This window comes from Desulfovibrio sp. MES5, from assembly GCF_002237645.1.
GTDB lineage: Bacteria > Desulfobacterota > Desulfovibrionia > Desulfovibrionales > Desulfovibrionaceae > Desulfovibrio.
Genome location: NZ_MJUZ01000008.1, coordinates 1 through 57,671, shown reverse-complemented (window position 1 = coordinate 57,671; position 57,671 = coordinate 1). Strand labels below are relative to the sequence as shown.

General features: G+C 57.8%; 48 protein-coding genes and 2 tRNA genes (1 of these 50 running past the window's edge). 27 read left to right on the top strand and 23 right to left on the bottom strand.

Going from position 1 to position 57,671, the window contains the following annotated elements; all coding sequences use genetic code 11:
- Positions 1-586 carry the 5' end (the start) of a DNA polymerase I gene (locus BCS36_RS02770; protein WP_291301414.1) on the bottom strand. Its footprint begins 2,210 nt before the window's first position, so the window shows 586 of its 2,796 coding nt (coding positions 1-586); the start codon lies at positions 584-586; the stop codon falls past the left edge of the window.
- 108 nt (positions 587-694) lie between these two features.
- On the opposite strand from BCS36_RS02770, the gene BCS36_RS02765 reads away from it, so the two are divergent.
- The 5 genes from BCS36_RS02765 (at position 695) to BCS36_RS02745 (ending at position 5,366) form a co-directional block, all read left to right on the top strand.
- Positions 695-1,804 (top strand): MlaE family ABC transporter permease, encoded by a 1,110-nt coding sequence (locus BCS36_RS02765; RefSeq protein ID WP_367209122.1) that lies wholly within the window; start codon positions 695-697, stop codon positions 1,802-1,804.
- Positions 1,805-1,976: 172 nt separating this feature from the next.
- A complete protein-coding gene (locus BCS36_RS02760; RefSeq protein WP_291301413.1) occupies positions 1,977-2,735 on the top strand; it encodes an ABC transporter ATP-binding protein in 759 nt (252 codons plus the stop codon).
- Positions 2,732-3,700 carry an MlaD family protein gene (locus BCS36_RS02755; protein WP_291301397.1) on the top strand — a complete coding sequence of 323 codons (969 nt, stop codon included), beginning with the start codon at positions 2,732-2,734 and terminating at the stop codon, positions 3,698-3,700. Before BCS36_RS02760 ends, BCS36_RS02755 begins: the two co-directional genes overlap by 4 nt.
- Positions 3,700-4,296: a membrane integrity-associated transporter subunit PqiC gene (locus BCS36_RS02750; RefSeq protein ID WP_291301396.1), complete on the top strand. Its 597-nt coding sequence runs from the start codon at positions 3,700-3,702 to the stop codon at positions 4,294-4,296. The genes BCS36_RS02755 and BCS36_RS02750 overlap by 1 nt, the downstream gene beginning before the upstream one ends.
- Positions 4,293-5,366 carry an HD domain-containing phosphohydrolase gene (locus BCS36_RS02745; protein WP_291301395.1) on the top strand — a complete coding sequence of 358 codons (1,074 nt, stop codon included), beginning with the start codon at positions 4,293-4,295 and terminating at the stop codon, positions 5,364-5,366. The genes BCS36_RS02750 and BCS36_RS02745 overlap by 4 nt, the downstream gene beginning before the upstream one ends.
- Positions 5,367-5,997: 631 nt before the next feature.
- On the opposite strand, the gene grpE is transcribed toward BCS36_RS02745, so the two are convergent.
- Positions 5,998-6,621 carry a nucleotide exchange factor GrpE gene (gene grpE, locus BCS36_RS02740; RefSeq protein WP_291301394.1) on the bottom strand — a complete coding sequence of 208 codons (624 nt, stop codon included), beginning with the start codon at positions 6,619-6,621 and terminating at the stop codon, positions 5,998-6,000.
- 485 nt (positions 6,622-7,106) lie between these two features.
- Here grpE and BCS36_RS02735 point away from each other — a divergent pair, with 485 nt between their 5' ends.
- From BCS36_RS02735 to BCS36_RS02710, 6 genes are all read left to right on the top strand, one after another.
- Positions 7,107-8,240, top strand: a complete 1,134-nt coding sequence (locus BCS36_RS02735) for a hypothetical protein (RefSeq protein WP_291301393.1) — start codon at positions 7,107-7,109, stop codon at positions 8,238-8,240.
- Between the two features lie 147 nt (positions 8,241-8,387).
- Entirely contained in the window at positions 8,388-9,692 is a 1,305-nt protein-coding gene (hisD, locus tag BCS36_RS02730; protein WP_291301392.1) for a histidinol dehydrogenase, read from the top strand.
- A gap of 27 nt (positions 9,693-9,719) precedes the next feature.
- Positions 9,720-10,601, top strand: a complete 882-nt coding sequence (locus tag BCS36_RS02725; protein ID WP_291301391.1) for a phosphoribosylaminoimidazolesuccinocarboxamide synthase — start codon at positions 9,720-9,722, stop codon at positions 10,599-10,601.
- Between the two features lie 360 nt (positions 10,602-10,961).
- Positions 10,962-11,732, top strand: coding sequence for an enoyl-ACP reductase (locus BCS36_RS02720; protein WP_291301390.1), 771 nt, complete (start codon positions 10,962-10,964; stop codon positions 11,730-11,732).
- A gap of 12 nt (positions 11,733-11,744) precedes the next feature.
- Positions 11,745-11,885: a hypothetical protein gene (locus BCS36_RS02715; RefSeq protein ID WP_291301389.1), complete on the top strand. Its 141-nt coding sequence runs from the start codon at positions 11,745-11,747 to the stop codon at positions 11,883-11,885.
- Between the two features lie 281 nt (positions 11,886-12,166).
- A tRNA-Ser gene (locus tag BCS36_RS02710) sits at positions 12,167-12,258 on the top strand.
- A 363-nt stretch (positions 12,259-12,621) separates the two neighbouring features.
- Here the strand turns inward: BCS36_RS02710 and pdxA are convergent.
- The 3 genes from pdxA to BCS36_RS02695 form a co-directional block, all read right to left on the bottom strand.
- Positions 12,622-13,611 carry a 4-hydroxythreonine-4-phosphate dehydrogenase PdxA gene (gene pdxA / locus BCS36_RS02705; protein ID WP_291301388.1) on the bottom strand — a complete coding sequence of 330 codons (990 nt, stop codon included), beginning with the start codon at positions 13,609-13,611 and terminating at the stop codon, positions 12,622-12,624.
- A complete protein-coding gene (locus BCS36_RS02700; RefSeq protein WP_291301387.1) occupies positions 13,608-14,867 on the bottom strand; it encodes a four-carbon acid sugar kinase family protein in 1,260 nt (419 codons plus the stop codon). The genes pdxA and BCS36_RS02700 overlap by 4 nt, the downstream gene beginning before the upstream one ends.
- Before the next feature lie 63 nt (positions 14,868-14,930).
- Positions 14,931-15,905, bottom strand: a complete 975-nt coding sequence (locus BCS36_RS02695) for a 2-keto-3-deoxygluconate permease (RefSeq protein WP_291301386.1) — start codon at positions 15,903-15,905, stop codon at positions 14,931-14,933.
- A gap of 310 nt (positions 15,906-16,215) precedes the next feature.
- Between BCS36_RS02695 and BCS36_RS02690 the strand changes: the two genes are divergently transcribed.
- Positions 16,216-17,001 (top strand): DeoR/GlpR family DNA-binding transcription regulator, encoded by a 786-nt coding sequence (locus BCS36_RS02690; RefSeq protein WP_291301385.1) that lies wholly within the window; start codon positions 16,216-16,218, stop codon positions 16,999-17,001.
- A gap of 199 nt (positions 17,002-17,200) precedes the next feature.
- Here the strand turns inward: BCS36_RS02690 and BCS36_RS02685 are convergent, their stop codons facing one another.
- Entirely contained in the window at positions 17,201-18,754 is a 1,554-nt protein-coding gene (locus BCS36_RS02685; RefSeq protein WP_291301384.1) for a lysylphosphatidylglycerol synthetase family protein, read from the bottom strand.
- Between the two features lie 458 nt (positions 18,755-19,212).
- Here BCS36_RS02685 and greA point away from each other — a divergent pair, with 458 nt between their 5' ends.
- Positions 19,213-19,701 (top strand): transcription elongation factor GreA, encoded by a 489-nt coding sequence (greA, locus tag BCS36_RS02680; RefSeq protein ID WP_291301383.1) that lies wholly within the window; start codon positions 19,213-19,215, stop codon positions 19,699-19,701.
- 306 nt (positions 19,702-20,007) lie between these two features.
- On the opposite strand, the gene BCS36_RS02675 is transcribed toward greA, so the two are convergent.
- Positions 20,008-23,085 carry a glycosyltransferase gene (locus tag BCS36_RS02675; protein ID WP_291301382.1) on the bottom strand — a complete coding sequence of 1,026 codons (3,078 nt, stop codon included), beginning with the start codon at positions 23,083-23,085 and terminating at the stop codon, positions 20,008-20,010.
- Positions 23,086-23,250: 165 nt separating this feature from the next.
- On the opposite strand from BCS36_RS02675, the gene BCS36_RS02670 reads away from it, so the two are divergent.
- Together BCS36_RS02670 and BCS36_RS02665 are read left to right on the top strand one after the other, a co-directional pair.
- A complete protein-coding gene (locus BCS36_RS02670) occupies positions 23,251-24,357 on the top strand; it encodes an AI-2E family transporter (protein ID WP_291301381.1) in 1,107 nt (368 codons plus the stop codon).
- The gene (locus BCS36_RS02665) at positions 24,350-25,312 is read left to right on the top strand and encodes a D-alanyl-D-alanine carboxypeptidase family protein (RefSeq protein ID WP_291301380.1); all 963 of its coding nucleotides are present in this window, start codon (positions 24,350-24,352) and stop codon (positions 25,310-25,312) included. Before BCS36_RS02670 ends, BCS36_RS02665 begins: the two co-directional genes overlap by 8 nt.
- A gap of 228 nt (positions 25,313-25,540) precedes the next feature.
- On the opposite strand, the gene BCS36_RS02660 is transcribed toward BCS36_RS02665, so the two are convergent.
- Positions 25,541-26,806, bottom strand: coding sequence for an O-acetylhomoserine aminocarboxypropyltransferase/cysteine synthase family protein (locus tag BCS36_RS02660; protein ID WP_291301379.1), 1,266 nt, complete (start codon positions 26,804-26,806; stop codon positions 25,541-25,543).
- 615 nt (positions 26,807-27,421) lie between these two features.
- On the opposite strand from BCS36_RS02660, the gene BCS36_RS02655 reads away from it, so the two are divergent.
- From BCS36_RS02655 to BCS36_RS02645, 3 genes are all read left to right on the top strand, one after another.
- A complete protein-coding gene (locus BCS36_RS02655; protein WP_291301378.1) occupies positions 27,422-28,378 on the top strand; it encodes a hydrogenase small subunit in 957 nt (318 codons plus the stop codon).
- Positions 28,379-28,389: 11 nt separating this feature from the next.
- Positions 28,390-30,066, top strand: a complete 1,677-nt coding sequence (locus BCS36_RS02650; protein WP_291301377.1) for a nickel-dependent hydrogenase large subunit — start codon at positions 28,390-28,392, stop codon at positions 30,064-30,066.
- Between the two features lie 76 nt (positions 30,067-30,142).
- Complete coding sequence (locus tag BCS36_RS02645) at positions 30,143-30,628, top strand: HyaD/HybD family hydrogenase maturation endopeptidase (protein WP_291301376.1); 486 nt, start codon at positions 30,143-30,145, stop codon at positions 30,626-30,628.
- Between the two features lie 136 nt (positions 30,629-30,764).
- Here BCS36_RS02645 and BCS36_RS02640 read toward each other — a convergent pair whose 3' ends face one another.
- From BCS36_RS02640 to BCS36_RS02625, 4 genes are all read right to left on the bottom strand, one after another.
- Positions 30,765-31,208: a DUF523 domain-containing protein gene (locus BCS36_RS02640; RefSeq protein WP_291301375.1), complete on the bottom strand. Its 444-nt coding sequence runs from the start codon at positions 31,206-31,208 to the stop codon at positions 30,765-30,767.
- Positions 31,205-31,435: a hypothetical protein gene (locus BCS36_RS02635; protein WP_291301374.1), complete on the bottom strand. Its 231-nt coding sequence runs from the start codon at positions 31,433-31,435 to the stop codon at positions 31,205-31,207. The genes BCS36_RS02640 and BCS36_RS02635 overlap by 4 nt, the downstream gene beginning before the upstream one ends.
- Positions 31,436-31,511: 76 nt before the next feature.
- Complete coding sequence (locus tag BCS36_RS02630) at positions 31,512-31,676, bottom strand: bacteriocin-type signal sequence (RefSeq protein WP_291301373.1); 165 nt, start codon at positions 31,674-31,676, stop codon at positions 31,512-31,514.
- Between the two features lie 17 nt (positions 31,677-31,693).
- Entirely contained in the window at positions 31,694-33,136 is a 1,443-nt protein-coding gene (locus BCS36_RS02625; protein ID WP_291301372.1) for a putative sulfate exporter family transporter, read from the bottom strand.
- Positions 33,137-35,018: 1,882 nt separating this feature from the next.
- Between BCS36_RS02625 and BCS36_RS02620 the strand changes: the two genes are divergently transcribed.
- Positions 35,019-35,924: a flagellin gene (locus BCS36_RS02620; protein WP_291301371.1), complete on the top strand. Its 906-nt coding sequence runs from the start codon at positions 35,019-35,021 to the stop codon at positions 35,922-35,924.
- A 126-nt stretch (positions 35,925-36,050) separates the two neighbouring features.
- Here BCS36_RS02620 and rnc read toward each other — a convergent pair whose 3' ends face one another.
- Positions 36,051-36,782, bottom strand: coding sequence for a ribonuclease III (rnc, locus tag BCS36_RS02615; RefSeq protein ID WP_291301370.1), 732 nt, complete (start codon positions 36,780-36,782; stop codon positions 36,051-36,053).
- A 100-nt stretch (positions 36,783-36,882) separates the two neighbouring features.
- On the opposite strand from rnc, the gene BCS36_RS02610 reads away from it, so the two are divergent.
- The 3 genes from BCS36_RS02610 (at position 36,883) to BCS36_RS02600 (ending at position 40,483) form a co-directional block, all read left to right on the top strand.
- Positions 36,883-37,224 carry a hypothetical protein gene (locus BCS36_RS02610; RefSeq protein WP_291301369.1) on the top strand — a complete coding sequence of 114 codons (342 nt, stop codon included), beginning with the start codon at positions 36,883-36,885 and terminating at the stop codon, positions 37,222-37,224.
- Between the two features lie 87 nt (positions 37,225-37,311).
- Entirely contained in the window at positions 37,312-40,170 is a 2,859-nt protein-coding gene (locus tag BCS36_RS02605; RefSeq protein ID WP_291301368.1) for a TIGR03960 family B12-binding radical SAM protein, read from the top strand.
- Positions 40,171-40,252: 82 nt separating this feature from the next.
- Positions 40,253-40,483, top strand: a complete 231-nt coding sequence (locus BCS36_RS02600; protein ID WP_291301367.1) for a hypothetical protein — start codon at positions 40,253-40,255, stop codon at positions 40,481-40,483.
- Between the two features lie 48 nt (positions 40,484-40,531).
- On the opposite strand, the gene BCS36_RS02595 is transcribed toward BCS36_RS02600, so the two are convergent.
- From BCS36_RS02595 to BCS36_RS02585, 3 genes are all read right to left on the bottom strand, one after another.
- Complete coding sequence (locus BCS36_RS02595; protein WP_291301366.1) at positions 40,532-40,981, bottom strand: GNAT family N-acetyltransferase; 450 nt, start codon at positions 40,979-40,981, stop codon at positions 40,532-40,534.
- 666 nt (positions 40,982-41,647) lie between these two features.
- The gene (locus tag BCS36_RS02590; protein ID WP_291301365.1) at positions 41,648-42,124 is read right to left on the bottom strand and encodes a chemotaxis protein CheW; all 477 of its coding nucleotides are present in this window, start codon (positions 42,122-42,124) and stop codon (positions 41,648-41,650) included.
- 131 nt (positions 42,125-42,255) lie between these two features.
- On the bottom strand, positions 42,256-44,178 hold the full coding sequence (locus BCS36_RS02585) for a protein-disulfide reductase DsbD (protein ID WP_291301364.1): 1,923 nt from the start codon (positions 44,176-44,178) through the stop codon (positions 42,256-42,258).
- Between the two features lie 166 nt (positions 44,179-44,344).
- Here BCS36_RS02585 and BCS36_RS02580 point away from each other — a divergent pair.
- Positions 44,345-44,420: transfer RNA gene (locus BCS36_RS02580), tRNA-Lys, on the top strand.
- Between the two features lie 1,215 nt (positions 44,421-45,635).
- Here the strand turns inward: BCS36_RS02580 and hslU are convergent.
- Positions 45,636-46,946 carry an ATP-dependent protease ATPase subunit HslU gene (gene hslU / locus BCS36_RS02575; protein WP_291301363.1) on the bottom strand — a complete coding sequence of 437 codons (1,311 nt, stop codon included), beginning with the start codon at positions 46,944-46,946 and terminating at the stop codon, positions 45,636-45,638.
- Positions 46,947-47,230: 284 nt separating this feature from the next.
- Here hslU and tpx point away from each other — a divergent pair, with 284 nt between their 5' ends.
- The gene (gene tpx / locus BCS36_RS02570; protein ID WP_291301362.1) at positions 47,231-47,734 is read left to right on the top strand and encodes a thiol peroxidase; all 504 of its coding nucleotides are present in this window, start codon (positions 47,231-47,233) and stop codon (positions 47,732-47,734) included.
- Between the two features lie 249 nt (positions 47,735-47,983).
- On the opposite strand, the gene BCS36_RS02565 is transcribed toward tpx, so the two are convergent.
- The 4 genes from BCS36_RS02565 to BCS36_RS02550 form a co-directional block, all read right to left on the bottom strand.
- Positions 47,984-48,850 carry a metal ABC transporter permease gene (locus BCS36_RS02565; protein ID WP_291301361.1) on the bottom strand — a complete coding sequence of 289 codons (867 nt, stop codon included), beginning with the start codon at positions 48,848-48,850 and terminating at the stop codon, positions 47,984-47,986.
- Positions 48,843-49,805, bottom strand: a complete 963-nt coding sequence (locus BCS36_RS02560; RefSeq protein WP_291301360.1) for a metal ABC transporter ATP-binding protein — start codon at positions 49,803-49,805, stop codon at positions 48,843-48,845. The genes BCS36_RS02565 and BCS36_RS02560 overlap by 8 nt, the downstream gene beginning before the upstream one ends.
- Positions 49,780-50,826, bottom strand: coding sequence for a metal ABC transporter substrate-binding protein (locus BCS36_RS02555; RefSeq protein ID WP_291301359.1), 1,047 nt, complete (start codon positions 50,824-50,826; stop codon positions 49,780-49,782). The genes BCS36_RS02560 and BCS36_RS02555 overlap by 26 nt, the downstream gene beginning before the upstream one ends.
- A 207-nt stretch (positions 50,827-51,033) precedes the next feature.
- Positions 51,034-51,894: a pirin family protein gene (locus BCS36_RS02550; protein ID WP_291301358.1), complete on the bottom strand. Its 861-nt coding sequence runs from the start codon at positions 51,892-51,894 to the stop codon at positions 51,034-51,036.
- A gap of 533 nt (positions 51,895-52,427) precedes the next feature.
- Here BCS36_RS02550 and BCS36_RS02545 point away from each other — a divergent pair.
- Complete coding sequence (locus BCS36_RS02545) at positions 52,428-53,321, top strand: M23 family metallopeptidase (protein WP_291301357.1); 894 nt, start codon at positions 52,428-52,430, stop codon at positions 53,319-53,321.
- 94 nt (positions 53,322-53,415) lie between these two features.
- On the opposite strand, the gene BCS36_RS02540 is transcribed toward BCS36_RS02545, so the two are convergent.
- Complete coding sequence (locus BCS36_RS02540) at positions 53,416-53,799, bottom strand: hypothetical protein (protein ID WP_291301356.1); 384 nt, start codon at positions 53,797-53,799, stop codon at positions 53,416-53,418.
- Between the two features lie 3 nt (positions 53,800-53,802).
- Positions 53,803-54,651: a 50S ribosomal protein L11 methyltransferase gene (locus tag BCS36_RS02535; RefSeq protein ID WP_291301412.1), complete on the bottom strand. Its 849-nt coding sequence runs from the start codon at positions 54,649-54,651 to the stop codon at positions 53,803-53,805.
- Between the two features lie 472 nt (positions 54,652-55,123).
- Between BCS36_RS02535 and BCS36_RS02530 the strand changes: the two genes are divergently transcribed.
- Both BCS36_RS02530 and BCS36_RS02525 read left to right on the top strand, forming a co-directional pair.
- Positions 55,124-55,846: a methyltransferase gene (locus BCS36_RS02530; RefSeq protein ID WP_291301355.1), complete on the top strand. Its 723-nt coding sequence runs from the start codon at positions 55,124-55,126 to the stop codon at positions 55,844-55,846.
- Positions 55,843-57,579, top strand: coding sequence for a YcaO-like family protein (locus BCS36_RS02525; protein WP_291301354.1), 1,737 nt, complete (start codon positions 55,843-55,845; stop codon positions 57,577-57,579). Before BCS36_RS02530 ends, BCS36_RS02525 begins: the two co-directional genes overlap by 4 nt.
- Positions 57,580-57,671: the final 92 nt, after the last annotated feature.

Sequence of the window (57,671 nt, the reverse complement as noted above, 5' to 3'; positions counted from 1 at the left end):
TATTGTCGCTGGTGTCGCCCACAAGAGCCTGCACATCGGGCCATTGGGCCGGGGTCAGGCCGCTTTCTTTCGTAAACTGGTCGGAAGTAAGCAGTTTTTCGTCCTTGAAGGCCGGGTCCCACATAAAAACATTGGGGCCAAGGCATTGCTTGAGGTCCTTGTCGCCGCTGACAATGACCACAGGGCGCTCTTTTGAGAGGCGCGCTGCCAGGGATGCTATGCAGTCGTCGGCCTCGCAGCCGTCGGAAACCTCAAGGCTCATGCCGAGGGCAGTGACCATGCGTTCGATGGGGTCCATCTGCCGGATCAGGTCTTCGGGGGTGGCGTCACGGTTCGCCTTGTACAGGGGGTAGATGTCATGCCTGAAATTCTTGCCCTTGCCATCCTTGACGAACAGAAAATACTGCGGCCTTTCCTCGCGCAGAATGCGCAGAAGCACACGGGTCACCACCACCAGCGCGTTGGTGGGAAAACCGTCGGAACGCTGCATGTTTCTGTTGGCGAAAAATCCCCGATAGATAAAGGCGGAGCCATCCATCAGAAAAACAGGGTCCGTGGCAAGATCAAGGCGGTTTTTTAAAGACATGACGGATCGTGGGTTGAAGGTAAAAAAGCCTCTGCGCTTTTTGCGCATGTGGCTCTTGCGGATAAACCAAGCCATGCGTATACTATATTGATGGAAACAAGTCCGCAAGTGACAGCTTCCATTCAGGGGCCGCTCCTGCGCGTGAGCGTGGGGGGCTGCTGGAATATAGATACGGCCTGGCCCCCTGAAGCCAGAACCGCCCTCGAATCTCTGGCCGATCAGAGTATTCAGGAACTTTGCCTTGAGGCCGACAATCTCGAAACCTGGGACAGCAGCCTGCTGGTCTTTCTTGTGCAGCTGACAAAGACGGCAGAGGATCGCAAGCTGCGCATCCAGAACCATTTGCCTGAAGGTCTCGAGCGTCTCCTCAAACTGGCTTTTGCCGTGCCTGCCAAAGCGGGGTCTGACCGCAAAAAAGAAAGCCTCAATTTTGTGCAGCGTGTGGGTCAGGCCACCCTCGACCTGCCGCCGCGCGTAACAGACTTTGTAAGTTTTGTGGGCGAGGTGACTCTGGCCGTGGGCCGTCTTATCGTTGGCCGTTCGCAAATGCGCCCGCAAGATCTGCTGGCAGCCATGCAGGAATGCGGAGTGCAGGCGCTGCCCATCATTTCCATAACCAGCATGCTTTTTGGCCTTATCCTGGCCTTTGTGGGCGCGGTGCAGCTAACGCAGTTCGGCGCGCAAATATATGTGGCGGGGCTTGTGGGCATAGGCATGCTGCGTGTTATGGGCGCTGTTATGGTTGGCGTGGTCATGGCGGGCAGGGTCGGCGCCGCCTATGCCGCCCTCATCGGCACCATGCAGGTTAATGAAGAGGTGGACGCCCTGGCCACCCTGGGCATTTCTCCCATCGATTTTCTGGTGCTGCCCCGCGTGGTGGCGCTGACGGCCATGATCCCCCTGCTGACTCTGTACGCGGACCTTATGGGCGTTATAGGCGGCTATGTGGTGGCCATCACCATGCTGAAGATCAGCCCTATGGAATACGTCAACGCCACCATGCAGATGGTCCCCTACAAGCACGTCTTCATCGGCCTCACCTATGGCACGGTTTTTGGCGTTATCATTGCCATGACCGGCTGCTTTCAGGGCATGCGCTGCGGGCGCAGCGCCCAGGCCGTGGGGCAGGCCACTACCACTGCCGTGGTGCACGCCATTGTGGGCATTATTGTGTCCACAGCCATAATAACCGTCATCTGCAACGTGATGAACATCTGACATGCCCAGCAGCAATACCATGACACCATCCCCATCCCCCCTGCCCGCCGGAATCGCCGAAAATGCCCGCCCTGCCCCGGATGGGGAACAGGGGCAGCCCGTCCAGCCGGATCAGCAGGAAGTGCGCATCAGCGTAAACCAGTTGCAGGTCGGGTATGGTTCTTACGTTCTCATGCGCGATGTGACATTTGACGTGCGTGCCGGAGACATCTTTTTTATCACCGGCGGCTCGGGATGCGGCAAAAGCACGCTTTTGCGGGTACTCATGGGGCTGAAGCCGCCGCAGTCCGGAAACGTCCTGTATGGCAAAACCGACTTCTGGGGCAGCAACGAAGATGAGCGCCACCAGTTGGTGCGTGAAACAGGCGTGCTTTTTCAAAGCGGCGCGCTGTGGAGTTCAATGACCCTGGCGGAAAACGTGGGCCTGCCCCTGCAGCAGTATACCGACCTCAGCGACGAGGCCATACGCGAACAGGCCAAACTCAAGCTGGCCCTGGCAGGCCTTGCCGGTTTTGAAGACTACTATCCGTCTGAAATCAGCGGCGGCATGTGCAAGCGCGCCGGATTGGCCCGCGCTCTGGCCCTTGACCCCAAAATTCTTTTTCTTGACGAGCCCTCGGCCGGGCTTGACCCCGTCAGTTCCCGTCTTTTGGATGATCTCATCCTTGAGCTGCGCGCAAGCCTCGGCACGACCTTTGTGATTGTTTCACACGAACTGGCCAGCATTTACGCCATTGCCAGCAATCTTATTTTTCTGGATGCCCAGACCCGCCAGGTGGCCGCCTGCGGCAATCCGCACCAGTTGCTGCACGACCCCGGCACAGCGCCCAGCGCCATGCTCTTTCTGACCAGGGGTGAACGCAGTCACGCCGAAACCGATCAGACGGAAACGTCCGGCGACTCCGAGCCGGACAAAGGAACGGCCCAATGAGTTCACAAAAATACAAAACCACGGTCGGCGCCTTTGTGCTGGGGGGGCTGGCCCTTCTGGCACTGGGATTCATCGTGCTGGGCGGGGGCCGTCTGTTCAGCAACGACATGCAGTACGTGCTCTACTTCGACGGCTCTGTCAGCGGCCTTTCCACTGGCGCTCCGGTAGTGTTTCGCGGGGTTCCCATGGGCAGCGTGACGCGCATCAACCTTGTGGCAAACACGCGGGATTCCAACGTCACCATCCCCGTCTACATCCGCATTGACGAACAAAGCTTTGTGCGCGCCAGGGGCTCGGCCCCCATTTCAGAATCCGTGCGTGAAGAAATCGTGCGCCGGATGGTGCAACGCGGCCTGCGCGCCCGCCTGCAGCTGCAAAGTCTTATCACGGGGCAGTACCGCATCGAGTTGGACTTTTTCCCCGGCACTCCGGCTGTCTTCCGCTCCGGCACGCCGGATTCGGAAATCCCCACCATACCCTCCCCCATCGACACCCTGCAAACCACGCTTTCACAGTTGCCGCTGGAGTCCATGGCCAGAGCCCTGGACAAAATACTGCAAAATCTGGCTCAGGGTCTTGCCGACGACAGCCTTGGGCGGGGCCTCAGAGCCTTTACGCAGACGTTTGAAGAACTTGATGGTATTCTCAAGAACAGCACACTGCGCCAAAATGCCGAAACCATCCTGCAAAGTCTCAACAAGACAGTGGCCACTGTGGACAATCAACTGCCCGCTACCCTTGCCACCCTGCGTTCCGCCCTTGAAAGCATGAGCCTTGCGGCGGACCAGTTGCGCGTGGTCACGGCCTCGGCCCAGGGCCTGCTCGGTCGGGATTCCCCCACCGTCAACGACGTTCGCCGGTTGATCAAGGACAGCATAGAAACCTTGCGGGCCATCCGCAATGTCGCGCAAATGCTTGAACGCAACCCTGAAGCCCTGATTATGGGCAGACAAGGAAAACGCTGATGCAACGCCAAGCCCTGTTTATTTTTCTGGCGCTCACGGTTTTGCTGGCCGCCTGCGCGCGCAGCACGCCCACCAACTTTTACCTGCTTGAAAGTCGCCTCACTCCCGTCTCCACAGACAGCCTGCCCGCCAAAAGCCTGCGGGTGGCTCCTGTGAGCGTGCCGGAGTATCTGGATCGCGAGGGCATCGTGAGCCGGGTGGGCGAATCAACACAGCTTATCGTGGCCCAATTTCACAGTTGGGGCGAACCTCTGAGCCACGGCGTGCGCCGCGTTACGCGCGAAGTGCTGACCCGGCCCATGCTGGAAGCCGGGATCAATGTTTTGCCTTCCGGTGACGAATCCACCGCCGACTACGTGCTGTATCTTGATGTGCAGCGCCTTGACGGCAATTTTGATCAAAAAGCCGTGCTGGACGTGCGCTGGACCCTGCGCAACAAATTCAATGACGTGCTGGCGCGCGGCATTTTTGTTGATGAAGAGCCTGTGCCGGGCAAGGGCTATGACGTGCTGACCGCCACAGAGAGCCACCTGGTGCAAAAAATGGCGGAACACCTGTCCCGTCGGCTTCCCGGCATCACGGGAGGCAAACAGTGAGCAGGTATGCGGCAGCGCAACGCAGCCGCATACTGCTGGTTGACGACGCGCCGGAAAATCTGCGTATCCTGAGCGAAAGCCTGCGCGCGGACTACACCATCATGTTTGCCAAAAACGGGCCGGACGCGTTGCGTCTGGCCAATGGCACGCCGCAGCCTGACCTTATCCTGCTGGACGTCATAATGCCCGGTATGGATGGCTATGAAGTATGCCGACGCCTCAAGGAAGAACCGGCCACGCGCGACATTCCCGTCATGTTCATCACAGCGCAGAATGAAGAGACAGACGAGGCAACCGGGCTCTCTCTTGGAGCGCAGGATTATATCGTCAAACCCTTCCGCGTATCCCTGGTTCGCAACCGCGTTGCAAACCAGCTCAAGTACAAGCGCTACCGCGACCACCTCAACGAACTGGTGCACGAGCGCACCCGCCAGCTGGTTCTCACGCAGGAGGCCACCATTCACGCCATGGCCACCCTGGCGGAATGGCGGGACACAGAAACCGGGGCGCACATCAAACGTACGCAAAACTACGTCAAGGCGCTTGCCCTGCGCATGGCCAACCTGCCCAAATACCGCGACACGCTGAATGCCGACGCCATTTCATGGCTGTACCTTTCTGCCCCGCTGCACGACGTGGGCAAGGTCGCCATAGCCGACACAGTACTCCACAAGCCCGGCCCGCTCACCGATGGAGAATATGAGGCAATGAAGGAGCATACCACGTATGGAAGAGCCGTTCTTGCCGCTGCGGACAAATTTTTGGGTGAAGACTCTTTTTTGAAAGTTGCCAGCGACATTGCCTACTGCCACCACGAACGGTGGGACGGGCGCGGCTATCCCCGAGGGCTCGGGGAAGATGAAATCCCATTGTCGGCCCGGCTCATGAGCCTGGCTGACGTATACGACGCCTTGCGCAGCCAGCGGGTATACAAGCCCGCCATGCCGCACGAAACTTCGGCCTATATTATTCTTGACGGCAAGGGCACGCAGTTCGATCCTGAAGTGGTGGAAGCATTTCTGGCAATTCAGGACGAGTTCAAGGCCATTGCCGAACGGTACAGCGATTAGGAAAATGTCGCGTTGAACTGCTCTGTGGGGGAGGGACCCTTTTACAAAAGGGTCCCTCCCCTACGCCCCACCCCCTAAAACTTTTGCTGTGTCGAGAGCATGTTACCATTGAAGTGTGCGGTATTTTCAATAAAGACAGCACCGCTATTTATTTGCGCGGTTACGCGCCGAAGCGGGCGTCTTGGAAGCATTGATTCAGGCGTTGTGACGCAGGCTTAAAGCGTTGTGACGCAGGAAACTACGCTTGAAGACAGCATGCGTAACGACACAGCTTGTTCCATACAATCGCTGTCGCCATCCATAGCGATGCTGTCCTGCCCCGTAAGGCGGTTCTCGCCAACGGTTCAGGCAAGCCCTGCGGGCAACGGCTACCGCGAGAATGGATATTCTCAATGCGAAAAGGGTCTAAGGGTTTTTCCGATCTGGAGCGGGGGATTTAAAGCAGGCAGCGTCTTCCAGGCAGTACAAAGCCCACCGTGTTCGCTTCAGCAGTACAAAAAAATGTGCCCGCCGGTATATCCGTCGGGCACATTTTATGTTTATCCGCATCCGAAAGGGCATCCTGCCCTACGAAAAAATCTGCACAAACCGGGGATTACACCCGAAAAAATCCGTGTGCAGTGCTGTTAGGTCAGGGATTAACCATAACCTTTGCCGGGCGCAACAAACGGTCGCCCAATTTATAACCGCGCTGCAACACGCGTGCGACAGATCCGGGGGCCAGGTCGGGCCGCGCGTCAAATCCCACGGCTTCGTGCAGGGCAGGATTGAATTCCTCCCCTTCTTCACCGATGGGGCACAGCCCGCGCTTGCCTGTCGCTTCAAGCAAGAGTTTGCGCGTCATGGCGATTCCCTGCATCATATCCTTGCACACCTCATTGGTGCTGCCATACTGCAACGCCAGATCAAGGTTATCAAGGCTCGGCAGCAGATCGCTCAAAACGCTTTCAGAGGCGTAGCGTACCTGTTCCTCATGTTCCCGCTTGAGGCGCTTTTGAAAATTGTCCATTTCAGCGGCCATGCGCAGACGCATTTCTTCCTGCTCAGCCTTGCAACGCGCTTCTACTTCAGCAGCGGAGGGTTCAGCTGATTGCCCCCAATGGACTTCAGGCATATCGTCCAGCGAGACAGGATCCACCACGCCATCCAAACCCTGAGGATCTCCGGGATTGTTAAAATTCAGGCCGTCCTCAGAAAACTGATCTTCTGTCGGCGCTGTCTCTCCATAAGTTTTCTGCATTTTGTGACGCTGCATGATTCCTCCCAAAGTCGCCCCGCCAGCAGCGGCGCGTTCATCTGATGTAACTAAGTTCCCCCTCCCTGGCTGTCAAGGCTGTAAAAGCGCTTGACCTTTTTACATTTTAAAATATAAGTTAATAGATAGACATTATGGTATTTAAAAGTTCAATAAATTCATGACCGACCGGCCTTCAAGCCAACCCAATATCATGCCTGCTGATTAATTTTGCCCCTCAATTACGCAATGTCGCTTCATGTCATGCTATTAGTTACTATTGGAAATTCATTGCCGACATGTTCCTGAGTTAGCGTACTCCAAAATCTGTTTTTTCCGCCCTGGAGGCTAATATTATGTCATGGCGCAACGTTTTTGTTTTCTGTTTCTTACTATTCCCTCTACCTGCCCTGGCTGAGGAGCCATCTTTTACACCAAAAATTGGCATCCAGTCCCTGCCAGAACTCGTTTGTACTGACAAGAAGTTCAAATATTGCGGTCAGCGGTTGCCGCATCAGCTTCAGGTTACTGCCCCCGTTATTGAAGACCCGGACTGGTATGTTTCACCGCCAGGCAGCAACAGACCCAAACCCCGCTATGTGGGCTGCTGGGGAGAAACACAGTATCTGTTCGTTCTCAAGGAGGCCCTGCAGGGCAATCCTGTGGCCATGGCCGACCTTATCATACGGGTACAGTGCACTTCATCCTCTCTGCCCCTCGCCTATCCAGACATTCCCGACTTTATGCATTCCACGGCCTTCTGGCTTGACTGGGCTGCCCAGTACACTTCGCCAGGCTGGGTCTACGCACGACTGGCTTTGTATGACGAAGGCATCGGACATACCCGCAGCGCCTTTACCAAAGGAGCCTTTCTTGGCGACCCCAAATCCATGCATGCCTACGCGACCCGCTGGAACACGGGGGCAAACCTGCAGTGGCTGCTTTTGGCGGCCGATGCAGGCTACGCCCCTGCAGCGCATGAGATATCACGCTGGTACCGCTTTGGTGGCGAAAAATGCGGTTATGCCCTGCCCAATTCCCCTGACCAGGCCCTGGCCCACAAATACCTCGTCATTGCCATGAACAAAGGGCATGCCCGTGCCTTTGGCGACGCTGTTTATGAGATACTCACCGGAGAAGATGCCCAGGCCCGCCTGAAAGACGCCTACATGTACACGCAGATAGGCCGTGCTCTTGAAGACTTGGAAGACGGGCTTTTGCTGGTTGGCAGGCCCCTGCCCACAGTCAAGCCTGTAACCTTTGACGATGTGCTTGGGTACGCCAGGTATGTGCTCATGCCCCCACATTCTTCCTTGAGCAATACAGAAAAGCAGTTTAGTCAGGTTACAAAATTTGCCAAAGGATTACGGCAGCTTGATGCTCAAGACCAGGCGGAGGCCACCATCAGCGCCGTAGCCTGGCTGCGGAACTTCCAGGTGCGGCAAGAAGCGGATATGGCCGCTGAGCGCGCCCGCAGGAACGCGCTTACCGCCCGCTTGCGTGAGATATGCCTTCCGGCGCTTGACTACCTTGCCACCCTGCCGGATCCTCCGATCGGGAAAGGCAGCCCTTATGGCGGCCCCATCACCACCACGGGGATGTCCCGATTCGCCACACCAGGTTTTGGCATGGGCAAATAGCCGACAGTCCACGTCAGCGCTCACCCCGCTGCCCCCCGCTTTCGCTCGTCTACTGACCCCATTCTCGCTGCCGCAGCGGATCAGGGGAGCCTCGACATTCCTCCGGCCCTTCTGTATATTCCCCCCAACTGAGGTGAGGAAAATACTATGACATGCCGGACACTGACACTGCATAGCGAGCAGGAATGGCCCAAGCTCGCCCAATGGCTGCAAGGGCGCAACAACCCCGGTGACGGGGTGGAAAGCGCCGTGCGTGATATTATCGCCGCGGTACGCGCAAAAGGCGATGAAGGGCTGGTAGAGTATACCCGCAATTTTGACTGCCCGGACTTTGCGCCGCCGCTTCGCGTGAGCGAACAAGAAATAGCGCGCGCAGCCGCTGCTGTTCCTGCCGAAGACAGGGAAGTCATCAGTCAGGCTGCTATCCACATCCGCGCTTTTCACGAAGCCCAACTGGAAAAATCGTGGTTCACCACACGGCCTGACGGCAGCATTCTTGGGCAGCACGTTCTGCCCATGGACGCAGCAGGGCTTTACGTGCCCGGCGGACAGGGCGGCAATACCCCACTTATCTCCAGCCTGCTTATGTGCGCCATCCCCGCGCAGGTGGCCGGGGTTCCGCGCCTTGCCATCTGCACTCCGCCGCGCAAGGACGGCAGCGTCAACCCGCACATTCTCGCTGCCGCTCATCTGCTGGATATTGAAGAAGTTTACCGCGTGGGCGGGGCGTGGTCCATTGCGGCCCTGGCCTACGGCACGGAAAGCATCGCGCCCGTTGACGTCATTGCCGGGCCGGGCAATATTTTCGTCACGACTGCCAAACGCCTGGTGCAGGGCATGGTCGGCATCGACATGATCGCAGGCCCCAGTGAAGTTCTCATCCTGGCTGATTCCTCTGCCAACCCCACGTGGGTGGCGGCGGACATGCTTTCGCAGGCAGAACACGACACGCTTGCCTCTGCCATCTGCGTCACTGACGACCCGCGTCTGGCCGAAAGCATCCGGCAGGAGCTGGACAAGCAGTGCATGGCCCTGCCCAGAGCCACCACCGCCGCCCGGTCGCTTGAAGAGTGGGGAGCCATCGTGGTTACGCCCAATCTGAGCGTGGCCGTGGCTGTGGCGAATATGGTGGCCCCCGAGCACCTGGAAATCTGCACGCGCGACCCTTGGGGCGTGTTGCCGCATATCCGCCATGCAGGGGCCGTCTTTATGGGGCAGCACAGCCCCGAAGCCGTGGGCGACTACTTTGCAGGGCCCAACCATGTGCTGCCCACTCTGGGCACGGCACGTTTTTCCTCAGCCCTTTCGGTGCAGACATTTTGCAAAAAGACCAGCATCGTGGCCGCGTCATCGACCTTTTTACAGCAAAACATGCAGGCCATAGCCGCTCTCGCCCGTATGGAAGGGCTTGAAGCGCACGCCCGCAGCGTGGAAGCACGCGCAAAAAAATAATCAGGCTGACAAGTATCAGGAGCCCTCATGAAAGTTGTTGTCAAGACAGACATCAGCGCCTATCCCCTGCTCTCTCGCGGGAAGGTTCGCGACATCTACAACGTGGACGAAAAAACTCTGCTCATCGTCACCACAGACCGCATGTCGGCCTTTGACGTGATAATGAACGAGCCCATCCCGTACAAGGGCGTGATCCTGAATCAGATCACCCTGTTCTGGATGGAAAAATTCAAGCACATCATCCCCAACCACCTGGTCGAAAGCGACGTCAACCGCTTCCCGGCGGAACTGGCCCCGTGGAAGGACGAGCTTGAAGGCCGCTCGGTACTGGTGCGCAAAGCCAGCCCGCTGCCCGTGGAGTGCATCGTGCGGGGCTACATCACCGGATCCGGCTGGAAGGACTACCAGGCCACCGGCTCTCTGTGCGGGTACGCCCTGCCTGCCAACCTGCGCGAATCCGACAAGTTGGAGCCCGCCATCTTCACCCCTTCCACCAAGGCGGAACTGGGGCAGCATGACGAAAACATCAGCGTGGCCCAGGCTGCGCAGCTTCTGGGTGAAGACCTGGCCCGCAAGGTTGAAGAAACGTCTTTGGCCATCTATGAGGCAGGCCGCACGTACGCCGCTGGCCGTGGAATCATCGTGGCTGACACCAAATTTGAATTCGGCATGATTGACGGCACGCTGCACCTTATTGATGAAGTGCTCACGCCCGACTCTTCGCGCTTCTGGCCTGCGGACCAGTACAAGCCCGGGCAGGGTCAGCCCAGTTTTGACAAGCAGTACCTGCGCGACTGGCTGAAAAAACAGCCCTGGAACATGCAGCCTCCGCCACCGCCGCTGCCCGAAGAGGTCATCACGGCCACTGCCAATAAATACAAAGAAGCTTACGAAATTCTTACAAAATAATTCCTTCAGCCAACGCGACGCCATGTTGCGGCGCATCGGTTGACCCGGCCTTTGCCTGTGCACGACGCGCTATGCAGCCGTGCGCAGGCAAAGGCCGGGGGCACACGTCGGCTTTTGTCGCAACACGGGCCGGCGACAGGCACACTTCAGACGTGCCTGCAGTGTACCCCCAGGCGGCTTCAGGCTGCCGTGGCTCTTTGCCATGCGCACTGGCCAAGGCCGCCCCGAGGGCGCGCGGCGGACAATCGCACCGCTGACGCTTTCGACAGATTTTTTGTACAGCCGCGCCGTCACAGACGACAGGCGGTAAAAAACAACCATTGCCGGCCATGGCCGGACCGTATTCTCTTAGGAGGACTCATGCTGCTGCAAGGAAAGAAAGCCCTTATAATGGGACTGGCCAACAATAGAAGCATCGCATACGGCATCGCCGCCGCCCTCAAAGCCCAGGGCGCGCGCCTTGCTTTCAACTATGTGGGCGACGCCATTAAAAAGCGCGTGGAACCTCTGAGTGAAGAACTGGGCGGCGAATTTACCTTCCAGTGTGACGTGTGCGACGATGGGCAGATTAACGACGCTGCGGCCATTGTTAAAGAAAAATGGGGCGATCTGGACATTCTGGTGCACTCCGTGGCTTTTGCCAACCGGGATGACCTCTGCGGCCGCTTTGTGGACACGTCGCGCGACGGCTTCAAACTTGCGCTCGAAGTTTCGGCCTATTCCCTTACCGGGCTTTGCCGCGCTTTTGAACCGCTCCTTACCGAAAACGCCTCTGTGCTCAGCATGACCTACCACGGATCCACGCAGGTCATCCCCGGCTACAACGTTATGGGCGTCGCCAAGGCCGCGCTTGAAGCCTCAGTGCGCTACCTGGCGTATGATCTTGGCCCCAAGGGCGTGCGCGTCAATGCCATCAGCGCTGGCCCCATCAAGACGCTGGCCGCCTCCGCCGTGTCCAGTCTCAAGGATATTTTCAATATGGTGGAGAACAACTCCCCCCTGCGCCGCAATGTGACGACCGCCGATGTCGGCGGCGTGGCGGCTTTTCTGGCTTCTGATCTGGCCCACGCCGTTACGGGGCAGGTCATTTACGTGGACAGCGGCTTCAGCAAGGTGGGCGCGTCCGCCTGAGGATAACAAACTATGGGCAACCTGACGCTCAACGCCTTAGCCATCACGGTGCTGTCGGCCCTGGGTCTTTGGGTTTTCTACCGCTCGGCAAAAATTGAAAAAAAGCGGGCGGATGAAGAACGCAAAAAGAAAAATACTCCTGGGCAGGAGTAGGCAATGCTTATAAAAATCCTGCTGACAGTGGCCATTGTAGGGGGCCTGTTCTGGATGCTGACCAAGACTGGCGGCGGCATCTGCTGAATGGGCTTTCGCCCGCCCCCCCTCCGGCGGAGGGATGAAAAAAAGTCAGAGAGCGAAAAAACGCCGCCCGAGAACAAACCTTAGGTGGCTGACATACGTTTGAACGGCATTAGCCCATAATTTTTACCATTTTTTTCTTGCCTTCTTTGTGCATATGCCATATACAGGTTCGGCTTTGCACGACGAAGCAATGCGGAGAGGTGTCCGAGCTGGTCGAAGGAGCACGATTGGAAATCGTGTGTACGTTAATAGCGTACCGAGAGTTCGAATCTCTCCCTCTCCGCCATATTTCAAGGGCTACTGGAAACAGTAGCCCTTTTCTTTTGGTAGCTCATCGCCATTCGTGATTCTATTCGTGATGGACACAAAAATATCTGCGCTCTCCCCTATCAACCCCAAGGTTGTGGAGAGATATTTCGTTGCTCTCAGGTTCATGCGTCCGAGGGCGCTCTGCGCCGTGTATGGCCGTTGAAATGAGTTGCTGCAACATGCGGGGGGCAGTAAGCCGTATACGCCAAAGCCTCTGCGTGTTGGCATATCCGAGGCGCAGCGGAAAGGTCGGGCGGGAGGCTAATTACAAAAACACCCCGAATTCTGCGTTGGCCGGATTCGGGGTGTTTTTCGCCTGCCGTTATGACGGGCGGTTGTTCTACCGAGCGCTCAGCAAGGCCGCCTGGCGCACGGCCTCAATGAGGCTGTCTTCACTGGCAACGCCTTTTCCGGCTATGTCAAAGGCTGTTCCGTGGTCCACAGAAGTCCGGATCACGGGAAGTCCGATGGTGATGTTCACGCCATCGGCGATTCCCATAACCTTGATCGGCCCGTGGCCCTGATCGTGGTACATGGCTATCACGACGTCAAAGTCACCTCTTCCGGCACGGAAGAAAAGCGTATCCGACGGCAGCGGGCCTTCCACATTCCACCCTCTGGCCTGCGTGGCCTTCACAGCGGGAAGAATCTTTGTTTCTTCTTCTCCATTGCCAAACAGGCCGTTTTCTCCGGCATGGGGATTGATGGCGCAAACCGCTATACGCGGATTGGCGATGCCCGCACGCACAAGCGTGTCGTGCGCCCTTGCTATGGTACGCTCCACAAGGGCGGGCTCTATCTTGTTGATGGCGTCAATGAGGCCCAGGTGGGTGGTCACATGCACAACCCGCAGGATGGGCGTCATGAGCATCATCGAGACTTCAGGCGTGTCCGTAAGATGGGCCAGCATTTCCGTATGCCCGGGAAACATGCGCCCTGCCGCGTGCAAGGCTTCCTTGTTCAGAGGGGCGGTGCAGATGGCCTGGGCCTTGCCCGCCTGCACAAGTTCCACCGCTTTCTTGATGAACTGGTAGGCTCCTTCGCCGGATATGGGCGAAACCACGCCGAAGGGATGCCCCTTGGGAATAACCGGCACATCGATACAATCAATGGCGCCAGCTACATACTGAGCATCACCCGGGTCGGCAAGCGCATTGACAGTAACCGCGCTGCCCGTGATCTCCGCGGCTTCACGCAGTCGTTCTGCGTCGCCAACCACAAGTATCCTTGCCCATGCGGCCATATCGGGCCTGGCCATGGCCTTGACTATGATTTCAGGCCCGATGCCGGAGGCATCGCCCATGGTAATGGCCACAATTGGAAGCTTCAAGCCAATTCTCCTTTATAATTTGCAGCGCGTATATATTCTATGCACCTGGCCAGGGTATGCTCGGTGCCGAAAGAACCGGCCTTGGTGATAATGGGCAAGGCATGCCTGCCCAAGGTCAGGCCCACAGGCACGCCGCTTTCAACCTCGGTCACAAGCTGTATGCCGTGAATACCCGCACGGGCCATGAGCATGGCGGCCGTTTCTCCTCCGGTGGCCACAAGACCGCCCGAAGCCTCAAGAACGCCATGCAGAGCTGCGGCAAGACGACTGGCCAGGCTGCCGCCCTTCGAAAGGTCCGGATCGTCAACCTCAACGATTTCCGCCACAACGTCACGGCCTGCAAGCAGAGCCTCTTTGATTTCCCGCCCGCGCTCTTCAAGTGCCGCGTCACTGGCGGAAGTCAGTTCAGCGGGCGTAAAGGGCACATGAAGCACAGGCTTTGTATCCAGCACAAACCGCAAGGCCTGACGCGAAACCCGTACCAGACTGCCCACCACCATAAGGACGCCGCGCTCCGTTGCCGGAACGGAAATGGTCACGCCACCGCGATCCGGAGCGGACATGCGCGCCAGCGGCACGGCAAGGCCCCCGGTCCCCGCGAAGAAAACCCTATCAGCTAAAGGATAGGTAGCCTCGGCAATGATTGCAAGGTCATCTGGCGTTTCAGCATCGCAAACAACGCCGTAAAAGCCTTTATTCATGCAGTCCTGAACCAGAGCCGTGATGCCGCCAACGCCGCTCCGCACCACATCCAGCGTGATGCCGTACGTTTTTACTCCGACCGCGCCAAGGTTTTCCACCAGATTGCCGCTGGGGTACGTATGATCCCTTGCCCAGACCTCTGTGGCTTCAAGGGGCTCGCCGTTGACCAGCACGCAGCCATTGACCGTTGTTCTGCCAGTGGCCGGAAAGGCAGGAGCCATAACCAAAAACGAAGGGCCGCCGAGCTTGCGCAGCACTTCAATGGTGGCCGCAGTTTCCGCCATGGGCTGTCCGCGCATGAGGGAATCAAGCTTTTTATAAAGCCGCATGGGTCGAGCAAACCGCTGCTCCAGCAGGCAAACATGGGCCTTTGCCGCCGCTGTTGCCGAAAGAGCCCGGCTTGCCACATCCACTGCCACTACCCCGCCGGGTACGTCCGCAGCCTCGCCGCCCTCAAAAAGCACTGATGCGGGCATGCCGCTTTTGGCAAAGGCGATGGCGCAATCTGCCGCGCCTGTGAGATCATCCGCGACAATAAACCAAGATGGATTCATAGCGTTCCCCTGTTACGAACCTGCGACGAATGCGCCCTTGCGCCCGCCCGCAGGCATCCTCGGCTAAGCCTCATTTTCATCCGGCAAATCCTTGGGAGCTCCAAAAACTTTGACGCCCCACGCGGTGACAATGGGGGTGAGAATGGCCGTGACCACCACGCAGGACGCCACAAGCACTGTCGCCTGCTGCGCGGCAGGCGCATAGACGGGGTTGGCCTGGGCAATGATCATAGGCACGGCGGCGGCGTTGCCAGCGGTTGAGGAAGCGGCCAATCCGGCAACACCAGTGCCTCCGGTCAGGCGATCCCCAATAAAAAGAACTATGCCGGTGAGCAGCACAACACAGACGCCAAGGCCAATGCCAAGCAGACCCGCATTCCAGACCTTGGAAAGATCAAGCCCGGTGCCAAGCGCAAAGGCGAAAAACGGAATGAGCACCGCAGGAGCAGCTTTGAGAAAATCCCTCATGTCCTTGTCAAGGTTGCCAAGAATCATGCCCAGAACCAGGGGGAAGATAGCGCCAACCATCATCTGCCAGGGAAAGGCCGAAAGCCCGGCTACGCCCAATGTTACCATGGTAAGAAATGGGCCGGACTCAAGACACATGATGGAGTATGCGGCAACATCCTTGGGTCTGCCGTATTGCCCCATGAGGGCCATATACAGCCCGCCGTTGGTGTCATTAAGGGCGGCCACTATGGCCAGAGTGGAAATACCCGCAAAAAAGCCTTCTTCCACCGGGGCCTCGCCAAGAAACTGCCCCACGATAATGCCGATGATCGCGGCCACGCCCACCTTGGCCATAAAGAGAACGCCTCCCTTCTTGATGATGTAGGGAGTTGTTTTAAAACTGATGGTCGCGCCCATGCAGACATAGTAAACAGCCAGAATGCTTGTTGCCCCGGTAAAAAGGCCGCCAGTAAAAGAACCAAATATTTTGGGCGTATTGGGAAAAAAGGTGTTGCAAAGCGCGCCAAGCAACAGCGGAATGACCATAAGCCCGCCAGGAACCCGTTCCATCGTCCGTTTGATCTGCATGACTGAACCCTCCAGCTGCGTAACCGCATCCCGCATATCGGGGCAAGTTAAAAATGATTGATCCGCGCAATAAAACAACACCAAAAACCAGGAAGAACACGCAGAAAACACAAAAATACGCCGTTTTCTGGCACCCCCAGGAATTCATAGCAGATTGGGCAAAATGCGCAAGAATTTTTATTTTTACCGGGATAATCCGTTTTTTACAAATTTTTTTGCGTAATTCACGCATATTATTTACTTCAGGAAGCCTTACATTTATTCCCACTTCAAGGTATATAACTGCTAATTACGTACAGGAAGGGTAACTATGCGACGAAGCAGAGAACGGCGTACGGCCATGCTCGAAGCCATCGCGAGTGGAGCCAACGACATAAAATTATTGGCTGAAAAATTTGGAGTTTCATTTTCCACTGTACGGCGCGATTTGCAAAGGCTCTCCAAAGAAAAAGCCGTGGCCCGTACCTATGGCGGCGCAATGCTTGCGCCTTGTATTCAGGAAGAAAACTATCCCGTCCGCGAATGGCAGCACCGCGCGGCCAAACAGACCATTGCCCAGGCTGCGGCGGCTCAAGTTGGGGACGGAGAAACCATCATCCTTGACGGTGGTTCCACCATTACCTCCATGGCCCGCTTTCTGTATGACAAAGAGCTTACTGTCATTACCAATAATATTAAGCTCACCGCCATTCTTGCGGATGCGCCCAACATAAAAACCATCTTTCTGGGCGGCTCCATCAGGCCAATCAGCATGAGCGCATACGGCCCTTTTGCCGAAAGCGCCCTGCGCTGCCTTACGGCCGACAGGGCTTTTACCAGCGGCAACGGCCTTGTGTCTGACCGTGGCCTGTGCGAAGCCACGCTGGAACAAATATCGCTCAAGCTTCTCATGATGCGTCAGGCCAAGGAAACATTCGTGCTGGTTGATTCCTCCAAACTGGGCTGCGCGTCGCAGCCGATCTGGGCGCAACTGCCGCTGGACTGGACCCTTGTCACGGACGCGGATGAAAATCTTTGCCAGCCCTTTGTGCAGGCTGGGGCCAAGCTGATGTGCGTCAAACCTTCCGGCGCAGACAACGACGCCAGGGAAGAATGACGCGCCAGCGGCCCTGCTCGTGACGACGCTGTCAAAAACGTTAGCGTGTTTTTCTCGTCTGGAGCGGTGGTTCCAGAGGCAGCGGCTTGCGGTCATCACATTATCTCAAGGTTTGTCCGCTCCAACCGCCATTGCAAAGCAAAAGGCCCGTGGCAAGAGCCACGGGCCTTTTAGCATCACAAGCCAGAATGCCTGCTGATCACGCCTTTTTATGCCGCCGGGCTCGGGCACGCAAAGCCGAGCGCCACATCCACGAAAGCACCAGCCCCACCACAATGCCGATAAAGGCATAAGTGTTGCGCGTGGCATTGGGAGCGGCATTGGCCCACCAGTTGGCTGCATGGCTCCATGCCGTGTGGTATAATGTCCAGCCCAGAGCGGCAACCAGCACAAGTACGGCAAACGCGCCTCCCAGCCAGAACAGGGGGATGGGCTCCTGCCAGAAAAAAGACGTCCTGTAAAAGCGCCTCTTGGCCATGCACAGGGCCAGCAGCACCACGCATACCATTGACGCCGTGAGCCAGGAAAAGCCGTTGAGCAGCGCGCCGAGAATGCCCAGACACAAAAAGACCACAGCCATGCGGAACGCGCGCGCCTGACGGCGCTCCAGACCGTAGGAGACAAACAGCAAGGCCGCGCCCGACAGGCAACTGACAAAATGCCCTATGGTCGTTACATGATAGGGGCCCATCATATGCAGCATGGCAAGGGCATGACGCCCCAGGGGCAATGTGGATGACACCAGCAGAATAACACCTGCCGAAAAACACATGTAGGCCGAAATGGTGTGCGAAAGCACCGAAAGCCAGCGACCTGTGCTGCGCAGCATGTCACGCCGCTGGCGCACTTCGTAGACAGCCAGCAGCAGGGCCGCTGCCAGCAGGGGAATAATGAAATAGATAAGTCTGAACAGCAGCACGGCGGCAAAAACCATCTGCTCGTGCGACGTGTGGGTCAGGTGCAGGATAACCAGCTCAAATACGCCCACCCCGCCAGGAATGTGCGTCAGCACCACCGCCACCTGAGCCATGAGATAGCTTGGTAAAAAGTCGATAAAGCTGATGCCCATATCGCCGGGCAAAAGCACATACATGCAGGCAGCCGCAGCCACAATGTCGACCCCGGCCACCAGAGCCTGAGCAATGGCTATGCGCGGCGGGGGAAAGACGAATTCCTTGCCGAAAATATGCACAGGCTTGCGCACGAAGAAACAGAGAGCCAGGTAGGAGCAGGCAATGGCAAAAAGAATCACGCCAAGAATGCGTACGTCTTTCAGGGGCATCCTGGCCAGCAGCTCATCGGGGATGATGGGCGGCGCAACCATAAAGATGACGCCGCACAGCCCCAGAGCCCCAACCCAGAATGTCACGGCCAGCATGAGCACGAGGCGCACGATATCCGTCAGCGAAAAACCCCACGCGGAATAAAACCGGTAGCGCACGCTGGTGCCGCCCAAAAGAGCGCCAAAGTTGTAGCTCACGGCCTGTCCCACAAAGGACACAAGGCCAACGCGCGGCAGGGGCAGACTTTTATGGATGGCCTTGAGGGCCAGCCAGTCATAACCAACCAGAATCATGTAGTTTATCACCATCAGCACGAGTGACAAGGCAATGCGCGCACTGGATATCTGGTTGAGACTTTCACGAATCTGGGCAACGCTGTAGCTTTTGAGCTTGTGATACAAAAGATATACCGCCAGCAGAAACACGGCGGTGATCAGTAACGGACCGATATAACGTAAGTATTTTTTCATAATCTGCTATTGCTTAGATGCGGCTGATGCCCGGAGCGTTCTGAAAACATTTTTTAAGCATATACGCTGTGCCAGCCCCGCGCAAGTGTCAACTGCATACCATTAACATCGTTATCTTACTTACAGGGCTGGAATTTTTTCGCAGGGCTTGACCGAAATCTGAGCAGAGGGTAATGTGGGAGCCGGGTAAGGGGTTTACTCCCGTCCCGCCTTGGCCAGAGTGGTTTCGCTATATACGGTAGCTGCTCGGTGTGAATTTTCCGGCAAAATTCACGCCGCGAGATTGTCGCAAGGCCAGATATTTTGCCTCAAGGCGGCAGCTCAAGCGCTCTAAACGCTCATGCGGGCACAGCTGGGTTTTGCCGGGCAGCCAGATTTTACTCGTAAAAAACATTTATTGGATAACGCATGCTCCGCTGCCTGGGCAGCGGCGCTTTTTTTGCGTTGTGAGGTTCAACATGACTAGCATCCCCATTTCCGTACAAGGCTACAAGGCTCTGGAAGACGAACTGGCTCGCCTCAAGAGCGAGCGCCCGGCCATTATTCAGGCCATCAAGGAAGCCAGAGAAGAAGGCGACCTGCGCGAAAACGCCGGCTATGACGCCGCGCGCGAGCGTCAGGGCATGGCCGAAGCGCGCATCAAGTACATTGAATCGCGCATGGCTCTTTACCAGGTTATCGACCTTGATACGCTTCGCGGCGACAAGGTCATTTTTGGCGCAACCGTTGAAATGGAAGACGTGGACAGCGGCGAAACCAAGACCTACACCATTCTGGGGCCCGACGAGGCCGACCCCACCAAGGGCTCCATCTCTTTTCTCTCGCCTGTGGGGCAAGCCCTGCTGGGTAGGGAAGTGGGGGATGAAGTTTCTGTGGAAATTCCGCGCGGCCGCGTCACCTACGAAATCATCGGCATCAGCTTCAAAGGCAGCAAGGCCCTCAAATAACCATCGGGCCTGGAGCGGACGACGCGCGAATATTCTTCGCAACGTTTGATCCGCGCCATGATTGCACCAACCAGCGCGAAGAACCAGCAGCGCGGCCTTCACCGCAGGCCCTAAAGGCAACGGCTGAAACCGCGCTCACGTCTTCACGGCGAACACCTGCCCGTGCAATCGTTTGAGCAGTGCAGAAAAAATCGCTCTAGATCAGAATCACTTTGAAATGCTTTACATTTTAATGGTCATTCTGCCAAAAATGCGCTTCTGGCAGAATCCACGCCACGTTGTGGCTCGCTGCGCTCTCGTGCAGTGTTAGAGCATGCATCCTTTTTCAGAGGCAAAGTGCTCTGAAAAAATTTTCAGCGTCAGGGCCCAGCTCTGATCGGGAGCCGCGTGCAACAGCGCATTACGTAGGCCGCTCCCACGCACGATCCCGCCCCAGCGCGCGAGAAAACTCTCCCGCGTCTGGGGCGTAATGCGTTGCCGCCCCTGTACATCTTCCGCCCACGCCACATTTTCTAAGGCCTTTCCAGGCTGCAAAGGAACATGCCACTGTCCCCACGGGCAACTCAGACTGTGCATTCCTGCCGCTGCCAGCCGCAACCCCAGATCCGCTCCGGCCCAAGGCCCCATGGCAATGTCATAGCCTCCATGCTCAAGAAAAACGGCGCGACGCACGGCCATAGCCTGCTCCGGCGCGGCGAGCGCACGCCGTGTGAGCAAAAGCTGCCCCCAGCAGATGGACGAGAGCAGGTCTCTATGCGCACCCCGGTGCAGGGCAAAAGGCAGCCCTGTGACATCCGGCATCAGCCCGGCGTGCCAGAGGCGGTTGCCGCGCCACAGGGTGCCGCCCACAGCTCCCACGTTTTCCTGGAGAGCCAGAGCAGCAAGCTGACCGGGCAGGCTGCCCGGCAAGGGACTCAAGCGGGCATCCAGAAAAAGCAACACCTGGCCTGAAGCAGCACTGGCGGCCCCATTGCAGGCTGCATGCCAGTCCCCGTTCTCCTTGCCCTCTGGTGGGGGCAGAAGGCGCGCGCCCGCAAAAGTTGCTGTGGGCATGCTTCTGAAAGCCTCCGCAGCGTCATTGCTCAGAGGCTGACAGAGGACTTCCAGATCAAGCGTACCCGCGAGTTTTTCCAGTTCTTCCCACAGGCCCGCCTGTACGGGGCGACTGTCCGCAGCGAGCAGAACAGCGCTGCACCGCATGCGTGGATCAACCTCATGCCGCAGCACAAAAAAGTTGTTGAGCGCCGTTGGCACGGCCTCAGCCTTGAAGCCTCGGCGACGCACGCTTTCTTCAAGGGCTCTGCGGGTGGCTTCCAGCACATAGGGTTTTGCCCCAAGCGAGCCGCTGGTGCTTCCGTCATGCACACGCCAGTGATAAAGAATCCGCGGCATGTGGGCGATACGCCCAGGAGCCAGCCTTTCAATGACGCGCAGGCTGAGATCAAAATCCTGCGAGCCCTCAAAACCAGTCCTGAAGCCCCCGGCTGCCCGCAATTCTTTTGTGGCGTAGACGGAAAAGTGCCCTGTAAAACAGGTCCAGGGATCAAAATCCGCACGAAAAACCGGCGTGCGACGAACCCCACGGCTGTCCAGCTTGTCCTCGTCAGAATACATCAGCCCCAGATCTGGCTTATGCCGAACAAGCGACGCCACTTCGCTCAGGGCGTGATTGGTCAGCAGATCATCATGGTCAAGAAAGCCGGTCCAGGGGGCGTCAACCAGCTCCAGGGCAGAATTGGAGGCACGGGAGATGTGCCCGTTTTTTCCCCGCAGCACGAGGCGCAGCCTTTTGTCATCAGCAGCGTAGCTACGCAAAATTTCAGGGATTTCATTTTTTGTGGAGGCATCATCGGCAATGCAGAGCTGCCAGTGTGGGTATTCCTGTGCCAGCACGGAGTCCAAAGCCGCGCGCAGGTGGTCTGGCCTGGGGTTGTAGACGGGCATAACCACGGCTATGGCGGGCCAGTCGGCTCCTGTGTGCAGCAGGTCGAACTGGGCAGCGTCGGGTGTGCAGTCCTGTCCGCTTTGCAGTGCGGGTTCAACCAGTTCCACCCAGGCGTCAAAAGAGGCCGGGCAGTCATCGAGGCCACTGTCGTAAACGCCCTCCGCCTGCAATGCCCGCATGCCCGCATGCAGATGGTTACGCCGAAAATCTTCCGCCCGCTCCAGCCACCGCTGTGCATCATGCACCAGTGGAGCCACAGCGCCCCGGTGGCTGCAGGCCAGAAGATTTCTGGCTGTGGAGGCATACCAGGAGTGCGCGTACGGCAGGCTCACCGGCAGGTCGCGGCACATCTGCACGGCCTGGGTGCGCTGATGGGGCGTCAGGGCGTGTAAAAAGCCCAGCAGGGTGTCGGGCTGTGGCTGCCACCGCCAGCGAAGCCATGCCTCAAGAGGAAAACCCGTGCCGGGCTCCCCTGCTCCGCTCGATTCCGGCTCCTTCCCCGCGTCAACCCACGATCCCGGCTGCGGACAGGGCCCCTGCCAGAGCCAGTCAGTGCAGCCATACTCCAGCCCGTCGGCCGACACATGGGCCGCGTAGTCCGGGTGCAGCACGCCCGGCTCGATGCGCTCCCGCTGCAGCAGACTGTTCCACAAGCCGCAGGTTTGCCACGAATCGAAATAATCGCCCAGACGGGCCAACGATACGGGGATACTGCCAAAAGCGCCCGCCGCGCCGCCGCCAGCCGTTTGGTGCAATAAGGCCCCAAGACGCAGACAGAAATCCACATCGGCAAGGCTGTCCAGAGATGGATTGAAGCCGCCAGCAGCCGCCACGTCAGATGTGCGCAACAGCAGCGCCGCCGTATGCGCCAGCTGGAAGCGGCGCTCGCGCCGCGCAAGCGTATGGCCCAGGGGCAGCCCTTCATAAAGATAGTGCTGTTGGCCAAGGCAATCGACCACTGTGCCCATGTGGGCAATTCGCGGCAGCGCGGGGCTGGTATGGAGCGGCTCGTCCGATCGCGCGGGCGGCCCTCCAGTTCCGGCAGGATACAGAAAAAAGGGATTAACGCCTGCCAGATCCCTGTGGGTTTCCAGCGCGCGCCGCAGTGGCGGCAAGGCATTTTCTTGCAGCAGAACCGAAGATGAAAGCAGCAGGAGCCACGGCGTGCGAACCAGTGCCGACGCGGCATTGCGCACATGCCACAGATTTTGGCCAGCCTGCGGGCACTGGCAACGAAAGGCGCGCAAATCGCCACTACGCACCATTTCCCGCCCCAGGGCGGTCATTGGCTCGCGCTCGGCTTCTTCACAAAGCAGCAAAACCACCTGACCCCGGCCGCCAGCACGGATCAGGGCGTCCAGAGCGGGCCGGGCCGAAAATTCCGGCAGGCAGGCAAGAAGTACGGTCAGCCAGGGGCGATCTGAAGGAAGGCTAGACATGTTTTGTCTATATACCAGCCCCTCAAGGGGCGCAATGCAACTACCGGAGATCTTTTATTTGCCAGCAAGGCTTGGCAGACCCCGCATCTATTTGCTAGGCTTACGCCGCTTGGCCTGTTTTCGGCCATATCCGCCACGGCATACGCAACTCAAGGCTTATTTTGCATGACACAGACATTGCCCCGTTTGCTCTATCTGCTAGCTGTATTGGCCTGCTATCTGTTGCTGATGCCCAATCCTGTCACGATTTTTATGGCTGCCTGCCTGTCTTGCCTGACCCTGCCGCAGTACCGCAGGCTTCGCCAGAAAGCGCGGGCCTGGCGCATGCGGATTGAGAGAAACACGCCAGACTCCCACAAACGCCGCACCATGCTTTCCCTTTCGCACTCCATGCCGCTTTACGCATATATCGGCATGTTGGTTTCGTCGCTCGTGGTGCCTGTGGCCGTACTGGTGCTTCTGGTGTCGCCTCAGGCGGCGGCCGGGTTTACGCGCCTGCGTGAACTGCAGGCCAACAATTTTCAGTTGCCGATGGAATGGGTGGCTTACATACAGGAGTGGCGGCAAAGCCTGACTGAACACCCCCGCCTGGAGCGCGTTTTCAACGACCTGCTTCTGAAGTTGGACAGTTTTTTTGACAGCGCCATGAGCGTGCTGCTGTCGCGCGGCGTGGATTTTCTGGGCGGCACCATGACCGTGCTCTGGACCAGCTTTCTTTTCATAAGCCTGACCGTGATCTTCACGGTCTATTCCCGCCGCATCCGCAAGATTACCGGCAGGATATTCCACATTTCCCAGCCCTTGCTCAGGCGCTTTATTGCCGCCATTCACAGAGCCCTGCGCGGCATCATGCTCGGCATTGTTCTGGTGGCTCTTGCTCAGGGGCTTATGTGCGGCGTCGCCTTTGCCGTGGCTGGCGTCAACCAGCCCGCGTTCTGGGGGCTGCTTGCCACCCTTGTGGCTCCCATCCCTATGGTTGGCACGGCGCTTGTGTGGGTTCCCCTTTGCATTTCACTCTGGTTCACAGGCAAGACCATGGCTGCTGTTGGCCTGGCGCTGTGGGGCTTACTGGCTGTCGCTGGCGTGGACAATGTGCTGCGCCCGCTATTTTTGCGGCAGGGCATCAAGGCCCCGTTCTTTATACTGATCATCTCCATTCTCTGCGGACTTTCCAGCTTTGGCCCGGTGGGACTTATCGCCGGCCCTGTTCTGCTGGCTTTTGCCATGCAGGCGGTGGAAGAAGCAAACCGCGCATACAGGTATAATGTTTAAAACAGATTTTTGCGCCATCCCTACGATTGCCGCCACGCTTCGTCGGGACATCAGGCATATTACTGACGACGAGGGATATGGCTCCGCCACGCAACGCCGCAGCTTCTTGCGCATGGCCAGCGTCTTTCTGGTCTGCTTCATTTTGCTCTGCGCCCTGCCCGGCCGGTCTATGGCGGCCATGCCCGTCCGATCCGCCATACTTATCAATATGGACACGGGCGCTGTGCTTTACGCCAAAAATGCGGACATGGCCATACCGCCAGCCTCGCTCACCAAGGTCATGAGCATGTTTCTTGCCATGGACCAGATACGGGCCGGAAAAATCAAGGTTGAAGAAAAAATCAGGATTACGCCCGAGATAGCCTCTGTCGGCGGTTCATCCATGTATCTGCGTGCAGGCGAACGGGTGCCTATGTCTCAGCTGCTTACCGGCATGGCCGTTGTTTCGGGCAATGACGCGGCCACGGCTGTGAGCCGCCGTGTGGGCGGCAATGAGCGCCTGTTTGTCCGGGCCATGAACCAGAAGGCCAAAGCCATCGGCATGCAGCGCAGCACGTTCAAAAATCCCACAGGTCTGCCCGCCGCCGGGCAAAAAACCACAGCCAGGGACATGTCCACCCTGGCGCGCGCCTATCTTCGCGCCCACCCATCGGCCCTGCGCTATCACAATGTGCCCCTGTTCACCTATCGCGGCAGAATGACGCGCAATACCAACGCCTTGCTGGGGCAGGTTCCGGGCGTCAACGGACTCAAAACCGGATGGACCGTGGCCTCGGGCTACAATCTCATTGTAACGGCCCAGAGGGGGAAAACCCGCATGCTGGCCGTGGTTATGGGCGGCACCAGCCGGGTGGGACGCGACAACGCGGCGCGCAGGCTCATTGAGGCCGGATTCCGCTACCCCACGTCGCCCAAAAAAATTCAGCAAATCTTCGCGGGCAAAAGAAAGCGCTGACGCAGGCCCGACATCACCATAAAGGCGGCGGAATTTCTTCCGCCGCCTTTATTTATTGGCAAACACCATTTTCGCAACCAGAGCCGTTTCATGGCGCAAGCGCTCTGGCGGCTGCGTGAACGGGCTTTTGCCGTGAAGGCACAGGCGCTGTCCGCGCTGGCAAACGCCGTAGAGGGCGTCTTTCAATCTTCAGGATGTCTGTTCTCGCACCCTGTTTGCGCCTTTGGGCTATGCCTGTTCCAGGGCCTGAGCGAGGTCGGCAAGGGTGTCGTCCACATGTTCAAGTCCCACAGAAAGACGGATGGTGCCGGGGGCAATGCCGGCATCGCGCAGCTGCTCATCGGTCAGCTGGCGGTGCGTGGAGCTGGCCGGATGCAGAACGCAGGTACGGATGTCCGCCACATGCACCTCAAGAGAGATCATCTTCAGACTGTCGATAAAGCGCGCGCCGGCATCCCGCCCGCCCTTGAGCGAAAAGGAAATGACGCCGCTGCACCCTTCGGGCAGATACTTGTCGGCCAGCGCCTTGTTGGCGTTGCCCGGCAGGCGCGGATAACTGACGGATTCGACCTTGTCGTGCCCCTCAAGATAAACGGCCACCTTTTCGGCATTGCGGCAGTGCCGCTCCATACGCAGCGGCAGGGTTTCAAGGCCCTGATTGATGTAAAAAGCGCCCTGCGGGCTTTGGCAGCACCCCATGTCGCGCATGAGCTGAACCCGGGCTTTGACGATATAGGCCGCTTTTCCAAAGGCTTTGGTATACACAAGCCCATGATATGAGGGGTCTGGTTCGGTAAATTCGGGGAATTTGCCGCTGGTCCAGTCGAAATTGCCGCTGTCAACGATAACGCCGCCCATCTGCAGGGCATGCCCGTCCATATACTTTGTTGTGGAGTGCACAACAATGTCCGCGCCGTACTCAAAGGGACGGCACAGAATAGGCGTGGCAAAGGTGCTGTCGATGATCAGGGGCAGACGATGGCGGTGCGCCAGCCGCGCGAAACGCTCTATGTCCAGCACGTCCATAGATGGATTGGTCAGTGTTTCGCCAAAAACCGCACGGGTATTGGGCCGAAAAGCCTTTTCAATTTCCGCGTCCGAGGCGTTCTGGTCTACAAAGGTAACTTCGATGCCCAGTTTTTTCAGCGTGACGGCAAAAAGATTGAAGGTGCCCCCGTAAATGCTGGACGCGCTGACCACATGCTCGCCGCTTTGCGCGATATTGAGCAGGGAGAGCATGCTGGCGGCCTGGCCGGATGAAGTGCACAGCGCGCCCACCCCGCCCTCAAGAGCCGCGATTTTGCGCTCCACTGCGTCCACGGTGGGGTTGCCAAGACGGGTGTAGAAAAAGCCCGCGTCCTCAAGATCAAAAAGTCTCGCAACGGCCGCCGTGGACTCGTATCTGAATGTGGTGCTCTGTGCTATGGGCACCACGCGGGGTTCGCCGTTTTTGGGCTCGTATCCGGCGTGCAGACAAAGGGATTCCGTTTTCATGCCATCCTCGAAGTATGCGGTGGTAAAGAAAGTATATTGCCCGGGGCCTAAGCCGCGCGGTTTCGAAAAATAGCGCAAGCCCTTGCTGCTGGCAACCGCACTTTTTGCAGGACCGCTGCGCCTTTTATCTATTGAGCCAATAATTGTTTGCTCTACTGTATTCGGTATCTGTTGCACCGTGTGTGCATGTGCAATTTTTTATTGGCACGAAGTGTTGGGGAGCATCTGCCCGCAAGCGCTTTCAGGCTGCGGCATAAGAGAAAATCACACCATATTTCGCATGGCTGTCGTCTGATTCAGGCGCACGCAAAAAATCACAACCCTATTGACCGCGCACAGGTTACGGCGTATAATTTTTTGCAAATGACGGCCAGTTGATTGTGCGAAAACATGAGGGGCATGAATGTCGCACGTGCCAAGGTCAATGGGTCTCCCGCATTAAGTTTGTTCCTGAATTATACACTGACAGCGCCGCCGGGCGCACGGCCCTGAGCCGGACGTTGCTACGCCGCTGTCCTGACACGGAACGGCGTGATTTTTTTCGCGCCGCACAGCAGGCCCCGGTGGCAGGGGACTGCGCCGCAGTTGTTCATTCACTCTTGCCAGGAGGCTATTATGCGTATTGCCGTGGGTCTGGGCAAAGAAGGCGGAGAAGAGCGTTTGGAGCGTTTGGAGCGCCAGGGCATCAGCCGCCGCGATTTCATGAAATTCTGCACAGCAGTGGCCGTAGCCATGGGCATGGGCCCGGCTTTCGCCTCTGAGGTGGCCGCCGCTCTTACCGGGCGTCGCCCCTCGGTAGTCTATCTGCACGGCGCAGAGTGCACGGGCTGTTCTGAAGCGCTGTTGCGCACCTATCAACCCTTCATCGATACTCTCATTCTCGACACCATTTCTCTTGATTACCACGAAACCATTATGGCCGCCGCCGGCGAAGCCGCTGAAGAAGCGCTTCATGCCGCCGTCAACAGCCCTGAAGGTTTTGTCTGTATTGTCGAAGGCGCCATTCCCACCGGCATGGACGGCAAGTACGGCTACATTGCCGGCCACACCATGTATGACATCTGCAAGGACATTCTGCCCAAGGCCAAGGCCGTGGTCAGCGTGGGCACCTGTGCCTGCTACGGCGGCATCCAGGCCGCCAAGCCCAATCCCACCGGCGCCAAGGGCGTCAATGACTGCTACGGCAGCATTGGCATCAAGGCCATCAACGTGCCTGGCTGTCCCCCCAACCCCATCAATATGGTTGGAGCCCTCGTGGCCTTCCTTAAGGGCCAGAAGATTGAGCTTGACGAAGTGGGCCGTCCCGTCATGTTCTTCGGTCAGACCGTGCATGACCTTTGCGAACGCCGCAAACATTTCGACGCCGGCGAATTTGCGCCTTCCTTCAACTCGGAAGAAGCGCGCAAGGGCTGGTGCCTGTATGATGTGGGCTGCAAAGGACCGGAGACCTATAACAACTGTCCCAAGGTTCTTTTCAACGAGACCAACTGGCCTGTAGGCGCGGGGCACCCCTGCATTGGTTGCAGCGAGCCCAATTTCTGGGACGATATGACGCCGTTCTACCAGAACTAAGGGGATAAAAAATGAGCCAAGTCACCAAAACGCCCCAGAGCAGCTACACTGGCCCCATTGTTGTGGACCCGTTGACCCGTATCGAAGGGCATCTGCGCATTGAAGTTGAAGTTGAAGGCGGCAAAATCAAGGAAGCCCGCAGCAGCGCCACCCTTTTCCGTGGTCTTGAAACCATCCTCAAGGGACGCGATCCGCGTGACGCGCAGCATTTCACCCAGCGCACCTGTGGCGTCTGTACGTACACCCACGCCCTGGCTTCCACGCGCTGCCTTGAAGACGCCATCAACAAGCCCATTCCGGCCAACGCCACCTATATCCGCAACCTCGTGCTTGCCAACCAGTTCATGCATGACCATCTGGTGCATTTCTATCACCTGCATGCCCTGGACTTTGTGGATGTCGCCAACGCCCTTCAGGCTGACCCGGCCAAAGCCGCCAAGCTGGCTTCTTCCATTTCGCCCCGCAAGGCCACGGCTGAAGACTTTGCCGCCGTGCAGGCCAAGCTGAAGACCTTCGTGAACAGCGGCCAGCTCGGCCCCTTCACCAACGCCTACTTCCTTGGCGGGCATCAGGGTTATTACATGGACCCCGAAGCCAACCTCGTATGCACGGCCCACTATCTGCAGGCCCTGCGCGCGCAGGTTGAAGTGGCCAAGGGCATGGCCGTTTTCGGCGCCAAAAACCCGCACACCCAGTTTACTGTGGCTGGCGGCGTGACCTGTTACGATGCCCTGACCCCCAAACGCATCAAGGAATTCCGCGACATTTACGCCAAGTCCCGCGCGTTCATTGAAGAAGTTTACATTCCCGACCTGCTGCTTGTGGCCAGCTACTACAAGGACTGGGCCGGCATCGGCGGCACCAGCAACTTCATGGCTTTCGGCGAATTCCCCGCTGTCGGCGGCGAACGCGACCTCAACAGCCGCTGGTACAAGCCCGGCGTCATCTATGACCGCAAGGTCGGCTCCGTACAGCCCTTTGATCCCAGCAAGATCAACGAGCAGGTCAAGCACAGCTGGTACGAAGGTCAGGCCCGCGAGCCCTATAACGGTGAGACCAATCCGCACTTCACCTTTATGGGCGACAAGGCCAAGTACTCCTGGAACAAGGCTCCGCGCTACGACAACCATGCCGTGGAAACCGGCCCCCTTGCCCAGATGCTCGTTGCCTATGGTCACAACCACAAGACCATCAAGCCCACCATTGATGCCGTACTTGCCAAGCTGAACGTGGGCCCCGAAGCCCTGTTCTCCACCCTTGGCCGTACTGCCGCTCGCGGTATCCAGACCCTGGTTATCGCCCAGCAGATGGAAAACTGGCTCAACGAGTACGAAAACAACATCGGCAAGGACAAGCAGATCGTTGAAAACTACACCGTGCCGGTCTCCGGTCGCGGCGTGGGCTTTGTGGACGCGCCCCGTGGCGGTTTGTCGCATTGGATGACCATCAAGGACAGCAAGATCGACAACTTCCAGCTTGTGGTGCCCACCACCTGGAACCTGGGACCGCGGGATGACAAGGACGTGCCCAGCGCCGCCGAAACAGCCCTTGTGGGAACGCCCGTGGCCGACCCCAAGCGCCCGGTGGAAATTCTGCGCACCATCCACTCCTTCGACCCCTGCATCGCCTGCTCGGTGCATGTCATTGACGGCGAAACCAACGAAGTCAATGAGTTCAAGGTCCTGTAAGTTACAATAATCATGACGCAAAAGGGCGGGGGCCAAATCCCCCGCCCTTTTTCTCTTCAAGCAAACGAGCTGACACATGAGCGAGCAGAAAGTGCTTATCCTTGGGGTAGGCAATATCCTGTTGACTGACGAAGGCTTTGGCGTACGCGCCGCAGCATATCTTGAAGCGCACTATCGCTGGCCTGACAACGTGACCCTTATGGATGGCGGCACGCAGGGGCTCATGCTCATGAGCGAGCTGATGGACTGCGATTTACTGGTCGTGCTGGATGTCGTGCTCGGCCCCAAGGAGCCAGGTACCATCTACAGGCTTGAAGGTGAAAATTTGCGTCAGAGCCTGAGCTTCAGGGACTCAATGCACCAGACCGACCTGCTGGACACCCTGGCGACCTGCGAATTGGCGGGCCATCGCCCCAACGCTGTGGTTTTCGGCATACAGCCTCTCGACTACAAAAGTATGGGCTTGAACCTCACGTCCGAGATTCAAGCCAAGCTGCCGGAATTCTGTGAAAAAGTTGTAGCAGAGTTGGCCCTTCAAGGCATTTGCGCTGAAAAAATCTGACGATTAGCCCATTTTCACAAAAAAGCCCGGATCGGCGACACTGCGCTGATCCGGGCTTTTATTCATAAAAAACTGCTGTTTCGTCACCAATCAGGAATGCTGATGTACCTGCGCAGTTTCTGAATTACTTTTTTTTCTACCCCTGCTCTTCCGGCGGCAAACACTCTTCGCTGAACAGGGCAAATCCCGCCTGACGCAATTGTGCGGCCCATATTCCGTCCCCTTCACACAGACCTTTGCTGAAGGTGCCGTCATAAACCTGCCCATATCCGCAGGAAGGCGAACGACTTTTCAGTATGGCGGCAGTACAGCCCTGTTGTCTGGCGAGATCGGTAGCAGCCTGTGCCCCAAGCTTGAAGAACCGGGTTACGTCATGCCCGTCCCTGGTCATAACCTTGCCGTGCGCAATTTCGCTCGGCATACGGGGCGTAGGCAATCCACCGAGGCACTCCGGGCAGGCCGCAACCGCCCTGCCCTCTGCCACCATCTGCACGACAGCAGCGCACGCGTTGGCGCGGCCATCATACCGGCAGGCAATTCCAGCGAGGCAAGCGCTGACGATATAGCGTGGGCGCGTCATTCCGGCGTATTCTCCGGCAAGAGCGCAGCTTCCCACATTTCCTGATAATACACGCAGGTACCGGGATTCCAGGCAGTGGCCGTGGCGTGGTCGTAACTTTCAGTTATGGGCCAGTCAGTATGCGGGGCCAGTGCTTCTTGAAAGGAAGGCGCTTCAACCACAGCTTCATATTCGAGATTAAGCGTGTAATTGGGCCCCTTCATAAAGCGCAGATGATAGCGCGGCATAACAGATCCTTATTAACGCGAACACCGGGAAGAGCTGGCTCTTCCCGGTGTGTTGTGCATTACGCGATGGCAGTGCCTAGTGCGTGGTCATTACAAACTTGCTGATGACAAACAGAACCACCAGCAGAAAGATGCCAAGACCCACGCCGCCCTTGATGAGCTTCATTTCTACGGGGTCCAGGGGCTCATACTCCATTTTTTCAATTTCTTCATGGAGTTTTACTTCATTGCTATTTTCCATATCTCACTCCGTATATGCTAGCCGCCGATAACAGGCGGGGTCATGCCGTGGAAGAAGGCGTAGGAAATGAACAGGCCCACCCAGATGATGAAGCCGAACAGGCACACCACATACACAACAGCCAGACGACCAATGCCTTCTTCACGCAGCTTGCGGAAGTTGGACACAACACCAATGGTGAAGAAGGTCATGAGGAAGAACAGCACACGGAATCCGTTGATGGTGCCGGACAGGCTCTTGCCGAGCTTGTGCAGTTCGGGCGAGGACAGGCACATGAGCAACAGGATCAGGAAGGTCGCGATGTACCCCAACACGAAGCGGGGGAAGCGGTCCATAACGTCGCCCCAGGTCATGGTGCGTTCGCCACGGGTCTTGTCGAACTTGGCGGTCCACACGTATGCGAGCACCAGAGCCCACACGCCGATGAACACGTCAATGAAGATTTTGACGGTGGTGGTAACCATCACGATCCAGCCCGGTTCCCAGTTGATGCCCTGACCAGCCATCTTGGCGAGAATGAGGGATTCGGTGATGGCGCCGCTGGCAATGGCGCCGCCGTCAGACTTGACGGCAAGGCCCATCCAGGCGCCGGCCACCAGAGGCTCGGTGGAAAGGAAGTGCTGCGCCACAAAAGGCAGCACGAGCATTTCGATGCAGGTGAACACCACGACCAGCGAAGAAACCATGATGGGCACCACAGGCCGGGCGCGGATGGCGCCGCCCGTGGCGATGGCCGCAGAAACGCCGCAGATGGAGATGCCGGAGGCAAGAGGAGCAGCCCACTCTTTATTGAACTTGAAGTATCTGCGGGCAACGTAGTAAACGACGCACCAGTAAAGCAGATACGCTTCAACAATGGCGCAAAGACCGCGGAAAATTATGTGACCGGCAAAACCGGCGGCATCAGCGGCTTTCACGCCCAGTTCGGCGCCCATGATGACGATGGCGATTTTAACAAAAAGTTCGGGGCGGCAGGCTTCGCGCAGGCTCTCGGCAAACTTGGGGGTAATGTTGCCCACAAGAATACCCACGACAAGAGCCACGATCAGGCCAGCTTCCGTGCTGAGGCCCAGCGCCCAGGGAATGCCCTGCTTGGCCAGCTGCGTGGGGTTGGCCGCAATGTAGGCATTGGCCCCAAGCGTGTAGCACGCGATGGCAATAAAGAAGATGATGGTGAAGCCACGCACGAAGTTGGCCACATTGCCCTTGATAAGCTTGATGCCCATAGCCATCAGAGCGGTAATGACCGCATAACTTACCAACAGCGAGGCCCAACCGGGAAGCCACTTCCAGGTTGCGGCCTTCCAAGCGTTAAGCGGGTTGTCGACCCACATGCCAACGCCCACGACCCAGCCCATAATGTCCAGGCCAACCATTTTTCCGAGCGCTAAAACAAAGACAAGGCAGCCTATAAGCAGAGCTACTTTATCTTCGTTAAATGCTGCCTTTGGTGATGCCATACCCATAGTCCTCCATGCGAATGATGCAAGTAATCACTGACACACCTTCCTCACAGATACCTAATGCCCTTTTTGCGAGCTTGTACCAACTGGCACTATCGCGCAAAAAAGGCAAAATTTGCCGCAGCATCTAATGAGGAATACCAAGACCAAAAGGTGCCGCCTTACAAAAATGCTGCGACACCCTGCGTAAAGTTACCTGTCTGATCAAGATTGTCAAGTACAAGTTCAAAGTTTAACAATGCGTACTTATAACCGAATTCTCATGTGCTTAAGCCTCTCACGACTGCCATTTTTCGGGCAAAACTGTGTATTTTACAAAATTGCAGCAACTATCCAATCCATTTGATGATTTAAAAAATCCAGGACAGGATGTCGCAAAAATGCACCCTACGCGCAAAAAAGAACATGCGGCAGTGAGCGCCACAATTAATGCCTGTCACGCCCATTTTATCTAATCGCTAATAAAAAAAGCTGTCTTTCGCATTTATCCCACAACAAAACCACCAGCCATTCATTTTTTCATTCAGCATGACAAATGCAACCAGGAGTAAGCAATGAAAGGCCACGGCTTTTGCAAAACCCATCTGCATGAATATCTCTGTGCTCCACATATCAGTCTTGTATATGCGCTAAGCAACTTGTGCGCGTCAGCAAACAGTGCGCACATCGCGCAAAAACGTTTATAACATTTTAACTACATGTTTTTATGATCAATTTATATACAGATCTGCGTGCGTTGCCTGACGACGTCTGGCTCTGTGGCGCTTGTAAAGTCTGAACGATTGTTCACGGCAGCGCTTGCCATTACGAAACCTTGCGTGATGCCCCAGGCGTGAAGAAGCGTCATGCGCCCTGCCCGCGCAACTGACTGATCCGCTGTCGTGCTGGTAGACTGCCGGACTGAGGGACTGAGGGACAAACAGTTTTTACAAACAAACGCCCTAAACCGCGCAGACAAAGCCGTGCTGGCGATATGATCGACGCAGCTCCATAAAAGCGCTGCCTGCCCGCCACAGGAGTTTTGTCTGTCCGGCTCAGGAGCGTTGCCGCTCGGCGCTGGCGCTTTGTCTGTTGTGAATCGGGAAGCTGTGGTGAGGCAATGGAACAAAACGTCTCATCGCTCATGCGCTATCACAGCAGGGGGATGACGAGGCCCTGAAAGTTGCCGGTGGCGGCAGAGCTTGCAGCAAGCAAGCCGTGTCGCTCCTCATTCTGCCTTACAGCGCGGTCATGATGAAAGCCGACAGACAGGCAAAGCCCTTCCGGTCACCGCCTGAACCCATTACGCGTGAATGCTTGGGCAAACGGCGTACCATCACTGCGGAACGTCTTCAGAAAGCCTGTGCGGAGGTTCCCCTGCCTCCACTTGGCTTCGCGTATCTATTATAGATGGCTATTTGCGGCCCAAGCTTTTTGCAGGCGGCACCGCCCCGCCCGCTCGCTTGGATGCGTGGCGAAACGTGTCAAAGCTATAGCCACGCCTCCGTTACATGGACACGAGGCTATCTGGATACACTGTTAGCTGAGGGCGCGAGCACCTGTGCCTAGTTCTGCCCCCATCACGCCCCCAGCCCGTCCTGGGCCGCACCTGATGCACGAGCCTGGGCATACTCACCAGCAAAGAACCCGGACCGGACGCCTTGGCTTCTCCAGCCGTGTAGCGTGACTGCGTTAAAAAAATGTTGTTGCCGCAACGGTCGCAATCTGCCGTTCACCGCTTCATTTCCCGCTCCAGAGCGTCAAAATTTTCGCACCAAAGGGCGGAAAAAAATTCCCAGGGGCAAATCAAGCGCACAACATACTGATATAAAAAAATATTTTTTTATGGCACATAGATTGCAAAATGCCCAGCAGCTTAGCAACCACCAGGAGGTGCCCCATGTCTTTGGTTATTAACCACAACATGATGGCCGCAAACACGGCCAGAAATTTGAATGCTCACTATTCCCAGTTGAGCAAGTCGGTACAGCGCCTTTCAACAGGTTTGCGCGTCAACAGCGCTGCGGACGACGCCGCAGGTCTGGCCATTCGCGAACTGCAGCGTGCTGACATCGCCACCTTGCAACAGGGCGCGCGCAACGCCAACGACGCCATCTCAATGATTCAGACCGCTGACGGCGCTCTGGGCGTAATTGACGAAAAGCTCACCCGCATGAAGGAACTGGCCGAACAGGCGGCCACGGGCACGTACGATTCCACCCAGCGCCTGATGATCGAATCCGAATATCAGGCCATGGCCTCGGAAATCACCCGTATCGCCAATGCCACTGACTTTAACGGCATACATCTGCTCAACGGCTCTCTGTCCGGCGATCTTCATGACGGCAGCGGCATAACGGCCACGGGCAAGATGAAGATCCACTTTGGCACGGGCAACGACTCGGCCGAAGACTATTACTACATCAAGATCGGCACCAGCACGGCCTCGGCCCTTGGCGTCGGCAACCAGGCCGTTGATGAAAACGGCAACCTGCGCAATGGCGGCACCGTCTCCACGCAGCAGGCCGCGCAGCAGGCTTTGGACGCCATCACCAACGCCATTATTTCCAAGGACAAGATCCGCGCTCACCTGGGCGCCATGCAGAACCGCCTGGAAAATACCATTACCAACCTGAATACTCAGGCGGAAAACCTGCAGGCTGCCGAATCGCGCATTTCAGACGTGGACGTCGCCACGGAAATGACGCAGTTTGTGCGCAACCAGATTCTGAGCCAGTCTGCGGTGGCCATGCTCTCGCAGGCGAACTCGCTGCCGCAGATGGCCATGAAGCTCATCGGCGGCTAGGCCATCGTGCCCTAGGTTGTGGAAGACCAAAGATATGGGAGGTCCGGGGGCCGTGCCCCCGGACCAGGCCAAATAACTGGCGCTCCCATCAAACCATAGATTTTGCCCGCACAGCCGCAGCAGGGCTTATTCCGTGTGCCCGAGCGTTTTCAGCGCATCGCGCGCTGCTTGCTGTTCAGCTTTTTTGCAGCTGCTGCCGCTTGCGACAAACTGGCTGCCGTCAGGCAAACGAAGAGAAACTTCAAAAACCTTGGAGTGCTCGGGGCCGTGACTGGCCAGGCGCGTATACAGAGGCGCCTGTCCGAAACGCTGCTGTGAGGCTTCCTGCAGCCGGGTTTTATAGTCTTTTGAGGCTTTTCCGTCCCCGGCCCTGTCGGGCCACTGCTCGGCGAATATACGCGCCACGGCCTTTTGGGCCGCCACAAAACCGCCATCTTCATAAACAGCCGCCAATACAGCTTCCAGGGCATCGCTGAGTACGGCATCGCGCTTGCGCCCCCCCTGATTTTCTTCTCCTCTGCCCAGCTTGAGGAAGACATCAAGGCCAAGGTCGCGCGCTCTTTCAGCAAGGCTCACGGCGCTTACAAGGTTTGAGCGCATCTTGGTGAGCTCGCCTTCTCGCGCGGTGGGAAAGCGCTTGTAGAGCTCCCACGAGACGCAAAGCTCAAGCACAGCATCACCGAGAAATTCCTGCCGCTCATTGTGCTCCTGACCACAAGCATACTCATTGGCCCACGAACTGTGCGTCAGGGCCAGTTCCAGCAATTCCCGCCGGGCAAAACTGTGCCCGAGCCGTTTTTTGACAAGTTCAAAAGCCGTATCCGAAGTTCTTTCTGGTGTAAGGTCAAAATTCTGCATGGCGTTATTTTAGCGTTTTCAGCAGGCAAGGCAACAGAAAATGCCTTGACATGTGCTGCTCCAGTGCCTACCTAAAGCCATCAACACTCAGGAGCAAAGCATGGCTTACGATATTCGTTTGATGAAGCTGGTAACGGGCGAACTTGTCATTGGCAAGTACGATGCCGAAAAAGATTGCCTCAATGATGTGGCCGCCATCCAGAGCATTCCCACGCAACAGGGCGTGCAGATGATGATGCTGCCTTACGGATACCCCTTTGAACCCGAGTTCAGCGGCAGCCTTGAAGGAAAAAATTTCCTCTATCGCTACGCCAATACCCCCAAGGAACTTCAGGATAAGTACATCGAAGCCTGCACCAACCTCACCGTGGCCGGCGGCCTGGGCAGGATGCAGTTCAGCTCCGATCCTCTTGGTGGTTCAGGCAGCGGCCTGATTAAGTAGTCCGTTTCCTTTTCTGGCTTTTTTCAAGGGCGGCGCGCAAGGCCGCCCTTTTCGCACCCTCCGCCTTTTGCCCCCATAAGGAAGACCATGCGTTCCCTTCTGCCGCTTTTGCCCAAACCCAGCCGCTATGCTGGCATTGAAGACAATGTCTGCCGAAAAGACCCTCGGAATGTGCGCCTGCGTGTGGCCCTGGCCTTTCCTGACACCTATGACGTCGGCATGTCCTATCTGGGGCAAAAGATCCTGTACAATATTGTCAACAGCCGCCCGCACTGGTGGGCTGAACGGGTCATGGCTCCCGAGCGCGAAGCAGGAGATATTCTGCGCGCCCACAATACGCCTCTGGCCACGCTGGAATCAGACACCCCACTGGGGCAGACCCATTGCCTGAGCTTTTCCATCACGCATGAGCTTTGCTATACCAACGTCCTCTACATGCTTGATCTGGCGGGCATTCCCCTGCGCACGGCTGACAGGCCGCAAGACCTTGCGGCCTGCCCTCTTGTCATTGCCGGGGGCGGCGCGCTGCTCAGCGCGGAACCACTGACGCCCTTTATTGACATCATGGTGCTGGGCGATGGTGAAGAAAGCCTGCCCGACGTTCTGGAACTGCTTGAAAAAGCCCTGGATGCAGGCTGGACCCGTGAACGCCTGCTGCTTGAGGCCCGGCATATCCCGGGCATATACGTGCCTTCGCTCTTCACTGCCCGGCCTGATGCCCCCACCGCCCCGCCCGTACCCCTGCTGGCCGACTATACGCGGCCGGCCCGCCGCATCGTGGCGGACATCAACAACACGCCCTATCCCACCAAACAGGTGGTGCCCGTGGGGGCCGTGCACAACAGGCTGTCATTGGAAATCGCGCGCGGCTGTACGCGCGGCTGCCGCTTTTGCCATGCGGGTATGGTCTACCGCCCGGTGCGCGAGCGCTCGCTGGAAACCATCCAGACCCTGATGGATGATTGCCTCAGCGAAACTGGCTTTGACGAAATTTCTTTTTTGTCGCTCAGCACTGGCGATTTTTCAGCTCTGAAGACCCTGTGCTTCAGCGCGCTGGACCGTTGCGCCCGTGAACAGATCGGCCTTTCCCTGCCGTCGCTGCGGGTGGGCTCCATTGACGACGAAATCATCGAGCGCATGGCCGACCTGCGCCGTACCGGCTGCACTCTGGCCCCCGAAGCTGGCAGCCAGCGCCTGCGCGACGTCATCAACAAAGGCGTGACTGAAGAAGACCTGCTGCTGCATGCCCAGAAGCTGCTTGAGCACGGCTGGCGCCAGGTAAAGCTCTATTTCATGATCGGGCTTCCGACCGAAACAGACGAAGACCTGGCTGCCATAACCGAAACGTGCCTCAAGGTTCGTGACGCCGCCGGACGCGGCAGCCCGCGCCTGCAGGTCACGGCGGCCCTTTCGCCCTTTGTGCCCAAGCCCTTCACGCCGTTTCAGTGGGTGCCCCAGATCAGCCAGGAGGAAATCCAGCGGCGAGTCCATTTTGTGCGACAGCAGTTCAAGGGGCAAAAATTCCTTAAATTGCGTTGGCACGAACCCGCCATGAGCCATCTGGAGGGCATTTTGTCCCGCGCCGACCGCCGCATGGCCGATGTGGTTGAAAAGGCCTACCGCAAGGGTTCCATCTTCACCAGTTGGATGGAACACTTTGCCCTTGCTCCCTGGCTTGAAGCGCTGGAAGAATGCGGCTTGAGCGCGCAGGAATGCACGGGTGAACGCCAGCCGGGCAGCCCCCTGCCCTGGGGACACCTTGAGGCGGGTATTTCCGAGGAATTTTTGCTGCGTGAATGGCAGCGCGCTCTTGGGGAAAAAGTTACCGATGACTGCCGCTACGGGGCCTGCCGCCAGTGCGGAGCCTGCGACACCAAGGCCGGGCCGTCGCGCATGCCGCACACGCCTTCGCCCAATTGCGCCGCAACCCTGGCCGAGGCTCTGCGTGACGCCTCCCCCCTGAAAGGGGCGTCATGCAATACGGCCCCCCAAAGCAAAGCCCCTTTAAACGAGGCCTCGGTGGGCGCACAGACCAGCGCTGGCACTGACTGTGACCCTCTCACGCACAACGCGCACGATCAGTCCGTGCCCGCCCGCAGCGAGCAAGACACGCCCCTGCCGGACAGCCATCAGCACCGCAACAGGCTCATTTTCTCGCAGCGCGACCAGCGCGCCCATCAGCCCAGCCGGGATGAAGAGGGTCGCCTTGTGTGCCGCCCGCCTGCCAGCCGCCCCCCCAAAATTACCACAGAACTGACCGTCAAGGCGGCGCAATACCGGATCTGGCACAGCAAGGCTGGCGGCTGCGCCTACCTGAGCCAACTGGAACTGCAAGCTGTTCTTGACCGCGCCCTGCGTCGGGCCGGTCTGCCCATGGCTTTTTCTCAGGGGTTCCATCCCATGCCGCTCATGTCCTTTGGCCGGGCCCTGCCGGTTGGTGTTGAGAGCCGGGCGGAATGGTTTGCTCTGACCCTGCACAAGATTCTTCCGCCGCAAGAAATTGCCGACCGCCTGAACCCTCTTCTGCCGCTCGGTATGGAAATCCTGCGTGTTGAATATGTGGACAAAAGCCACCGCACCGAGCAGGCCATAGCCGAAGCTTTTTGCCTGTCCCTGCCAACCCCTGAAGAAAACAGGCAGATGGTCCGGTGCTTTGAAGACTTTGCCGCATTGCCTGAGCTGAATTTTACGCGCGACACCCAAAAAGGCCCCCGCACAGCCAATATCAGGGCAATGTTGCGGCAATGGGAAACCGTCGCGCATGAGCAGCGCGAAAATGCCATTGAGTCAGTGACATTTGTAGCTGACTGGAGTAGTGGTTATTTGTCGCCTCTGCTTTTCGTCATGGCGATATTGCAGCCTCTGGGAATGCCTGATACCCTGCGTCCCAGGCTGAAACTGGAAAAAACCGCGCAAATATTCGCTGACGAGAAACTGTATCCGTAGGAACGGGGCCCCTCATGGGGATGCCAACGTCCGCTGGCTACCATTGTGTCGGCTTTTTGTCTTTGCCCACGGGAGAAAACATATGGCTTCCTGTATCCCCTTTGCTGACGAAGAACCCTTTGCACAGCGCGTCAAAACTCTGGCTGACGACGAGCTGCTTGAAATATGGGAAGAAACGCAGCAAATTGAAAGCATGATCTGTGCGGAACTGCATGCTGATTTTTCTCTGGCGCCGGACTATGAGAAAGTCATTGTGGAAGAACTGACCCTGCGTTCCAGTCGCCGCATAAATACCCGGCCCGAAGCCAAATAGGCGGGGCCTGCCGGAAAACCCGGCGCGGATATGGCAAGAAAGAAAAGCTCACAGCTTCTTTTTCAGGTAGACCATGTCTTGCAAAAGAATGCCGTCTTCCACAATGGGGTGGCGGTAATTTTTCACAAAAAAATCCTTGAGGCGGTGCGAATACGCAAATCCGCACCGCCCATAAAAACCCAGCACTCGGGGATTTTCGCCCGTACCTACCAGCATGGCGTGCCCTTTGCCCCGATAAGCCTCGCATACGTGCCGCACCATTCGGGTTCCGTAGCCCTGCCCCTGATACCTGGCATCCGTGGCCAGATTTTTTATTTCAAAGACCCCTTCGCCTTCCCGCGTGACCACGCATACGCTCCTGACCTCGCCGTCTCGCAGCACAAAAAGTTCGCCACGTTCAAGATAACGGTCAATCATGTCTTCCTGTTCGTCGCCCAACAAAAGAAGCGCCAGAAAGTCCTTCTTGTTCGTTTTTATGATTGCGATGGATACAGGCATACTCTCTCTACCGGATTCAGGGCGCAGCACACTGCCGGGCTCGTCCCCAAAGGGTTTGCGGGGGCATCAGACAACAGAGCGCCAGAGCGGAACCGGCGCCCCTCCCGGCAGTGCCGTGAGCGCAGCTTCGCCAGCGTGCTGCGGAAGCTCCGTAAGGCTCCTCCCGCTCCTGCTGGCCGTCGCCGCAATGCCGGACGATGCGCATGCGGTTTAAGATCGTGCATATCCGATTGTGGTGAAGCGCCCTCATGCCGCACACACGGTTGCAGGCTTTTGCCCACGGTCAGGTTACACCATTGCCAAAACCGTCAGACGGCCAGACAACAGCATTGTGGGCCAGCAGTGTTGTGGAAAAGCAGCGGGGCTGGATCACTATGGGCCAGCAGCCTTGCGTCCAGAACAGTGTGGGCCAGCAGCTTCAGCCAGGTTGCCACTGCCGCGTGTTAGCGCGCCTGCCGCCCTATGGCATATGGTTAACTTTGAAACCGTGATCTCACACGCTCTGCCTTACGTGAAACACAGGCGGCCAGGCCACATGCATGGCTACCCCCATGCCCACGTTCCGCCCTGTCGGGCTAAAAGTAGCCATGCCCAACGCGGCAGGCACATAAAAAGAGGGCGAAAGCCATCAGCTTTCGCCCTGAAAAACGTGCTATCGCGGCGCGGTTACATGCCGCCGAGCATTTCCATATCGTCGTTGGAAAGCAGCTTGTCCAGATCAAGCATGATGAGCAGGCGATCCTGAAGCTTGCCAACGCCGCTGATGTAGTCCGAGTCCACCCCGGCCACCACCGGCGGCGGCGGCTCAACCGTGCTGGCGGGAATGCGCAGCACTTCGGAAACAGCGTCAACCACAAAGCCTACGATGATATTGTTGATTTCAATAACAATGATCCGCGTGTTCTTGTCGTGCGTTTTTGACGCAAGACCGAAGCGACGGCGCAGATCAATGATGGGAATCACCTTTCCACGCAAATTGATGACGCCTTCGACAAATTCCGGAGCGCGGGGTACCCTGGTGATCTCCATAGTGCGGATAATTTCCTGCACTTTCAGGATATTAACCCCAAACTCCTCCTCACCGATGCTGAAAGTCACCAGTTGCAGAAGTTCGTCTTCCTGTTTTCTCTGATTTACATCCATGTGCGCTCCTTGTTGCAACCAGCCGCTCAACTTCTAGGGGCCGCTGGCATCATCAGCCTTGGGCCTGCCGATGTTTACTATAGAGCTTATCGACAAATTGGTAAAGCTCCATAGGTCTGCCAAAAAAATCGCTATCTGCCAAATACGTCGCGCATGGCCTGCTCCAGACTGTCACTCCCATAGACATCACGCAGCACCAGAGGGGCTGTGGCCATGTCGCCTGCGGGAAAAAGCGCCGTAAGGGGGATGCTCTTGCTGCCCAGAGCCTCCAGCAGGCGCACGGCGTAGGCATTGGCGTTGGTGAGGTCCACGCGGACAAGTTCCATATTGTAACGGGCCTGCAAACGCCGCAGGCGCTCGTCCGTCAGAACGGTAGCCTCCATAAATTTGCAATTGGGGCACCAGTCGGCGGTAAATTCCAGCAGCATGGGTTTTTTACCCAGGCCAGCCTCAAACGTCTGCGGGCTGAACTCACGCCATTGCGGCAGGGGAGCCACAGGGCGCAGTACCCACATGAAAGAAGCCAGCAAAAGTCCCAGACAGGCAACCCCCACAACCTTGCGACGCAAAGGCGGTGCGGATATGCCGCAGTACTGGCCCCAGAGCCAAGCGCACAAGGCCACAACCAGCAGTACGCTTAACACCTGCATGTGTTTCTCCACCGGCAGGATGGAAAGCAGGTACAGTGCCGTGCCCATCAGAAAAAAGCCCACGACGCGCTCAAAAATGTGCATCCAGGCTCCCGGTTTTGGCAAAATGCGCGCCAGTACGGGCCAAATGCTGAAAAGCACATAAGGCAAGGCCATTCCCAACCCCACGGACCAAAAAACGACCATGACCACCATAAGCGGCTGGGTAAAGGCCCAACCGAGCACGCCGCCCAAGAGCGGCCCGCTGCAGGGCGTTGCCAGAAACGTGGACACAAGCCCGGTGAAATACGCCTGAAGGCAGGGATTTTTTGTGTTTGCCCCTGTTTTGAGGTCAATGACTGGCAGGGTGAAGACTCCAAGCATGGACAGGCCCATCAGAAATACGAGCAGCAGCATGACCAGCAGCACTGCCTGGTTCTGGTACAGTTGCCCCCACATAAGATCAGCAAGGCCGAGAACAAGGGCAAGAGCGCTGAAAAGGGTCATAACGCCCGCGGCAAAGCAGATGTTGTGCCGCCTGAAATGCTTGAGGCCCTCCTTGTCGCAGCCGCCCACCATAAGCAGACCGCTGACCTTGAAAGTCAATACAGGCAGTACGCAGGGCATGGCATTGAGCAGCAACCCGGCCAGTATGCCAAAGAGCAGCGCCTTTCCAAGGCTGGATATCTCCATGGATTCATTGATATACCGTGGAGTCAGGTTCACAAAATCATCCATGGGAGGCAAGGGTTTTTGCACTTGCCCGCCTTCAACTGCGGCCGAGCCGTTGCCAGCCCCCACAGTCTCCCCTTGCGACTCAAGCCAACGGGCTATGCCTTCAGACCTCCCTGCCTCGGGAGCGTCCGCCGGGGCCCCTTGCCGATCAGCTATGGCGGGGGCCTCGCCAAAAAGCTGCACGCCTTCAGCCGCGTCATCCGCAACCGACCTGGGCGGCTGCTTTTTCAGACTGCGCCATTGGGCTGCCCAGGGCATGGCCTCAAGAGGCTGCGTTGCCTGGGGCACCACCTCCTTCACCTGCTGGTTGACGGGCATGCAGTTGCGCGTGGAGCACAAGAGCATGCTTATGTCCGCCATATAGGGCTTGCCTTCGTCCTCACGGGACAAAAGCACATAGAGGGTCACCTCGCCTTCATAAACGAAAATGGTGGCCGAAGGGTCATAAAAGTCGCGCTGCACGGCTCCTTCCGGGTACCACACGGCCTGCGCCGGCCCACCGGCGACACTGAAGCGCAGGGTGGTGGGACGCCCCGCATCGCCGGGGTCATGAGCATATGCGTGCACATCCTTGGGCAGCGTAAGGCGCAAGGCGCCGACAACGGCATCGCCGTCCTGAGCCGTTTCAAGCCGGACTCCCAGTGGGTTGGCGCGCACCTGGCCTGAAAAAACAATAAGAGACAAGGTCATACACAGGGGCATCAGCCACAGGATCAGCGGGACGTTTTTTGGGTTAAAAAACTTTTTTAAAAAATTGTTTTTAAATTTCACTATGTTAACTCTTTCTTTCCATTTTTTTATTCAAACTCGCTTGACAGGCGGTACCCATCAGCGTAAACCCCTTTTCACGCAATGCGGGTCATTAGCTCAATTGGTAGAGCAGCTGACTCTTAATCAGTTGGTTCGGGGTTCGAGTCCCTGATGGCCCACCAGAAAAAACAAAGGTTCGTGGTTACAAGCCACGAACCTTTTTTGGTATTTGCAATACAGCATAGCAACACCTGCACGGACGCAACGCAGCGCACGGGCGCATACTGCGGCCATATACGACACGTCCGCATCAGAAATCACATACGCAACAACGCTGCCGCAGTACTCTTGCGTACGCGCAGATTGTACCGGAGCTGTTTTTTTGGTTCTGGCAAGCAGACGGCAACAACAGGACACAAGCATATTGCCCCTCGCAATTACACGAGCGGTCCCATAAACAACAGACAGCATGTGACCCCATAGGGAAGACGTTAAGCATCTCAGCATTAGTGAGATTTTATCCCTACTGGAAGAGCAAGTCCATCTTTCCTTTACGCCCGCGTCGTTCCGTGCTGCGACGGCTTCTGAAAAAACGCAGTGTCAAACCTGCCAGCGCCATGTTGGCGGCGAATCCCCAGCTTCATACCTGCCAGTGTCATTACAGGCGGCTGGCGGCCTCATTCCAGGCTACAGCGCCCAGCGGGCGGCGGGCGGCCTCAATTTGAGGCCAGCGCCTTTCTGGTGACTGGTCCTGCCAATTTCAAGGCATAAGCGGCATAGGGGGATTTTTTCCTCCTGCTTCGGCACGCTTTGCTGCCCTGCCACGCCCCTGTCCTCGCGCGCCTCATTTGCCTGCCCTGGCCATACGGCAGACAACGCACAAGCGAGCAGCCATGTCAGGGCAGATTACTCTGGCGAATGCACGCCTCCAATGGGTACGGCACGCCTGCGTGGACGCTTACAGCGCAGTCAAACAGCGCTGCGCCTCTGCGACAGACGCCTGCTCACGACCTGCCAGCATACGGCCAGGATGAAGCAGCCCGACTGGACGGCGACTGATTGCCAGAAAAGACAATCGCCGATGATGTAGCGCGGTTGTTCCCAAAAAGCGATATTACAAAAAAAGTGAGCCTCTCCTTTCAAAAGAGAGGCTCACTCGCACATTGTCAGAGGAAAAACCTTGGAGCAGAATGCTTTTGAGAAAGCAAATTCTCAACGCTGACGGCCTGCCCGCTTCTGTGCATAACAGCGCGGAATAATGCGGATACAGCCCCCTTGCGGGAACATCCGTTACAGCGCCTAACAGCCCGTATACGCGGCGTTTACGCCTTCATGCCCAACACGGCCTGCCTGCGCCCCTTGCGCAGCAGTCAGAGCCATTTAAACGCCAAATGGCTCTAAAGGATGTATTGCGTCAAATCCTGATCGTTGCGCACGTCCTGAAGATGCTCGGCCACATAGGCCTTGTTGACCACGACTTGCGCGCCCGGCATGTCCGGAGCGTCAAATGAAATGTCAGACAGTATCTTTTCCATAATGGTATACAGACGGCGCGCGCCGATGTTTTCCGTACGGGAATTGATGTCTTCAGCAAAGGCGGCAACTTCTTCCAGTCCGTCTTCGGTAAAGCTCAACCGTATCTGCTCTGTGCCCAGCAGGGCTTCATACTGCTTGGTAAGGGCGTTGTCCGGCTCGGTAAGAATGCGCAAAAACTCTTCGCGGCCCAGGGGCTGAAGCTCCACGCGCAAAGGAAAACGCCCCTGCAATTCAGGAATCATGTCCGAAGGTTTACTGAAGTGGAACGCGCCCGCCGCGATAAACAGCACATGGTCCGTGCGGATCATGCCGTACTTGGTATTCACGGAACTGCCCTCCACAATGGGCAGCAGGTCGCGCTGCACGCCTTCGCGCGAAATATCCGAGGTGCGGTTTTGCGACGAACTGGCGATCTTGTCTATTTCGTCAATAAAGATGATGCCGGTCTGCTCCACCCTTTCCTTGGCGCGCTCCACGAGGGCGTCCTGATCCACCAGCTTGCCGGATTCTTCCTGCACCAGCACATTGAAGGCGTCGCGAACCTTCATCTTGCGGCGGCTGCGCTTGGGCGGAAAGGCCTTGCTGAACATGTCCTTGACCTGGCCGCCCATCTGCTCCATGCCGGGGATGGCAAAAATATCCACCCCGCCGCCCATTTCCGTCACTTCCATTTCAACTTCGCGGGTGTCCAGAAAACCGAGGCGGAACTGCTGCAACAGTTTTTCGCGCGTGGAAGAGCGGTCTTCCAACCCGAAGGAGCTGGGCAGCAAAAGATCCATCAGGCGCGATTCCGCAGCGGCCTCAGCGGCTTTGCGCACGCGGGAGTTTTCCTCGTCGCGCACAAGGTTTATGCCGATCTCCATCAGATCGCGCACCATAGATTCCACATCCCGCCCAACGTAACCCACCTCGGTGAACTTGGTGGCCTCCACCTTGATGAAGGGCGCGCCCGAAAGTTTGGCCAGACGGCGCGCGATTTCGGTTTTGCCCACGCCGGTCGGCCCCATCATGATGATGTTCTTGGGCGAAACCTCGTCGCGCAGATCAAGCGGCAGATGCTGCCTGCGCCAGCGATTACGAACGGCAACGGCAACCATGCGCTTGGCTTGTTCCTGACCCACAACAAATTTATTCAGCTCGGCCACGATCTCACGGGGTGTCAAGGTGCTCATCAATTGCTCCTGATAAGTTTGCTCTGTCTGTCAATATAGGCACTGCAACCAATCTGGCAATGGCGCACTGCAAATTTGACACGCTTACGTGTCTGCCAACATGACATAAAAATGTCGCCATTATTCACTCGACGGCATGCCCCGGATTTGCCATGATGCAGTCCTGAAGGGCGGCGTCTCCTTAGTGAAACATGGTTCGGCCCGCGCTTGTTGATAACAATTATTGACTATCCAGGGCACTTGTAGCACAATGGTTCCACAAACAAAGGCACAAGGAGTTCCGTATGAATACAGTCACTTTCAAGGGCACACCTCTTCATCTCATCGGCAACCGGCCTTCGGTCGGGCAGAAAGCTCCCGACTTTACCCTGGCCGCCAATGACCTCAGCCCCCGCAGCCTCAAGGACTATGCGGGCAAGGTTCTGGTGCTGGTGAGCGTGCCTTCTCTTGATACTCCTACATGCGATATGGAAGTGCGCCGCTTCAACAAGGAAGCCGCCGCCCTTTCCGACAAGGTGCGCATCGTGGCCGTAAGCTGCGACCTGCCCTTTGCCCAGGCCCGCTGGTGCGGCGCTGCGGGCGTTCAGTCTGTCGAAACCCTCTCTGACTACAAAGAAAGGACTTTCGGCAAGGACTATGGTCTGCTTATTGATGAACTGCGCCTGCTGGCCCGCGCCATCGTAGTTGTGGCCCCGGACGGCACGGTTGCCTATACCCAGCTTGTTCCTGAAGTCGCCAGTGAGCCGGATTATGACGCGGCCCTGGCCGCTGTTAAAAAACTTGCATAAATGCGCAGGCACACTGCCCTTCCTTGCCAGCGCATACTGAAAGCCTCCCTGTCATGACAGGGAGGCTTTCTCTGTAAACAGCACCTTGGCCCGTGCGCGCCTCGAGCATGTAACACTTGAAATGCTCGCCTACAGCAGGAAAAAGCCTGCCTACCCACATTTCGCAGCAAGGATTTTCAGGAAAATCCTTCAGGAAAATCCTTGCTGAGCAGTTGACTCATTTCATTCCTAAGCTGCTCTGGCGGCGCGTTAGGCGCTTTTTCGGCCTCCGCGCAGGCCAGCCACCAGGGCGCTCACGCCAAACCAGCAGCACGATACAAGAATCACGGTGGCTCCGCTGGCCGTGGACATCCATTCCTGCGCTGAAAGCACAAGGCCGATAAAGGCCGAACTCAGCCCCACAACCAGGGCCCACCAAAACATGCCGCCAGCCGTGGCGGCCAGATTTCTGGCCGTGGCCGCTGGCACGATGAGCAGGGCCGTCACAAGCAGCACCCCCACCGCCCATACGGAAAACATGACCACAAGGGCCAGCAGCGCCGCAAAAACATATTGCCACAGGGCAACGCGCACGCCGTGCACGCGGGCCATGACGGGATTAAGGGCGATGTACAGCAGTCTGTTGTAGCCCGCGATCTGAAAAAGCAGCATGGCGAAAAAAAGCAGCAACAAAAAGCCCGTTTCGGCTTCCGTAATGGTGAGAATATCGCCGTACAAAAAGCGCTGCATGTCGCGCCCCACTCCGGGGGCACGGCTGACCACGGCAAGACCAAAGGCCACAACAGCAGAAAACACTATGCCTATGACCGTATCGCCGGAAAGGTTGCTGCGCCGCCGCACGGCCATGATGCCCAGCCCCACCAGCACGCCGAAAAGCGGCATGGAAATACGCGGATTTATGGCCAGAATAAGCCCAAGGGCCACTCCGGCGAAGGCAGAATGCCCGATGGCGTCGGAGAAAAAGGCCATGCGAAAGCTGATGACCTCCACCCCAAGCACAGAAGCCATAGGAGCCAGCAAAAGCAGGCCTAACATGGCCTGCTGCATGAAGCGCATTTGCAGGCAGTCCAGCGGCAGGCGGCCCAAAAGATCATAGATAAAAGTCAGATCAGGCATGCCCGGCCTCCCCGGAAACTGAACCGCCGCCCGCGCCTTTGCCCGTGCCTTTGCCTGCGTGCCCGTCAGGGACGCCATCCTGCGTCAACAAACCTTCCTCCGTCGCCCTCGCGCCGCCACGGCGCTGTATGCTGGCATAGGCAGGCAGCAGCCGCTCCGGCGCGCACACGGCCCCGCACTGGGGGCAGGGCGGATCAGCGGGGTCGCACTGATCAGGATAAAGATGGATGGGCACGCCGAAAAGCTGCATGAGCACAGACGCGCCAAGGGCCTCGTGGGGCGCGCCCTCGGCGCAGACCTTTTTGTTGAGGCATATGACGTGGGTCGCATAGTGGGCTGCCAGCGACAGGTTATGGCTGACAATTATCTGGGTAAAGCCCTGCTCCATGCGGACTTTGTCCAGCACCTCCCAGAACAGCCGCTCTCCCTGCACATCGACTCCGGCGGCAGGCTCGTCGAGCACCAGCAGCCGGGGTTCGCGGCCAAGGGCCGCAGCCAGCAGCACCCGGCGCATTTCGCCGCCCGAAAGATCGCTCAACCGTCTGTCTTCAAGATGCTCGGCCTGCACCATGCGCAACAGTCTGCGTGTCTCTGCGCGCACAGAATGGCTGAGGCCAAACCACAGTGGGCGGCGTTGGCGGTTGAGCGCCAAAAACTCTTCCACACGCAGGGGCAGGCTGGCGTCCATATGAAGATACTGCGGCACATAGGCCGTACGCGGCAGGCCAGTCTGACCTGCCGCCTCAATACGGCCCGAATAGCTCATCTCGCCAATAAGACAGAGCAGCAGCGTGGTCTTGCCTGCGCCGTTGGGGCCAACAAGCACGGTACTGCTGCCTGCGGGCACGGTAGCGCACACATCCTCAAGGATGAGCCTGCCGCCACGGCACACGCATACATGGTCAAAAACAAGGGCAGGAGCGGTAGTGTCAGCGCGGCTCAAAATACTTCTCAAGAATGTTGATGTTGTTGCTCATGATCTTTTCATAATGGTCCAGCGCGGGACTGGCCGGCCCGGAAGCCAGGGAGTCCAGTTGAGCCGCAGGTATGCCCACTTCACGGGCAAGGGTCTGCACGGCCTTGTCCGAGTACTGCGGCTCGCTGGCAATGAGGGCGGGCTTGTGTTCCCGCAGTATCTCCGCCACCTTGATAAGACGACCCGCCGAAGGCTGAGCCTCCTCATTTTCCTGAATAACGGCAACCACTTCAAGGCCAGCGTCATGCGCCATATAGGACAGGGCGTCGTGCATAAGCGCTATGCCCCTGTTGGGTGCCTTGGCGCCCAGAGCGGCAAGACGCTCGCTCAGGCCCGACAGAACCTTTTCGTACGCGCTGGCGCTGGATTCATACGACGCGGCATTCTGCGGATCGGCCTTGGCCAGCCCCTGAGCCATGTTCTTCACCATAATGGCCGCCTGACTGGGGCTTGCAAAGGCATGGGGATTGATGCCGCCGTGGTCGTGGTGGTGGCCGTGGTCATGATCATGGTCATGACCGTGGTCGCTTTCTTCATGCCCGTGGCGTGCGGCATGCTCGTGGCCGTCATGATCTTCATCCCCGTCCTCGTGGGCGCTGTTTTCCTTCAGGGGGACGACGCCCGCGCTGCTGTCTACCACAACCAGGCCCGGCTTGGCGTTGGGCAAGGCCTTGAGCATAAAATCGTCCAGACCAAGACCGTTGAGCAGCAGCACATCGGCCTGGGCCAGCTTCTGCATGTCCTTGGGGGTCAGGGCGTAGTCGTGCGGGCAACCCGTTTGGGCAGGGATAAGCAGATCAACCTGCGCGCCGGGATTCGACTGAACCACATTACGCGCGAGAAGGTATACGGGATACGTAGTTGCAAGAATGCGCAATTTGCCCTGACCGGACGCGGCCGAAGCAGCCTGCGGCATGAGCAGACCGGCACTGGCGAGGCAGGCTGCGATCATGATTGCGGCAGCGCTGAACCGAAAAAGCATAAATATCTTTTTTTTCATGGTATTACTCCATTTCACCAAGTCAGCGTTCTTGGTTATGCTTCCACTATGGGCCTGTCAAGGCTGCCAGATCAGCCTGGGCGACAAGCTTGAGCATGCCAGGAGGCCGCCTGGGGCGGCCTCCCGTCATATGCGGTATGGATCAAGGGTCGCAAGCAGATTACCGTGGAGCATGTCCCTTTGGAAAGGTCGCATGCCCTAACCGTTCTACCCCGCTTGTCCTCGGGGGGCATGGCGGATAAACGTGCCGTCTTCCAGTTCAAAGAAGGCCTGTCTCAGTTCTTCATCCGTGTTCATGACAATGGGGCCGCCCCAGGCCACCGGCTCATGCAGGGGCGCACCGGAAACCAGGACAAAACGCGCGCCTTCAGGCCCGGCTGCAAGGCTCAGGCTGTCGCCCGGCGTAAACAGGCAGGCATTGCGATGGGGAATTTCGCCACCGCCGCCTGCAAGTTCACATTTTCCCTCGACCATATAGACAAAAACCGTGTCCTGCGGTCTGGTGGCTACGGTCCAGAGCGCGCCGGGCCTCAGTGTTACGTCGAGAAAGACCACATCAACATAGTCGCCCCTGGTGGCTCCGGCAACGCCATTATAGTCTCCGGCCACCACCGCCACCAGCGCCCCACCGTCTTCCACTCTGGGAACCATTTCAGACCGGATGTCCCTGTATTCGGGATCAACCATCTTGCGGGCGCGCGGCAGGTTTATCCAAAGTTGCAGGCCCAGCATGCGGCGTGAGGCCTGCGGCATTTCCTGGTGCAGAATGCCGCTGCCCGCCGTCATCCACTGGCAACCGCCATCCACAATGCTTCCGGCATTGCCAAGGCTGTCTTCGTGGTCAATGCGGCCCCGCATAAGATAGGTAAAGGTTTCGATGCCCCGGTGCGGATGGGTGGGGAAGCCCTTGGTGTAATCTTCAGGATTTTCAGAATCAAAGGCGTCAAGCATAAGAAAAGGATCAAAAGTGCGTACTGTGGGTGAACCAAGCACGCGCACCAGATGTACGCCAGCTCCGTCAATGGCCTTTCGGCCCGTGACCAGCTCGGCAATGGCACGCTTTTTCATGGCAACTCCTTTGGGCAGGCTTGCGCGGATGTGAAAAGCTTGCCGATACTGGTGGAATGCTGTACCTCAGAAGGCATGCTTCCGCCTTTACGGCCTGCAAGTCCTGTTTCCCTTTTTCAGCAAAGCAGAAAACAGCGACGGGGGCAACCACCCGCAGTGTCATTGTGTCGCAAAACCTCCTTTACAGGCGTCTTGAACAGATCAGGTTTCGAAAAACATATTCGCAAAGCTTATGCAGCCCCTTATGGCGCGCAACAGCCCGGCAGCCCGCACCGGGGCCTCCACGACAATGCCTGCACATACCGCCGCAGGGCGCTTTTACTGCGAACGCGCCCTGAACCTTAAGGAAGCACAGACTAAAGAACCTCCTGGAAACGCGCAGTTATTTCGTTTGGCAAGGCGCGATCTTTTTTTGAAGCAGGAGTGGACTCTTCTGTCCTCGACTGTTTCAAAAAAGTGAAGCAACGCCGCCAAACGGAATAAACCAGCGTTTCCTTAAATATCTACCCGGCGATCATCGCCCGCCCCAAAACATGCGTACCCCTTTTTCAATCCCGGCTCTGCTGTTCCTGTTCGCCATCCTGTGTCCCGTGACGGGATCAGCGACTGATGCCGCAGGCAACCGCTCCGTGTCCGAACAAAAAACTGAGGCCCCAGTCGAAACAGTTGCAAGTCCCGTTGCTCCGCCGCCGGGGTCTGAACCGTCCCCCGATGAAGAGCAGGCTGAAAAACAGGCCGAAAAACCGCTTCAGGAACAGACGGGCCACAGCGGCAACGGCTCCGATGCAAACAGCGCGACACCGCCAGAAACCAACGGGGAGGCCCTGCCCCCCGCGTTGCGTCAGCGAGAATTGCCGCCGCTCAAAGAAATGATCACGTCTGGCTTTGGCCTGCGCCGTATGCCCACATGGCTCAGTCGACGGGGCATGGTGGTGCGGGATCACACGGGCATCGACCTGCGCGCCCACCAGAACTGGCCGGTAGTGGCTTTTCGCAGCGGCACGGTCATCCACGCGGGCAAGGGCGGGTTGTCGGGCATTGTGGTGGACATCCGCCAGGATGACGGCATGACGGCTCGCTACGCCCACCTGGGAAAAACGCTGGTAAGCAAGGGGCAGGAGGTAACGCAGGGAACACCCGTGGGGCTGGTGGGCTGCACAGGCCGCACAACCGGCGCTCATCTGCACTTCGGCCTGCGGGACGCGTCGGGCAAACTCGTTGACCCGCTGCCCTTCCTCAGCAGGGGTGAAGACCTTTTGCGTCCTGCCCCGGAAGACATACCGGAGCAACTCACTCCGCAGACCTGCGGCCCAGTGACGCGGGGGCCTGATGGCCGCCCGGCGCGGGCGGGGCGCAGCCTCAAGGATCTCAAGGCGCTTGAAAATTTTGCTCCGCCGCCCATCCCCCTCTGGAATGAACGACGCTGACAGCCCTTCGTGCAACAGCTCTTTGCCCTATCGGATTACGGCCCGTCTCAATCCGGCCCGGTGTTATTCCGTCTGCGCGATTCGGCCCGGCGCATTATGCCCGGGCGTTTCTTGCTCCCCGCTTTCGGGCTGCGCCTGGGCGTTGCGTGTTTTGCCTGCGGGCGGTCATCATTGTAAGGCCGAGCGTGAGCAAAATCTGCCCGGCAAACAACGTGGGGTCACGGTCCATAATGGCTGCTCCGCATACAAGCGCCGCCCCCGTCGCCATAAGAAGTCTGCGCCGAAAAAACAGGCCCAGAGCCTGAACGCCGATTCCGAAAACCAGCATCAGGCCCCAGGCCCATAAAAAGGCAGCGTCGGACGACAGCCAGTAAACCTGCGGCTGATCCGCCAACAGCAGCCCTGCGGCAGAAACGCCCCGCCCACTGCCGTGAAGCAGTTTTTCAGCGGCGCTTGCCATGGAAGGGCTGTCCGGCACAGGCTATTCCCACACCAGGGCGCACCATTCCCCGTCCAGAACGCGGCGGGGCTTGGGCAGGCACTGGGACGTATAGGCTTCTTCCACGCTGTCGGCCTGAATCTCCAGCAGCCCTGACAAAATAAGGCATGCGCCGGGTTTGCAGGCACGCACGATCAGCGGCGCAAGCTCGATCAGAGGACGGGCCAGAATATTGGCCAGCACGAGGTCATAGGTCTTGCCCGGCACGGCATCTATGCTGCCCTGCCGCACTTCAAAGTCTTCCACATGGTTGAGCACGCGGTTTTCCAGAGCGTTTTCCACCGCGAGCGTATCAATGTCGAGTCCCTCGCCCTTGAGCCCGCTTTTGCAGCAGGCAATGCCAAGCACGCCGGAACCTGTGCCCAGATCCAGAAAAGTTTCGCCCGGCGACACGCGCCCGGCGTCGATCAAGTCGCTCAGCACCATGAGGCACAGGGCTGTGGTCGCATGATGGCCCGTGCCGAAAGCGCTTTTGGGTTCAATAAGCACCTTGGTGCGGCCAGGAAACTCCTCGCTGTCGGCCAGCCACGGGGGCAAGACCACAAAACGCTTGCCGCAGGGCACTGGCGTGAAAAACTGCCGCCACGCCGCCAGCCAGTCCTGCGCTTCAAGCGTGTGTACCGTGCATTTTGCGCCGGGAATGCGCCCTTCAATAATCTTGCGCAAGCCCTCGATGAAGTCGGCGTTCTCGCAATGCACGCGAAAGCGGCTTTCGCCCGTGGGCAGGCTTTCTTCTTCCCACCCGAAAGAAACTTCAAGGGTCAGAAGGCCCAGGGCAAGGTCATAGGCATCTTCGCCTACAATTATCTCAAGCTGAAAAATAGTGTTCATGATCCATCTCTGTTTTGCTGTGACAGGTCGAAAATCCTTCTCATCATGCCAGATTTTGCCTTTGCGGTCGAGTACGTCATAGCGGATCGGCCCGGAATCCGGGCGACACGCCCCGCCCGATGTCTGGCCCTGTTCCTGGCCGCGCGCGGTTGGTTGTCGTGGAACCACAAGGCGTATTGCCATACAGGGAGATTCCGAGTAGAAAAAGTGGATTGCAAGCCCGCTGTAATCTGCCTTTTTCTAGAGCTATTTCACCTTGAAACGGCTCTGGCGACTGCGGGATCAGGCGCGCGCCGCAAAGGCGCAAGCGCAGCTTCAGCCGTTACCCGCAGGCTTGCCTGAACCGTTGACGGAACCGTCTTACGGGGCAGGACAGCACCGCTATCTATCTGCACTGTTACGCGCCGAAGCGGGCGTGTCGAAAACTTTGAGAATATATATTCTCAAATGTACTCTGCTCCAAGGAAAACAAATGCCCACAAGCACGGAAGAACTGGAAAACCTTCTCGCCGTGATCCGCGCCGATTTTGATGTGGATTTCGAGCCCATGCAGATTGATGAAAATCCTCTGCAAATCCTGTCCATTCATAACATGCAGTCCCATCTGGACAAACTGCTGCAAAAACGCGCCATCCGCGATCCGCTGAAAGACCTGCCCCTCTGGGCCAAGGTATGGCCCGGCTCCTTTGTACTGGGTCGCCTGCTGCGCAAATACGAGCCACAGGGCAAAAGCCTGCTGGAACTGGGCGCTGGCTGCGGCGTACTCAGCCTTGTGGCGGCCCGTTACGGCTTCAGCCGCATTGTGCTCAGCGACGTGGTCGAGGAAGCCCTGCGCTTTGCCCGCGCCAACGTGTTGCGCAATGATCTTCAGGACATCGTGGAAGTCGCCCGCGTGGATGTGACCGCCCCTGGCCGCGATCCGCGTTTCAGCCAGGGATTTGACATCATGGCCGCTTCGGAAATTCTTTATCTTGAAGAACTGCACAGACCGCTGGTAAAGTTTGTTGACCGCCATCTGGCCCCCGGCGGCAAGGCCCTGTTCTGCACGGACATGGCCCGCGCCAAACCCCATTTCGCCAAGCTGGCCGCCAAAACATTCAAGGTGACCGAAGGCCGCATCGGCGTCAAAACTCATGATGACAACGGCGAAGAACAGCGCCGCATTTATAGCATCCTGATTCTGGAGCGCTCATGAACAGCCACCTGCCTTGCATCCATCTGGCCCCCTGCCCCAAGGGCTATACCCGCGACCTCGACAAGACCATGAGTCCGCCGCAGACCATTGCGCGCGTGAAGCAGCGTCTTGCCGAGGCCGATCTGGACATTCTGGCCCGCACCACAAGAGTTGACGTGAACCGGCTGGGCATTCCCGTATTTTTGAGCGTGTGCGGCGCGGATGCCCGACGCGTCATGCCCACCCGCAAACAGATGGGCAAGGGCTCTTCACCGGAGCAGGCCGAAGCATCAGCCCTTATGGAACTGATGGAACGCTTTGCCTTTTTCAGCTTCTGGCAGGAACGCCCGCACATGGTGCGCGCCACCTGGAGCGAAGCTGAAGCGCGCTTCGGCGAGGCCCTGCTGCCGCTGGACGAAATGCTGCGCTCCGTCAACGAAGAGCTGGACGCCCCGAAAGCGCGCAGGGTGCTGGACCTTATCAGCTGGAACTTCTATCCGGCCACACGCCTTCCCGATGAAAGCACGGTATGGCTGCCCCTTGACTGGTTCAAGCTGCTGGGCGAATTTAACGGCACCTCGGCGGGCAACAGCGCAGAGGAATCTCTGCTTCAGGGCCTCAGCGAACTTATCGAACGCCACGTCTGCTGCCTGGCGGACCGCGAACGCCTCGCCACCCCCACTATCGACCCCGCGACCTGCCAGGACCCCGTGCTCTGCCAGCTGCTTGAAGCTTTTGCCAGGGAAGGCGTGCACATCATCCTCAAAGATTTTTCCCTGAACATGCCCCTGCCCACGGTGGCGGCCATTGCCTGGGACCCGTCCACACTGGGGCAGAGCTCGGAAATCGTGTTCACGGCGGGCACGGCGGCCTCTCCGGCCAAGGCGGCCATCCGCGCCGTGACCGAAATCGCCCAGCTTGCGGGAGATTTTTGCACCAATGCCTGCTACGAGGCGTCCGGCCTGTCCAAGTTCAACACTCTTGAAGAGGCTGCCTGGCTGTTTGAAGGCCCCTCCGTCAACCTGGACAGCCTGCCCACGGTGGAAGACAGCGACATCCGGCAGGAACTGCTCACGGCGCTCAAAGGCTTGCGCCCGATGACCATGTACGCGGTAGAAACGACCCATCAGCGCCTTGGCATCCCCACGCATTACACCATCGTGCCCGGCATGGCGTTCAGGGAGCGTGACCGCAATCAGAGCCTGGGACTTTTTGTGGGCCGCAAGCTGGTGGAAGAGGCCGATGCCGCCACGGCCCTGGACGGCCTCAAGGTTCTTGAAGAGTGCTACCCCAAGGTGCATTTTCTGCCATTTTTCAGGGGGATGCTGGCCCTGCGCGCCGAAGACTGGGCCAGTGCCCGCGACCTGTTTGCCGAGGCCATGCCCCTGCAACCCGATGCGGACGCCAAGGCTCTTGCGGCCTTTTATCAGGGCTATACCGACACCCTTCAGGGTCAGTGGGCCGAAGCCATACCCGCACTGACCAAGGCTGTGGAGCTGTGCCCGGAAATGAAGGAGTACGGAAACCTTCTGGGCGTGGCCCACTTCAAGACCGGCAATTACGCTATGGCTGCTGATGCTTTTGCCGCCGTGCTGCGCGTAGACAAAGGCTCTGCAATGGATCTGGCAAATCTTGGGCTGTGCGAAAAATTCATGGGCAAGAATGAAGAAGCACGGCGGCATCTGACCGCGGCGCTTGAGCTTGACCCCAGTCTGGATTTTGCCCGGCAGCATCTGGCCCAGCTGGAGGGATAACCCGGCTGACGCAGCCGGAGCAATTTCACCTTGAAGTGCTTTGTGGGGGAGGGACCCTTTTGTAAAAGGGTCCCTCCCCCACGCCCCCTCCC

What these genes read in the sequence shown, in the direction of transcription:
- BCS36_RS02760 (WP_291301413.1), top strand. Translation starts at nt 1,977, where the DNA reads ATGCGCGATGTGACATTTGACGTGCGTGCCGGAGACATCTTTTTTATC.
- BCS36_RS02555 (WP_291301359.1), bottom strand. Translation starts at nt 50,826, where the DNA reads ATGAAAAAAAAGATATTTATGCTTTTTCGGTTCAGCGCTGCCGCAATC.
- hisD (WP_291301392.1), top strand. Translation starts at nt 8,388, where the DNA reads ATGACATGCCGGACACTGACACTGCATAGCGAGCAGGAATGGCCCAAG.
- rnc (WP_291301370.1), bottom strand. Translation starts at nt 36,782, where the DNA reads ATGCAGAATTTTGACCTTACACCAGAAAGAACTTCGGATACGGCTTTT.
- BCS36_RS02650 (WP_291301377.1), top strand. Translation starts at nt 28,390, where the DNA reads ATGAGCCAAGTCACCAAAACGCCCCAGAGCAGCTACACTGGCCCCATT.
- BCS36_RS02600 (WP_291301367.1), top strand. Translation starts at nt 40,253, where the DNA reads ATGGCTTCCTGTATCCCCTTTGCTGACGAAGAACCCTTTGCACAGCGC.
- BCS36_RS02530 (WP_291301355.1), top strand. Translation starts at nt 55,124, where the DNA reads ATGCCCACAAGCACGGAAGAACTGGAAAACCTTCTCGCCGTGATCCGC.
- BCS36_RS02685 (WP_291301384.1), bottom strand. Translation starts at nt 18,754, where the DNA reads ATGAAAAAATACTTACGTTATATCGGTCCGTTACTGATCACCGCCGTG.
- BCS36_RS02715 (WP_291301389.1), top strand. Translation starts at nt 11,745, where the DNA reads ATGGGCAACCTGACGCTCAACGCCTTAGCCATCACGGTGCTGTCGGCC.
- BCS36_RS02720 (WP_291301390.1), top strand. Translation starts at nt 10,962, where the DNA reads ATGCTGCTGCAAGGAAAGAAAGCCCTTATAATGGGACTGGCCAACAAT.
- BCS36_RS02750 (WP_291301396.1), top strand. Translation starts at nt 3,700, where the DNA reads ATGCAACGCCAAGCCCTGTTTATTTTTCTGGCGCTCACGGTTTTGCTG.
- BCS36_RS02625 (WP_291301372.1), bottom strand. Translation starts at nt 33,136, where the DNA reads ATGGCATCACCAAAGGCAGCATTTAACGAAGATAAAGTAGCTCTGCTT.
- BCS36_RS02525 (WP_291301354.1), top strand. Translation starts at nt 55,843, where the DNA reads ATGAACAGCCACCTGCCTTGCATCCATCTGGCCCCCTGCCCCAAGGGC.
- BCS36_RS02670 (WP_291301381.1), top strand. Translation starts at nt 23,251, where the DNA reads ATGACACAGACATTGCCCCGTTTGCTCTATCTGCTAGCTGTATTGGCC.
- grpE (WP_291301394.1), bottom strand. Translation starts at nt 6,621, where the DNA reads ATGCAGCGTCACAAAATGCAGAAAACTTATGGAGAGACAGCGCCGACA.
- BCS36_RS02595 (WP_291301366.1), bottom strand. Translation starts at nt 40,981, where the DNA reads ATGCCTGTATCCATCGCAATCATAAAAACGAACAAGAAGGACTTTCTG.
- tpx (WP_291301362.1), top strand. Translation starts at nt 47,231, where the DNA reads ATGAATACAGTCACTTTCAAGGGCACACCTCTTCATCTCATCGGCAAC.
- BCS36_RS02610 (WP_291301369.1), top strand. Translation starts at nt 36,883, where the DNA reads ATGGCTTACGATATTCGTTTGATGAAGCTGGTAACGGGCGAACTTGTC.
- BCS36_RS02675 (WP_291301382.1), bottom strand. Translation starts at nt 23,085, where the DNA reads ATGTCTAGCCTTCCTTCAGATCGCCCCTGGCTGACCGTACTTCTTGCC.
- BCS36_RS02700 (WP_291301387.1), bottom strand. Translation starts at nt 14,867, where the DNA reads ATGAATCCATCTTGGTTTATTGTCGCGGATGATCTCACAGGCGCGGCA.
- greA (WP_291301383.1), top strand. Translation starts at nt 19,213, where the DNA reads ATGACTAGCATCCCCATTTCCGTACAAGGCTACAAGGCTCTGGAAGAC.
- BCS36_RS02645 (WP_291301376.1), top strand. Translation starts at nt 30,143, where the DNA reads ATGAGCGAGCAGAAAGTGCTTATCCTTGGGGTAGGCAATATCCTGTTG.
- BCS36_RS02655 (WP_291301378.1), top strand. Translation starts at nt 27,422, where the DNA reads ATGCGTATTGCCGTGGGTCTGGGCAAAGAAGGCGGAGAAGAGCGTTTG.
- hslU (WP_291301363.1), bottom strand. Translation starts at nt 46,946, where the DNA reads ATGAGCACCTTGACACCCCGTGAGATCGTGGCCGAGCTGAATAAATTT.
- BCS36_RS02585 (WP_291301364.1), bottom strand. Translation starts at nt 44,178, where the DNA reads ATGACCTTGTCTCTTATTGTTTTTTCAGGCCAGGTGCGCGCCAACCCA.
- BCS36_RS02545 (WP_291301357.1), top strand. Translation starts at nt 52,428, where the DNA reads ATGCGTACCCCTTTTTCAATCCCGGCTCTGCTGTTCCTGTTCGCCATC.
- BCS36_RS02755 (WP_291301397.1), top strand. Translation starts at nt 2,732, where the DNA reads ATGAGTTCACAAAAATACAAAACCACGGTCGGCGCCTTTGTGCTGGGG.
- BCS36_RS02620 (WP_291301371.1), top strand. Translation starts at nt 35,019, where the DNA reads ATGTCTTTGGTTATTAACCACAACATGATGGCCGCAAACACGGCCAGA.
- BCS36_RS02590 (WP_291301365.1), bottom strand. Translation starts at nt 42,124, where the DNA reads ATGGATGTAAATCAGAGAAAACAGGAAGACGAACTTCTGCAACTGGTG.
- BCS36_RS02635 (WP_291301374.1), bottom strand. Translation starts at nt 31,435, where the DNA reads ATGCCGCGCTATCATCTGCGCTTTATGAAGGGGCCCAATTACACGCTT.
- BCS36_RS02565 (WP_291301361.1), bottom strand. Translation starts at nt 48,850, where the DNA reads ATGCCTGATCTGACTTTTATCTATGATCTTTTGGGCCGCCTGCCGCTG.
- BCS36_RS02690 (WP_291301385.1), top strand. Translation starts at nt 16,216, where the DNA reads ATGCGACGAAGCAGAGAACGGCGTACGGCCATGCTCGAAGCCATCGCG.
- BCS36_RS02665 (WP_291301380.1), top strand. Translation starts at nt 24,350, where the DNA reads ATGTTTAAAACAGATTTTTGCGCCATCCCTACGATTGCCGCCACGCTT.
- BCS36_RS02640 (WP_291301375.1), bottom strand. Translation starts at nt 31,208, where the DNA reads ATGACGCGCCCACGCTATATCGTCAGCGCTTGCCTCGCTGGAATTGCC.
- BCS36_RS02725 (WP_291301391.1), top strand. Translation starts at nt 9,720, where the DNA reads ATGAAAGTTGTTGTCAAGACAGACATCAGCGCCTATCCCCTGCTCTCT.
- BCS36_RS02630 (WP_291301373.1), bottom strand. Translation starts at nt 31,676, where the DNA reads ATGGAAAATAGCAATGAAGTAAAACTCCATGAAGAAATTGAAAAAATG.
- BCS36_RS02695 (WP_291301386.1), bottom strand. Translation starts at nt 15,905, where the DNA reads ATGCAGATCAAACGGACGATGGAACGGGTTCCTGGCGGGCTTATGGTC.
- BCS36_RS02535 (WP_291301412.1), bottom strand. Translation starts at nt 54,651, where the DNA reads ATGAACACTATTTTTCAGCTTGAGATAATTGTAGGCGAAGATGCCTAT.
- BCS36_RS02605 (WP_291301368.1), top strand. Translation starts at nt 37,312, where the DNA reads ATGCGTTCCCTTCTGCCGCTTTTGCCCAAACCCAGCCGCTATGCTGGC.
- BCS36_RS02660 (WP_291301379.1), bottom strand. Translation starts at nt 26,806, where the DNA reads ATGAAAACGGAATCCCTTTGTCTGCACGCCGGATACGAGCCCAAAAAC.
- BCS36_RS02550 (WP_291301358.1), bottom strand. Translation starts at nt 51,894, where the DNA reads ATGAAAAAGCGTGCCATTGCCGAGCTGGTCACGGGCCGAAAGGCCATT.